Raw genomic sequence first — 57,671 nt, 5'->3', positions numbered from 1 at the left:
TCACTACTTGGATCTACTGGTGCAGCTCCACCTTTTGGTGTTGCAATAGTAATCGTCGCTCCTTTATCTAATAATGTGTAATATGGACTTGCAAATTCTTCAACCCAAAATCCTGTTTTCTTTCCTGTATCTCCTAATTTATCGTGAGATGTTAATACGAATAATACCTTCATGTTCTTTTCTGTTTTTATTTCTTTTTGTCCTTCTGAAACGGTTTCAGAAGCTGTATTCTCTTTACAACTTGTGGCTGTAATTAAAGTTAGAATAACTACTATAGTTTGTAGTGTTTTCATTTTTATAAAATCTAATGTCTGTTTGAGTGTTGAAAAAATTGATCTTGATACATTTCGACGTCAACGTCCGGACACTCAAACTGACATTTAGTTAAAATTAATACGCCATTTTCACAATTTTCTCTACCTTATCTGGTGAAAGCGATTGGTGTTCACCTAATCCCAACCATCCACGATCAGTAAAACGTTTTGCTATTTTTTCAGCCGTCCCTTCATAATCTTTAGTGTAATCGGATAACTTAGTATCGATACCTAATTGATGAAAGAAAGCTGTTGTTTTTTCAATACCAGCATAAGCCTTATCGTCTGTGCTACCTTCGGTAACATTCCAAACACGCTCTGCGTATTGTGCTAGTTTTTCTTTCTTCGCTTCAAAATTAAACTTGTAATGGCTTGGTGCAATTACCGCTAAAGTACGTGCATGGTCAATGCCAAACAACGCCGTTAACTCGTGTCCCATCGCATGAACAGCCCAGTCTGAAGGCACTCCTTTTTGGATTAAGCCGTTTAAAGCCATAGTACAACTCCACATAAAGTTAGAAGCGGCTTTGTAATCGGTTGGATCTTTCATCACTATTGGTGCCACTTCAATTAAAGTTTGCAAAATACTTTCCGCGAAACGATCTTGTAAAAAGGCACCAACAGGATACGTCATGTATTGTTCTAAAACATGTGTAAACGCATCTGTTAAACCATTTGCCAATTGACGTTCTGGGATAGAGGTGATCACTTGAGGATCTAATATAGAGAACTCAGGAAATAAACCAGGTCCACCCATCGCTAACTTCTCTTGTGTTTCAGCTCTTGTAACTACAGCACCAGAATTCATTTCAGATCCCGTAGCAGGAAGCGTTAAAACAGTTCCAAAAGGCATTCCTTTTTCAGTTCTAATATTTTGGGTTAAAATATCCCAAGGAGTCTCACCATCATAAACCGCAGCTGCTGATAAAAACTTAGTCCCATCAATTACTGATCCACCACCAACGGCTAATAAGTATGTAATGTTTTCGTCTTTTATCACTTTTAATGCTTCCATTAACTTAGCGTATTCCGGATTTGCAGGAATACCTCCAAACTCAACAACATCTACTTTAGATAAGGCTGTTTTAACCTGATCGTAAATACCGTTTTTCTTGATACTTCCTCCACCATAAAGCAATAATACTTTGGCGTCTTTAGGTATTTCGTTTTCTAGTTTTTCTATCGTATCCTTTCCAAAAATTATTTTGGTAGGGTTTTTAAATTCGAAATTATTCATTTTCTTTTCTTTTTATATTTTTTATAATTCAACTACCATTTTCCCTTTGTTTTTACCTTCAAATAAATCGATAAAAGCACTTGGAATGTTATCAAAACCTTTAACTATGGTTTCTGAATAGGTTAGTTTGTCTTCTGCCAACCATGTTGATAATTGCTTCATAGCTTCTGGGAATTTGTCCGTATAGTTAGACACAATAAACCCTTGCATTAACGCACTGTTTTTTACTAAGAACGGTTGAACGCTCAAGCTTTTTGGTGCTTCCGTGTTATTATAAACCGAAATGGCTCCACAAACAATGATTCGTGCGAGTCTATTAATATTCACTAAAACCGCATCTGAAATTGGTCCACCTACATTATCAAAATAAATATCTACACCATTTGGTGCTGCTTCTGCAATGGCAGCTTTCATGTCTTTTGTGGTCTTATAATTGATACCAGCATCAAATCCGAATTTGCTTTTTAGCATTTCTATTTTTTCATCTGTACCAGCGATACCAATTACTCTCAGGCCTAGGATTTTTCCAATTTGTCCTACAACAGATCCAACGGCACCAGCTGCACCAGAAACGACTAATGTTTCGCCTGCTTTCGGTTTTCCAATTTCGGTTAATCCTGTGTAAGCTGTTAAACCTGTCATACCTAGAATACCCAAATAAGCAGATAATGGTGCTTTAGACGAATCAACTTTAGTTAATCCTTCCGCTTTAGAGACCTGTTTTGTTTGCCAGTTGAGCATGCCAGAAACAAAATCGCCAGCCTTAAATTTGTCGTTTTTAGATTCTAGTACTTCAGCAATTACGCCAGACTGAATTGGTTTATCAAGTTGAAATGGTGGCACATATGATTTGGCATCACTCATTCGTCCTCGTAAATAAGGATCTACAGAAACATATTTGGTTTCTAATAGTAATTCTCCTTGGTTTACTGTGTTTTCAGATTCCTCTGTTTTAAATTCGAAATCTGACATTGAAGGTTTTCCTTCAGGTCTATTTTTTAATAAAATTGTCTTTGTCATGATTCTTTGTTTTTTAGTCTATTACAGTTACTAAATCTTCCATAGGTTTTCTCACCTTAACAAGATCTACTAACCAATCTTCATTTTCTTTTCTGTAGCCAATAGGTAATAATACGGCGCTACGTAATCCTTTTTCTCTAAGTCCTAAAATTTCATCAACTGCGTCAGGATCAAAACCTTCGAGTGGCGTAGCATCAACACCTTCAAAAGCTGCAGCAGTTATCGCTTGTGAAAATGCGATATAAGCTTGCTTAGCAGCATGGTTAAAGTTTTCTTCCGCATCTTTTTGTGGATATGAGCTTAGTAGCATTTGGCGATAGTTTTCCCAACCTTCGTTTTTAAAACCACGAATCTCATTAGTTAAATCGAACATATAATTGATTCTATCTGCCGTGTACGTGTCCCAAGCTGCAAAAACGAGTAGGTGAGAGCAGTCTGTAATTACCGACTGGTTCCATGCTACAGGTTTAATCTTTTCTTTTATCTCTTGATTTTTAATCACTATAATCTCAAAAGGTTGTAAACCACTTGATGTTGGCGCCAAACGTGCTGCTTCTAAAATGCGTTGTATTTTTTCTTCTGGTACCACGTTTCCATTCATTGCTTTAGCGGCATATCTCCAATTTAATTTATCTAATAATTCCATATTTATAATTTCTTTTTTAAGCGTTGTTTCCTAATTTATTAATGTCATCTGACGTTATAATCACATCAGCATAATGGTTTGTATTTGCTAAGTATATCATAGCTTGCGCTATGGTTTCTGCATTTACTATTTTGTATTTCTTTAATTTACCGATGAATAGCGGTTGAATCACTTTAAAAATCACCAATCCTATTTTTTCTAATGGTCTAGATTCTTGTCTATCACCACCAATTAAAGATGGTCTTAGAATAAATGTTTTTTTAAGCTGCTGCTTTAAGACGTTGTGTTCCATTTCTCCTTTCGTCTTATTGTAAAACACAGTACTATTTTTATTCGCTCCCATTGCTGAGATAACCAAAAATGTAGGGATGTTATTTTCTTTTGAAAGCTTTGCAGCCGCAACCGGAATTCCGAAATCTATTTTCTTATATAGTGTTTTGTCTGGTGTCTTTTTCGCCGTGGTACCAATACAGCAATACACCTCGTCTGCTGTAAAATCATCTTTAAATTGGTTAAGCTCTAATAGATCGCCAATAAATTGTTTGACTTTATTTGGTAAACCTTCAATTTTTGAGCGTGAAAACAATTTAATGGTATCGTAACGGTCGTCTTCAATTAATTTTTGAAGTACTAAACCACCAGTTAAACCAGATGCACCTAATATGATTGCTGTTTTTTTCATACTATAGACACGTTTTTATACTGCTCCAAGCCGATTGATAAGCCTCTTCTAAATGTGCTTTATCTAAGGTAAATGATCCTCGTTTTTGAGTCATCATTAAAAATGATAAAGGGTTGATAGCGTAAGCATATAATATATAATCTGAAAGCGGTTTTATAACCCCTTCTTTTTTACCACGTTCCCAAAGATCGAGTAGTGGTTGTAAGTGCTTAATGCCTTCTTGTCTACTTTCCTCATCTATCATTGGAGTATTATCACACTGTGCTAAAAACATGGCATGCTCACATTCGTTGAGTTTAAAGTCTGCGATGCGTTTCCATATCATTTCAAAGCCTTCTTCAATTGGCATGTTAGGATCAAAATCGGCAAATGCATAATTGGTGTATTCCGCCTTAACATCTATATACGTTTGATTAACTAAGTCTTGTTTATTTTCAAAATATAAATAAATGGTTGCTGGTGACACATTAGCCATTTTAGCAATCTTACTCATAGGAGTCGCATGAAACCCGTTGTTGTTAACCAACTCTATGGTTGCCTTAACGAGTGCATTACGTTTATCTATACTTTTTTGAAGTTTTGCCATTGTGTTTAAATTCTGATACAAATATACGGCAAAAATGAACGTTCATTCTTTTTTTAACAAAGGTTTATGTTTAACCACTAAACAAGCACCAAAATATTCTAATAAGATGAGTGAGATCTGTTTAACCTAATCCGTTTTAGAGTTTACGTTAATTTTAGAATTGCTTCTGAATCCAATAAATAGAGTAGTAGACAATAATAGTAACACTAAATACCATGTATTAGATACCAAATCCACATACGTAATATTACCCTTCGCGAAACTCAATATCATTAACACTTGCGCGCCATATGGTAAAAGTCCTTGTGTAATACAGGCAAACACATCTAAGATTGACGCCGTTTGTTTATTATCCAGGCCATATTCATCATTAATAGATTTAGCTATAGATCCTGAAATTATAATAGAAACCGTATTATTAGCGATAGCTGTGTTGATGGTAGAAACTAAAGCTGCAATGCCAAATTGCGCTGTTTTCTGATTTCTAATCAATGTTTTAATTTTGACTAAAATAAATTCGATGCCTCCATTGAAAGCTACCAAAGCAGCTAAACCACCTGTTAATAAAGATAGCAGGAAAATTTCTGTCATGTTGGTAAAACCTGTATAGCTGATTCTTGTAAATTCAATAATTGAAAAATCCCCATAAAACACTCCTAGAATTCCCGCTGAAATCACACCCAACATCAAGGTTGTAAAAACGTTAATACCTATTATAGATAAAACAATCACAATAACATAAGGAGCAATCTTTAATATGGAATACGAATAGGCGACGGTTTCTGTACCATCCGTTTGCAGACTTAAGCCTTGATAAATAAGAATTCCAATAGTTACAAGCGCTGCAGGTAAGGCAATCTTAATGTTGGCTTTAAATTTATCGCTCATTTTACAGTCTAAAGATTGGGTAGCTGCAATGGTAGTATCCGATATTACCGATAAATTATCACCAAACATAGAACCACCTAATAAGGCTCCGCATAAAATCCCCAAAGAGAAATCACCAGTGTCCGCAAATCCAATCACTATAGGTGCCAAAGCTACAATAGCACCAACTGAGGTTCCCGTTGAAACGGATAAAAAAGCAGCGATGATAAAGACACCAAAATAAATGTATTGGCTATTAATGAGGTCTAATCCTAAATGAACAATCGTATCTACACTTCCCGTGGCTTTTGTGACGGCCGCAAATGCACCAGCCAGTAAATAAATTAAGCACATGGTGAGTATTTTCGGATCTCCACAGCCTTCTAAAAGTGTGCTAATTTTAGAATTGATGGACTGCTTAAACATGAGAAATGCCACTAGGATTCCTGCAATAACCGCAATAGGAGCAGGTAAGGCATAAAAGTCATTTTGAATAATTCCAACACTTAAAAACGTAATGATGAATACAAAAAATGGAAATAAGGCTTTAAAACTTGGGGTAATTGGTTTTATTGACGACATGAATCTGTTTTTTCAGAATCAAAAAAAGTAGACAACAAGTAAATACGTGGGAACTAGTGTAACGTTTTTTCCAAAGTATTTGGCTTATCATATTTAGCACCTTGCTCGTTACTGCAGGTTGCTATCTCTTTTTGAGATTCTTGATAATTAAGTGGGCAAAACTAAAGGGTTTTTAAATACTAAAACTTAAAATTGTGTTATTTTTTTAAACTAAACTTTAAAGTGCGTTTTTCGAATTAAATATTAATCAAGTAATTTTTATGATACATCTTTTTATAAATATCTTTACTAAACATGTATAACTGTGCTGGTTTTTTAGACACACCAACTTGTTTTTCATCTAAAGGAATGATGTACTTTTTATTAATCAGTTTTCGTCTGAAGTTACGGTTGTCAATCTCTATTCCTAAAATGGATTCGTAAAGATCTTGCACGTCGTTGATTGTGAATTTATCTGGAAGTAATTCGAATATAATAGGTTCAGCTAAGCATTTTGTTTTTAAATCTTCATGCGCTTCTTCAATAATCTGTTGATGATCGAATCCTAATTCTGGTAATTCTCTAAGCGGAAACCACTTGGCCTCATACTTATTATTATCAACATCAACATCTTCTGTTTTTAACAAGAAGTAATACGCTATGGTAATCGTTCTAAGGTTAAATTCTTGATTTTGAACCCAGATAAGATCTTTTTCATTTGATAAACGATCTGGATTTCCAAAGGCCTTAAACTGTTTTTTATACTGATTGGTCAAACCTGTTAGCTCCTTCAATACACGAGTTGCTGATTCATCTAAGGTTTCATCGTCATACACATGATATCCTGTAAGTACATAATCATCAACCAAGACATCCTTAGTCCTTTCAGATTCTAAATACCGTTTTATAAGTAGCACATTTAATGATTTGGTATTGGTATCGTATCCAAAAACCACGCAATCTACAGATAAATTAAGAATTTTATTAGGCGCCATAATATCAAATTATGTGATAAATGTAAATAATTATACCGAATAAACGTCATAATTACATTAATTATTAATTTATTGAATTCCTTATAAACAAAGCTTTTAAGTATCAATATACCATAGTATCAAGATAATATGATATATTTTTATATTTCAAATTAACAGTTATTCAAATATTATTTTATACATTTGACTAATAAACGTAAAAATGACGTTTATAAATATAACAGGATTAGAATTGTTAATACACAGAATTACAATTGCGTAATTCTTTATTCAGAACATAACCTAACGAGAAATACAATGGCATGTACGTCAGAATAAAATATTTAACAAGACTAATTTTAATTTATAAAACATGAGCGCAACCAATGATTTTCAGCAATTTGAAAGCTTAGAGGACGAACAATTACCAATTGCGAAACATAAATTACACAATTGGACGCATTTTGCTGGTATTTATGCCGCCGAGCATGTTGCTGCAACGGAGTTTGTTATTGGTGCTACTTTTGTCGCGCTAGGAGCTACAACAAAAGATATTCTATTAGGGTTATTAATTGGTAATATCTTGGCTGTTTTAAGTTGGACGTTCATTACATCGCCTATTGCTGTAGATACGCGATTAAGCTTGTACACCTATCTTAATAAAATTGCAGGAGATTCAATGACCAAACTTTATAATTGGGCTAATGTCATTATTTTTACAGTGATTTCTGCAGCAATGATTACAGTATCTGCAACAGCTGTTAGGTTTGCGTTCAATATTCCACCACAATTAAACTGGTATCCCACCAATTCTTGGTTTGTACTCATCGTCTTAATTGTAGGATCAGTCGTTGTATCTATAGCTATTTATGGTTTTAAAGCCGTTTCTGAATTTGCTGGTATTTGTGCTCCTTGGTTATTTGTGATGTTTACGTGTGGTGCTTTTGTGCTGTTACCAGCCTTATCTTTAGAAGTATTAGGTAAGCCATTACCAAATGGATGGGCCGATTTTATAAGCTTAGGTGACCAATCTATCTGGACAGGAGTGAACAGTGATGGAGAAGCGGGTATCGGTTTAACAGAAGTCATTGGTTTTGCTTGGGCTGCAAATACCATTACGCATTTTGGACTTATAGATATGGCCTTATTCCGATTTTCTAAAAAGAAAATATACGGATTAACAACGAGTACAGGCATGATGTTTGGCCATTATGTCGCTTGGATTTCTGCCGGAATTATGGGCGCTGGTGCAGCTGTTATCATCGGGAAATCTATAGTAGAATTAGATCCTGGTGATGTCGCTTATTACGCCTTAGGATGGTCAGGCTTTGTTATTGTAATTGTAGCAGGTTGGACGACCGCAGTTGCTAATCTTTATAGAGCTGGTTTGGCAGCACAAGCGATATTTAAAAATCATTCGCGTAAAAAAACCACCATAGCAGTTGGTTTAGTTACTATGGTAGTGGCCTGTTTTCCGTTTGTATTTTCTCAAATACTACCATTACTTACTTATGCTGGTTTATTAGTGGTGCCGGTTGGAGCCATTGTATTTTCAGAGCATCAAATATTTCCTCGAATTGGTTACACACGTTATTGGTTACACTATCGCCAATTAACGGTTAGCACTCCGGCTATTGCTTCTTGGGCACTTGGCCTTGTATTTGGTTTTGGACTAAACGCATTAAATGTCATGTCTTTCTTTTATTTATTTATACCAACTTGGATATTCACAATCGTCGTTTATACATTTTTAGCAGGACGCTATGGCGCTAAACGTAAGTATCCAGAAGCTGAAGAAAAAGAAAGGATACGCAACATCAATATCTCAAAATTTCAAGAGCAAAAAGCAGAAGGTGAGCGCATAATCATTAAAGACACATCACTTTTTACTAAATTATTAAGAGGTATTGCTTTACTTGTTTTACTCATTACGGTCGTCTTAGCCTGTAATGTTTTATTTGGCAGTGAAGATGCGGAGATGTACACACAAAATCGAGAGGTATTTTATAAGTATGCATTTATCTGTACAGTAATATATTTTGTAACAGCCTATTGGGCACTTAAGCGTGGAAAAATTAAAAACACCTAAATATCATGGAACATAACATCAAACTTAATCAAAAGAGTTTAACAGAAATTTCTAAAAGAATTTCTTGTCCAACTTACGATAGAAGCCAACTCAAAACGGGTATTGTACATATTGGTATTGGTGGTTTTCATAGAGCTCATGAAGCTTATTATACCGATCAATTACTACACAATACCGCAATAACCGAATGGGGAATTTGTGGAGTGGCCTTACTGCCTTCTGACACTAACATATATAACACGTTAAAAGCACAAGATGGTCTTTATACCTTAATGGTTAAAGAGTTTGATGGCTCACTGACCAAGCGTGTTATTGGCTCTATTACCGAAATCCTTTTTGCCCCAGCAAATCCGATAGAAGTCATTCAAAAAATGGCGAGTCCGGAAGTTAAAATAGTCACCTTAACCATTACAGAAGGCGGTTATAACTACAATGAAGCTACCAAATCATTTGATAAGGAGAATCCTGCAATTCTTCATGATATCGCACATCCATCAGCACCCAAAACCGTATTTGGCTATTTAACTCAAGCTTTAAAACTGAGAAAAGAGAACGGAAGTAAAGGATTTACTATTCAATCTTGCGATAATATACAAGGCAATGGAGATATGACCAAAACAATGCTTTTGAGTTATGTGCAAATGGTAGAACCAAGTTTGGTAGCGTGGATTGAAGAACATGTGTCCTTTCCAAATAGTATGGTAGATCGTATTACACCAGCAACATCACCTAATGATATTGAAAGATTACAAACAGAAGCAGGTATCGATGATGCTTGGCCTGTGGTGTGTGAACCTTTTAAACAATGGGTTATTGAAGATGATTTTGTAAACGGCAGACCACTTTGGGAAGCTGTAGGAGCACAGTTTGTTGAAGATGTTGTGCCTTACGAAAAAATGAAATTAAGCTTATTAAATGCAGGACATACAGTCCTTGGTGTTTTAGGAGCATTATCGGGTTATGCAACCATAGATGAAGCGGTTCATGATACTCAAATAAGTACGTTTTTAAAACATTATATGGATACGGAAGTTACACCAACTTTAGCCGATTTGGAAGGTGTGGATTTAGAAGCCTATAAAGCATCCTTATTGCAACGTTTTGGAAATGTAAACATTAAGGATCAAATAGACCGGATTTGTTCAGAAAGTTCTGCCAAAATCCCGATTTTCGTTTTACCAACAGTAACGAGCAATTTAGAATCGAATAGATCTATTGACTTTGCCGCTTTTTTAATGGCAGCTTGGGCAATTTATAGCTTAGGAAAAGACGACAACGGAGATGATTTAATAATAAAGGATGCTATAGCAACCACTTTACATGATAAAGCGGTAGTCGCATCAAACGGAAATCCTACAGCATTTTTAGAAATTGAATCTGTTTTCGGTCAACTTAAAACTTCTGAACGCTTTGTTGCAGCTTACACTTCAGCGTATCAAAATATAACAAAACTCGGTACCGAAAAGAGTGTTCTTAATTTGAACAACAACAACTTAAATACGATCTAAATGAAAAACATAGTTTGTTTTGGAGAAGTGTTATGGGATGTATTTCCTAACCGCAAAAAAATAGGTGGAGCACCTTTAAATGTAGCCTTACGGTTGCAATCCTTAGAGAATAATGTGTCTATAATCACCCGGATTGGTGACGATTCAGATGGCGATGGTATTTTTCAATTTATAAAAGAAAATGGAGTTGCTGTTGATGATATTCAAATAGATTCAGAATTAAAAACGGGAGAAGTGGCCGTTTCATTAAATGAAGAAGGTTCCGCTTCTTATACAATAAATTACCCAAGAGCTTGGGATCGTATTCAATTGACAAAAAGCGCTAAGGCTATTACTTTGGCTTCAGATGCTTTTATATTTGGAAGTCTAAGCGCTAGAGATTATAATTCTAAACAGACACTTTATTCCCTTTTAGAAATTGCTTCTTATAAGGTCTTTGATGTCAATCTTAGAGCTCCATATTACACTAAGGAGGTTTTGAATCATTTGATGGAGTCTTCGGATTTTATTAAGTTTAATGATGATGAAATCATAGAGATCGTTACACATCTTATTATGAAAGCTGCCGATTTTAAAAAGTTCAGCAATCATGAAATTTCAGAAATCATTGATAAGCTAAATTCAGAAACACAGAACTTAGAAGGTAGTATAAAATTTATTGCGCAGCAGACCCATACAAAATCAATTTGTGTCACATTAGGCTCTAAAGGCGCGATACTATTTTATAATGACACTTTTTATTACAATAAGGGTCATAAAATTAATGTCGTAGATACGGTAGGTGCAGGGGATTCTTTTTTAGCTGCTTTAACGGATAAATTACTCAAAGGAGAAGCACCGCAAACCGCTATTGATTTTGCTTGTGTCGTTGGTGCTATTGTAGCGAGTAGTGAAGGAGCTAATCCTAAACTAAACCCGAATGACATAGACGCCTTATTAGCTAAACATATAAATTGCTAAACTCTAGAACCCTAACTAGTAGCAATTTCAGAAAAGCTTTGTGATGTAATCATAAAGCTTTCTTTTTTAATAAAAATCTAAAAATACATCGCTTTTCTAAATAAATTTTTCTTTAATATCCTCTAGTTTTATAACCTTGGTTTTAGCAATAAAATCCATAAATAGATACATGGCTATTATATGGCAACTCACTGCTAATACCGTAAACGTTTTATCATATAACAAAAACTCATTAATAACAATTAAGGTAATTTGAAAAAAGGTAAAAATACTAGATGCTAATAAAACGGTACCATTATGGTACGTGTCTCTTATATAAATTATAGCAACCGTTATGTTGTAAATGATTAAACTAACACTACATATAATAAGAAAGAACACGTCAATACCGGGTAGAAAACTAATAACCAGGTCCAAAATGGAATAAAGGACATAAAAAATCAATATTGAGCTAACTATAAACGAAAAGGATAATAACGATTTCAACTTACCTTTATGTAAATATTTCTTGAGACTCAACGCGCAGCATATTAAATATACAGAAGCAAATATAGCAATCCAAACAAAACAATTTTCAAAACAAGAAGACGCTAACAGATCAGAAACTAATATGGCCAACAAGGCTATAATAAATAACGGATTAGCTTTCTTTTTGGTGAGATTTATGTATTTGAAAATAATAGAAAAGATAACAATAGGTAAAACATAAACAAGCTGTTCTCTTTCTAGGCAGATACTCACAATTACGGTTGCTAAAAATGAAATATAAAATAGACCATCAATAAAAGTTGTCTTATTAAAAAAACGAATATCGACTTCTCTAGTTTTAGTCATTAAAAGAAAAAGTATTTGTTATCATAGTACCAAATATACTTAATTTGTTTTTTAAAAAAGGACTCAATCCATTTAGAATCAGTCTTTATACTGTTTGTTTATGTTTCCACAATATAAAATAAATTGTCCGAAAAAAAGTACATTTATAAGTAATAGTTATCCATTAAGACAACGGATAACTAATGACAAGAGAAATATATATTAGACCTATGCACGAATAGTCGGTACACAAGTTCCTCTTTTTAGCATCATATATTCACCGTTATTTTTAAACTCACGGATCGAAGTACCAGCGTAACGCTTAAAGGTTTTAGACAAGTGACTAACATCTGTAAATCCGAGCTCATCAGCAATCTGAGTTAATGTAAAATCGGAATTTAGTAAACGTATTTCCACTAACTTCAATTTCGCTTTAATAATGTATTCGCGCAAAGACATGTGGACTTGTTTTTTAAAATATTCACTAACATAAGTCGAAGACATCATAAAAACATCCGCTAAGTTTTCGACTTTTAGTAATTCTGTTTTGTCTATGTTTTCATTAATATAAGTAAGCATTTTGACAATTCTGTCGTCACTGTTGTTTGGAACTTCAAAATAATTACTCTTTTTAATATTTCTGATAAGTATTTCTAGAACACTCGTCATAAGACTTGTAACAAGGTTAATTGAAGACTCCCCGTAACTTCTAGATTCTTGCAAAATCATTTCTATTAAACTTCCTAAATGATTTCTATCGATTTCGTTTTTAATAATATCTCCTGGCAATTGATTGTAGTTAGATAATATATAGGACGCCTCTTTAAACCACTCATTTCGGTCTATATTGATTCTATTTACATTCTTAAAAAAAGAATCCGTAAATTTTAGAAATACAAATTTTGTTTGTTTTTCTATGTTGAATGAATGACATTTTAAAGGAGGTAATAAAAAGATACTGCCTTTGCTGTAGCTGACATCATTATAGTTAATACACTGAGTACCGTATCCGTCTTTAATTAAAACCAATTCGAAAAAGTTGTTTTTAACAGGACGCTGTTTCCATTCTGTTAATTCTATTTCTTGTATTTCGAAAGGCTTAAAAGCTTCAATTATATGCATTTTGGTGTGTATTAAGGATAACTTGAAGCAAATTTAGTTGAAAAAGAATTACAAATTCATAATTCCACTTTACAAACCTTTTAAAGTACATTATTATCCCGCTTATGTACAAAATAGGATTCAATTTAGAGAGGAAGGAATTAGGATTTACATTCTAATCCTTATTTTTGCATAAACCTAATTCTCTTGATTTTAAAGCTTCTTAGAAAACATTCCATTTTATCTATTTCTGTAGGCATAATATTCACCTGTAGCTTAATCGTGTTTTTTGCAACAGAAGCAAGTTATAGCGCCATTGAAAGTGCTTCTTTATGGGTTCGGAATTATTTTGGCTATTTCTATTTATATCTAGGTTTTGGATGTGTGTTGGCACTCATATTTATTGCTTTTTCCAAATATGGAAACATAAAACTTGGGAAACCCTCCTCTAAACCAAAATATTCACTTTGGTCTTGGACAGCTATGTTATATAGCGCAGGAATGGGGTCTGGTATTTTATTAAGAGCAGTACAAGAACCTGTTTTTATGCAGCAAAATCCACCTTATGCATCCGAACTATCACCTAATATTTTAGCACTAGAGTTTACCTTTTATCAATGGGGACTAACAGCTTGGGCATTTTATGGTCTTTTTGCTATGGTTGTTGGCTATGCGTTGCATGTTAAAAAAAAGAAAGTCAGAATTAGTGCGACTATTGACGACCATATAAAAAGTAATTTTTTAAAAAAAGGCGTCGATGTTACGACAATTATAACCACTGTTTTTGGACTAATCGCAGCAATTGGTCTTGGAACAACCCAAATTAATGGAGGCCTCAATCATATTTCAGATTATGACTTCGGACTTACAACAACCATAGCGCTTTGTGTTTTTATTTCAACAGTAGCATGCTATTCTGCTTGGCAAGGCGTAAATAAAGGAATTAAAATATTTTCAACACTAAATATCATTGTCACTTTTGCTATTTTAATATTTGTGTTTACAACAAGCGATATGGGTGCTATTTTGGTTGCATTTGCTAAAACAACCCTAAATTATATTGTAGATTTTGTTCCCATGAGTTTAGCATTGGGATCTTATAATCCTGGTTTAGAGTTTTTAACCGATTGGACCTTCTATTATTGGGCATTTTGGTTGGCATGGGCGCCTTTTACAGGAATATTTATCGCCCGAATATCCAAAGGTCGTACCATAAGACAACTATTGTTAGGGGTTTTAATTATTCCTTCTTTAGGCACCTTTTTTTGGTTCTCCGTTTTTGGAACCTCTGCTTTCCATTTAATAGAAGACTGGGGCGTATATAATAACGAATTTAGTAATGTATTTGCTTCTATATTTGTGTTCTTTGAGCACTATCCGTACGCAACAGTTTTAAACATTACATCCCTGTTTTTATTGATAAGCTTTCTAATAACCTCTGTAGATTCTGCCGTATTTGTATTGAGTATGTTTACGGATAAAGGATCTAAAAACCCAAGTAAAATGCATCGCCTTATTTGGTCCGTTTTCATTTTACTAGCAACAATCGCTTTGATACTTTTAGGAAATTCTAAAGCGAATATCAATGTTTTAGAAGCTGTGCAGCGTTTATTAATTATAACCTCATTGCCTTTTTCTTTTTTCATCATTATTATGTTGGGCTATTTTATAAAAGACCTCAGGAAAAAGACAATTGAAGGAAGTAAATAACACATGATTTTTCTGTTAGTTTTTTACTTTTTTCGCGATTAACCTATAAATTATTTGGAGCATAATAACATGGATCTATTCAATCAAACTGAGTTATTTTCTACGGATGAAGTTATTAAAACAACATTTGATTTGCCAGGCGCTGATGTAACTTTATTTGAGAATTTTTTCTCTACAAAAGAAAGCAATAGACTTTACGATAGTTTACTTAAAAATACCATTTGGGAACAAGACTCCATGACCATTTATGGTAAGCAAGTTAATTTACCTAGATTAACGGCTTGGTATGGAGATACAGCAAAAACGGTGTCTTATGCTGACAACAATCGTAAAATGCTTCCATGGAATGCCGATTTAAAATGCATCAAAGAACGGGTAGAGCAGGAGGTGAGCATAAAATTCACCCGCTGTTTACTTAATTATTATAGAGATAGAAAAGACAGCGTCGATTGGCATCAAGATTATGAAGAAAGTCAACGTGAAAATACAGTTATTGGATCTGTTACTTTTGGAGCCACAAGACCTTTTCAATTAAAACACGCAACGCGCAACGATCTAAAACGAATTTCTATTCCGTTAGCTCATGGAAGTTTACTACTCATGCAAGGTGCGACACAAAATAACTGGAAACACAAAATACCTAAAACTTCAAAACCAATTCAACCTAGAATTAATCTTACTTTTAGATGGATCAAATAAACTTATACACGTAAGAATAGAGGTTTGTTTGTTTCTAAAAGGTATAAACAGGAGTAAACGACAGTGTTATTTTACTTAAATTATAAAAATCACAAGGTTTAAAAGCATAAAAACCTTTATTTATACCAATATCACCTTTTTTCGTACTTAAATAAGAAGAAGGATGCCTCTACATTTGCGTTAAAATAATAAACAACCTTTAAAAAACATATAAAATGAATACACCAAATATTACAAAAGAAGACATCTTAAATGCGTTTAATTTCAGACATGCAACAAAGGAATTTGATGCCACTAAAAAAGTATCAGATGAAGACATGAAATTCATCTTAGAAACAGCACATTTATCACCAAGTTCATTTGGTTTTGAACCTTGGCATTTTATCGTTGTTCAAGATAAAGAGTTACGTGAGTTATTAAAACCTGTTGCTTGGGGAGCGCCTTTAAAATTGGATACTGCTAGTCATTTTGTATTAGGTTTAAGCATGAAAGCACCAATGGTTAAACACGATTCAGAATATATTATGCACATGATGAAGGATGTAAAACAATTACCACAGGAGGTTATTGATATGTATTCTACATTTTACAGGGAGTTTCAAGAGCGTGATTTTGATTTAGATACCGATAAAAAGTTATTCGATTGGTCTTCAAAACAAACCTACATCGCTTTAGGTAATATGATGACTGCTGCTGCTTTAACAGGAATTGATTCGTGTCCAATTGAAGGGTTCCATCAAGAAAAAGCAGAAGCCTTATTAAAAGACAAGTTTGGAGTAGATACCGATAAATACGGTTTGTCATTTATGGCTGCTTTTGGATACAGAAAAGCAGATCCAGAATTCGGAAAATCAAGACGTAATTTTGAAGATATCGTGACGTTTAGATAAACATTTCTGAAGAATTAATTTTTTGTCATTTTGAAGTCAGTAAAGAATCTTTCAAAACAGAGCCCTCTATGGTGAGAATATCGAAATTATTAATGCAAAAAAAATAAGCGCATTATTAAGTATCACAAACTCAATAGTAGCATAAGGTATTCATCAATCAAATCTTTTTCAGTTAAATTTGTCAGATGAAAAAAATATTAGTCCTTTTTTCCCATCCTAAATTTGAGAAATCTAAGGTAAATGCGGCGCTCGTTAATCATATAAAAGACATGGAAGGTATCACGTTTCACGACTTATATGAACGTTATTCAGATTTTCATATCGATGTGAAAGCTGAAAAAGAACTACTTGAAGCGCATGATATTATAATCTGGCATCATCCATTTTACTGGTATAGTTGTCCTCCATTAATGAAACAGTGGATTGATTTGGTTTTAGAATTTGGTTGGGCTTACGGTCCCGACGGAAATGCGTTGTTATCTAAAACATGTTTAAATGTGATTACAACTGGTGGCGCAAGAGAAGTATATTGTTCTGAAGGCACAAATAGTTTTACGGTGAATCAGTTTTTACGACCATTTGAACAAACTGCAAATTTATGTGGCATGAATTATTTACCTCCATTTGCTGTCATGGGAACACATACGTTAACTGAAGACCAATTAGCAAACCATGTGAGTCAATATGGAAAATTAATTTATTTACTTCAACAAAATTTGACGTTAGACGATTTTAATGGCTGCTTTTTTCTGAATGATATTCCGCAACTTCAACCACAATAATATATGACAGGAAGTATACTTTTTGAAGCTATCGTATTTCTATTAGGTGCCATTATATGTGTATCTATAGCCAAACGATTAGGATTAAGTTCGGTAATAGGATATTTGTTAGCAGGTGTTTTAATCGGTCCTTATGTTTTAGGTTTTATAGGAAATGAAGGAGAAGATATTATGCATTTTGCCGAATTTGGTGTTGTCGTTATGCTGTTTTTAATTGGATTAGAAATTGAGCCCAAGAACTTCTGGAACATGCGAAAAACCATTATTGGAATGGGTGGTTTACAAGTAGGGGGTACGATGCTGCTATCTTATATGCTATTTACCTTTTTGGGTTATGATTGGAAAATAGCGCTTGTTATCTCTATGGCTGTCGCGCTATCGTCTACAGCAATTGCAATGCAAACCATTAAGGAAAAAGGGTTGATGGATACCACATTTGGCACGTCATCGTTTTCAATTTTATTGTTTCAAGACCTTATTGTTATTGTGATGCTTGGAGCAATGCCTTTGTTAGTAAGCACAGATGCTGTTTCTTCTGCAGATAATCATAAAGAACATATTAATTTATTAGATAATTTACCAATGGGTTTTCAAACCTTGGCTATTATTTTATCGGTTGTCTTAATCATTGTTGCGGGTAAATACTTAATTGTACCCATGTTACGTAAAGTCGCAAAAACAGAAGTACGAGAATTATTAATTGCGGCAGCACTTTTAATTGTCTTTTCTATTTCTTTTTTGATGGAGTATGTGGGCTTAAGTCCAGCTTTGGGTGCATTTTTAGGTGGAGTCGTATTATCAAATAGTGAATTTAAACACGAACTTGAAAGTACACTTGAACCTTTTAAAAACCTACTATTAGGTTTGTTTTTTATGGCTGTAGGTGCCTCAATTAATTTTATTGTTATTGCAAAAAGCCCGTTGACCATTGGCGGAATATTACTGGCTATTATCGTCATAAAAGCAGCTGTCTTATTTGTAACGGGTTATGTTTTTAAACTGAAATTAGATCAGAAATTATTGCTGACTTTTGGATTGGCACAAATTGGTGAATTTGCATTTGTATTATTATCATTCGCTTTTGGGTTGAATATTTTAAATCAAGAACAAATGGATATGATGCTTGTAATAACAGCATTAAGTATGTCACTCACACCAATTATAAGTATTATTAATGAACGATTGATTCTTCCAAGAATTGGAACTAAAGAATCTGTACAACGACCGATGGATCATATTGCAAAATCGCAAAAAATAATCTTGGTTGGTTTTGGACATTTTGGGAGTACAGTTGGGCGTTTTTTAAGATCACATGGTGTTGAAGCTACCATTTTAGATCAAGATTCTAATCGTGTAGATTTTCTAAGAAAGATGGGATTTGAAGTGTATTATGGAGATGCCACGCGTTTAGACTTGTTAGAATCTGCCGGAATAGCCGAAGCCAAAATCCTAATTTGCGCAATTGACAATCCTAGTGTTACGAAGCACGTAACTAAAATGGTCAAAGAAAAATATCCACATGTTGAGCTTATGATTCGTGTTAAAAATAGATATGAAGCCTACGATTTATTAAATTTAGGAATGGAAAACATATATCGCGAATCGCTAGAAACCTCTTTAGTTTTAGCAAAAGATGTATTAAGCAAAATGGGCTTTAGAAAACATACCTTAAATACACAAGTTCATAATTTTATTAAATATGATGAAGCGATAATTAGACGTTTAGCTAAAGAACTGAAACCAGGTGACGACAGCTATATTTTTAAAGCTCGACAAGAATTAGAGCAACAAGAAAAATTCTTAAATGAAGATTTTAAAAGAGGCATTGTAGAATTTGATAATCAATGGGATAGCGAGCACATTAGAAAAGCTTTAGAAAAGACCAAAGATTAAATACGGTTGTTTTTCACCAGTACCTACTGATGCTTAGGATACAATAAAAACCAATGATTTATTCAATAGAACTCTTACCATATAAAAAAGAAACGCTATTTAATGAAGCATTTTCCATAAAACGTATCAAATTTTGTATCTTTTGAAACGCAATACATAATATTGATTTAAATCTTAATAAATAAAATTAGTTAAGAGATAAAGAACTAGTTTTGCGTTTTTTTTTGAAAATCAAAATTTTCCGTCAAATGGATAACTTAATTACATTTTGTATAACCGTATTTACCGGTTTTTTTGCCATCACAAATCCGATATCAAACATGACGGTTTTTGTGGCCTTAACCCAAGGTGCAAATAAAAAAACAAAAGAAGACATTAATAAAAGAGCAAATATCATTGCCTTTATAATTGTTACGGTCTTTGTATTGTTAGGGAAATTTATTTTTGAGTTATTTAATATTAGTATCCCTGCCTTTAAAATTACAGGTGGGATTTTAATATTTTATATTGGTTTTGAAATGCTGCAATCTAAACAGTCTAATGTTAAGAGCCTTAAACATGTAGATATTGATGAAAACATTGCTGTATCACCATTAGCCATTCCTATTTTAGCAGGCCCAGGAACTATTGTTACAGCGATGAACTTTGTAGCTAATGTAGAACCGATTCACATTATTTTAGTCATAGCTATATTTGGGCTGATGAGTATACTTGCTTATATCACATTTAGATTAAGTGATAACATCGTTAGATTGGTAGGTAATAACGTCATCTCTGTTATTGGTAAAATTATGGGATTAATTATTGCCATTATTGGTACTGGTATGATTATTCAAGGTATTAAATTATCTTTCAATTTAATGTCATAATCCACTCGTAAAACTTACAAGTCATTAACATTAATGTAACTAAATACGCAGAATTACAGACCTATTTAGATATGCGTATCTATATTGACCTTAAATATATTACACTCATTTATACTATCATTTTATAGTCTTTTTTTAGTCCGTTAATTATTTTAACATTCATTTAACTTCGATTAGTTCGGTTTGTTCCGAACCTATAGATATATTTGCATAGAATTTTACTGTTCTTGATAATTTTAGTTTCAAAATCAGTAGCAAATAGTTAAACAATGAAAGAAAATATCTGCCAAAAAAAAATGGGCTTAGTTGAGAAACTCGGTGTTCATTTGGAGAACAGAGAGCAATTGGCTCCTGTCGCTGCGCGAATTTTGTCTTACGTTATACTCACTGGTAAAAGAGGAGCTACATTTGAAGACTTAGTAAGTCTTCTTTGTGCAAGTAAGAGCACCATCTCAACGCACCTTAATCATTTACAAGATTTAAACAAAATTGAGTATTTCACAAAAACAGGAGATCGCAAAAAGTATTTTGTCATTAATAAAGATACTATAGTACAACATGTAGACCGAATGATAAGTCATTGGCAAGAAGAACGCGAAGTGCACATCGAAATTAAAAGTTATAAAGACAAACAAAACAACGAAAAAATCGAAAATGAAGACGAGAAGTTCGATTTAACATTTCATAACGATTATATCATGTTTATAGACGAAGCGTCTTCTTCTGTAAAAGCCCTAAGAGAAAAATTAATAAACAACCAATTCAAAATTTAAAGTAAAACGAAATGAAAAAGACTAATTTATATACTATCCTAGGATTATTCTTAGTTATTGTCAGTTGTGGCGATAAGCAAAATGCTACAGCAGCACCATCTCAAGCTCCACCAGCTCCTTTTCCGGTGACTCAAATACAAACGATGACAGTAACAGGACATACAGAATATCCTGCAACTATTGAAGGTATTGTAAATAGTGATGTAAGAGCTAAAACATCTGGTTATATTGAAAAAGTATATGTTGATGAAGGTCAGAAAGTACGAAAAGGACAAACGTTATTTAGACTAGAAACTCAGTCTTTAAGTCAAGATGCTGGTGCAGCAAAAGCTCGTGTTAATGTAGCACAAGTAGAGGTAGATAAATTAGTGCCTTTAGTAGAAAAGAACATTATAAGTGCTGTACAATTAGAAACAGCAAAAGCTAATTTAGCTCAGGCTAAAGCTAATCTAAGTGGTGTTTCTGCAAATATTGGTTATGCAACAATTAAAAGTCCTATTGATGGCTATGTGGGTTCAATTAATTTTAGAGAAGGAGCTTTAATTAGCCCAAGTGACGCGCGCCCATTAACAACTGTAAGTGAGATTGATCAAGTATATGCATTCTTTAGTTTTAACGAAGCACAATACATTAACCATTTACAGAGATCTGAAGGAAAGACGAAAGCAGAGCGTATTAAAAATTCTCCAGACTTGAGTTTGATTTTAGCCAACGGAAAAGAATATTCTGAAAAAGGAAGAATTCAAACTAGCACAGGGCAAGTCAATCAAAATACAGGAACTATAAAAATTAGAGCTGCTTTTGATAATCCTAATGAAATTTTAACCAATGGAAACAGTGGTAAAATAAAGTTTCCTATAGAATATAAAGACGCCATCGTAGTTCCTCAAACGGCAACATTTGAGCAACAAGGAAATATTATGATTTTTAAACTTGGTGCTGAGAATAAAATTGAGACTGCAATTATAAAAGTACAAGGTACTGTAGACAATCTATATGTTGTAGAATCTGGCTTAGATACCAATGATAAAATTGTAATAACTGGAGTTGGTAAATTAAGAAACGGTATGGTGATTTCTCCGCAAGACACACCTTTTGAAGAGGCTATTAAACAGATACCTACTTTATTTAAAAACTAATTAACCTAGAAACATAGTAATCATGTTAAAAACATTTATTGAAAGACCTGTGCTTTCAACAGTAATCTCTATTATTATAGTGTTACTTGGAGTTATTAGTATTTCAAGTTTACCTATAGAAGAGTATCCAGATATTGCACCGCCAACAATTAAAGTTACGGCGAATTATACAGGTGCAAACGCAGAAACCGTTTTAGAAAGTGTTATTATTCCTATTGAAGAGCAAATCAATGGAGTAGAAGGTATGACGTATATTACCTCTACAGCATCTAACACAGGAGCGGCGGAAATCACAGTGTATTTCGATCAAACCATCGATGCAGATATTGCAGCTGTAAACGTTCAAAACCGTGTGGCTAGAGCAAACCCATTATTGCCTCAAGAGGTGATTCAAACAGGTGTAACCACTCAGAAACAAGAAACAAGTGCATTAATGTTCATTTCTATGTATTCTGAAAGTGAGGATTATGATGCTACATTTATTCAAAACTACTTAAAAATTAATGTTATCCCAGCAATGCAACGTATTAGTGGTGTTGGTGATGTTAGTGTCTTTTCACAACAAGATTACGCCATGCGTATTTGGTTAAATCCTGAAAAATTAGCCTCATATGGTTTAATACCTTCTGATATTTCTGCCGCTTTAGCTGAACAAAATTTAGAAGCAGCTGCAGGTTCTTTAGGACAGAATAATGGGGAATCATTTTCGTACACATTAACGTATAGCGGTCGTTTTAAAGACGAAAGTCAATACAGTGATATTGTTATTAAAGCTTTAGGAAACGGGGAATTTTTAAGATTGAAAGATGTTGCAACTATTGAATTAGATGCACAATCATATTCTTCTAACGCAATGAGTTTAGGAAATCCTGCAGTATTTATGGGGATTTTTCAAACTAAAGGTTCTAACGCCCAAGAGATTATTGAAAATATTAAAACCACACTAGAAACGGTAAAAGCGGATCTACCAAAAGGTTTAGATATTTTTGTACCATACGATACCAGTTTATTTTTAAATGCCTCTATAGACAAAGTAGTAACCACGTTATTAGAAGCCTTTTTATTAGTATTCTTAGTTGTTTTCATCTTCTTACAAGATTTTAGATCAACTTTAATTCCTGCAATTGCAGTACCCGTTTCTATTATTGGTACCTTCTTTTTCTTGAATGTATTTGGGTATTCCATTAACTTATTAACGCTATTCGCATTAGTACTCGCCATTGGTATTGTGGTAGATGATGCCATTGTTGTTGTAGAAGCCGTCCATGCGAAAATGGATGAAGGAGAACACAATCCTAAAAAAGCAACGTTAACAGCGATGAACGAAATTTCTGGAGCGATTATCTCAATTACGTTGGTAATGGCAGCCGTATTTATTCCTGTAACATTTGTAACCGGTCCAACTGGTGTGTTTTATGAGCAATTTGGTGTCACCTTAATTATTGCAATTCTTATTTCGGCAGTAAACGCCTTAACTTTAAGTCCGGCATTATGTGCCTTATTATTAAAAGGACATAAAGAAGATGAAGAATTAAAAGGCAAAGGTCCTTTAAAACGTTTTTATACCTTATTTAATCGTGGGTTTAATGCTACTGTAGAGCGCTACGGAAGATCACTTCACTTTTTATATAGAAGAAAAATTGTTTCAGTACTACTTTTAGTTATTGCAGGTGTCGGAATTTATTGGGCATCTAACACCACACCTACAGGATTTGTACCAAATGAAGATAGAGGAATTATTTTCGCGAATATTGAATTACCTCCAGGAGCATCATTAGATAGAACAGATGCCGTATCGAGACAATTATATGAAAAAATTGAAGGTATAGAAGGTATTGTCGGTGTTAACTTTATTAAAGGTCGAAGTTTAATTAGTGGTGCTGGTAGTAACTTTGGTTTCGGAATTATAAAATTAGAAGATTGGGGAGAGCGTAAAGACGACGCACTTTCTGCACAAGCGATTACCGGAAAATTATTTGGTATTGCAGCATCAATTCCTGAAGCTAATATTATTTTCTTCTCACCGCCAAGTATTCGTGGTTTTGGTAATTCGGCTGGTTTTGAAATTAACTTATTAGATAAGTTTGGTGGCGAATTTGCAGATTTAGATAAAGCAAAGAATGATTTTACGATGGCTTTAATGCAACATCCTGAAATTAAATATGCGACATCTTCATTCAACACTAACTATCCACAGTATGAAATGGAGGTTAACGTTCCTTTGGCTAAAGAAAAAGGAGTTTCGATAACGAGTATCTTTTCAACTTTACAAGGGTATATCGGTGGAGTTTATGCTTCAGATTTCTCTAAATTCGGAAAACAATTTAGAGTGTATATTCAAGCATTACCAGAAGATAGAGCTGATGAAAGTGCTTTAAATAGTATGTATGTGAGAACTGATTCTGGTGAAATGACACCAATTACACAGTTTGTAAACTTAAAGCGTGTGTATGGTCCTCAATCGGTAACGCGTTTTAACCTATTCAACTCAACAACTATTACAGGTGCTACCAACGATGGCTTTAGTACAGGTGATGCAATTAAAATAATTGAAGACGAAGTTGCTAAACTACCGAGTAATTACACAGTTTCTTATTCTGGTTTAACCCGAGAAGAAGTCAATGCTGGTAACCAAACGACCTTTATATTTATACTAAGTATTCTGTTTGTGTATTTCTTATTAAGTGCACAATATGAGAGTTACTTGTTACCATTTGCAGTGGTATTATCATTACCATTTGGTGTATTTGGAGCGTACATAAGCACGAAGTTCTTAGGCTTAGAAAACAACATTTATTTCCAAATTGCATTAATCATGCTTATTGGTCTGTTAGCTAAAAACGCCATCCTTATTGTGGAGTTTGCGCTACAACGACGAAAGAATGGTGAGTCGATTGTAGATGCAGCAATCCATGGAGCAAAAGCACGTTTACGTCCAATTTTAATGACATCTTTCGCCTTTATTTTAGGATTGATGCCATTAGTATTAGCAAGTGGAGTTGGAGCCGAAGGTAACAACTCAATAGGAACAGGTGCAGCAGGTGGTATGCTTATTGGAACTATTATGGGAGTCTTTGTAATTCCTATATTATTTATATTATTTCAGTGGTTACAAGAAAAAGTTTCAAGTAAACCAGTAACAAAAACTATTGAAGATTAAAAACTATGACATCGATTATAAAACATAGAAATTTTAGTAAAGGCTCATTATTGCTAATTGTTGCGATTACATTACAAAGTTGTTTTGTGGCGCAAGATTATGTAAGACCTGAATTAGAATCGGAAACTGAAACATTATACAGAACAGATAATCTGCCAACAGATAGTATATCTATGGCAGATGTATCTTGGAAAACATTATTTACAGATCAATACCTTCAACAATATATTGAAGAGGGGCTGCAAAATAATATGGACGTTCGTATAGCGATTCAGCAAATGGTAGCAGCAGAAGCTTATGCTAAGCAAGGTAAAGCGGGTTATTTACCATCTGTAAATGTGGGTACCAACTGGACGCATCAAGAATTATCTAAAAACACCCAATTTGGTGCATTCTTAAGTGATCGGTCTACAGATCAATTCGATATTACAGCAAACTTATCTTGGGAAGCTGATATATGGGGGAAAATCCGAAGCAATAAAAGAGCAACACAAGCTGGTTATTTACAAAGCGTAGCAGGACATCAAGCTGTAAAAACACAGCTGATTTCTAGCATTGCAAACACCTATTACAGTTTAATAGCTTTAGATGCTCAGTTAGAAGTGACTAAGCAAACCATTGCAACAAGAGAAAGCGGTGTGGAAACTATTAAAGCGCTAAAAGATGCAGGTCAGGTGACACAAGTGGCAGTAGATCAAAATATCGCGCAATACAATAATGCAAAAGCATTACAAGTAGATATTGAAACTGCTATTTTTAAAACAGAGAATACATTAAGTATTTTATTGGGTAAATCTGGGCAAGATTTTGAACGCAACAGTTTAGATATTCAAGAAATTGAGCAAGACATAAAACTAGGTGTACCAGCAACTTTATTGAGCAATAGACCAGATGTTATGGCGGCTGAATATAGCTTAATTCAATCTTTTGAATTGACCAATGTAGCGAATAGCAACTTGTATCCATCTTTAACCTTAACGGCAGCTGGCGGATTACAAAGTTTAGAGTTAGACGATTTATTTAGCGCCAATTCATTATTTGCTAATATTGTGGGAGGATTAACACAACCGCTTTTAAATCAGCGTAAGCTTAAAACTCAAAAAGAAGTGGCTATTGCACAACAAGAGCAAGCCTTACTTCAGTTTAAAAAGACCTTGTTAGTTGCAGGAAGTGAAGTTTCTAATGCCTTATTTTCTTATGAATCTGAAACTAAAAAATTCGAGTTTAGAAAGAATGAAGTTGAAGCCTTACGTACAGCCGAAGCTAATTCAGAAGAATTACTTAAAAATGGTTATGCTAACTATTTAGATCTTTTAACAGCAAGACAAAGTGCCTTAAGCGCAGAGCTTAATATTATAGATAGTCAATTGCAACAATTAGTATCTATAGTAGATTTATACGAAGCGCTTGGTGGTGGTTGGAGATAAAATAGTGTACTATGATTACTAAAGCAGAATTGTTAGAACGCTCTATTGCAAAGTTTACTCAATTTGGGAGTAAGCATGTCACTTTAGACGAATTAGCAAATGAACTTGGTATTTCTAAGAAGACTATTTATACCTTTTTTGACAATAAAGAAGACTTAATCACTTCTGGTGTTGAGAGTTTATTTAATGAATATAGAGAAAATATAAATGAGATTATTGCGAATCATGGTAATGATCCTGTTTTGAGTGTTATATTAATTTACAAAAGAGGGTTTGAGTATTTAAGATACTTTAAACCCTCTTTTCTTTTTGGTTTAGAAAAGTACTACCCTAAAGCGAATCGTTTATTTGACGCTTTTGTTGAAGAATTAGCAAATACCATAGTCTATAACTTACTGAAGCAGGCGCAAGATAAAGGCAACATTAAAAAAGAGGTGCATATAGAATTAGTCGTTAAAATTTATTTTTTCAGAATCGACAACCTCGTATTTAAAGACAATAATTTATTTGAAACCTATCAAAAAGAAGATTTATTTAAACATATGGTCATTTATAACTTAAAAGGAATAATAAGTGACCATTATTCTAATTCGTATTTTGATTAAATCTTATCAATTAGTTTAAATTTACGCAAAAAAGATTTAAATAAAACAGAAGTATATCATTAACACTAAACCCTAATAATTGTGTTTACTTATGACAAAGAAATCCATAGCATATTCCATATTAGACCTTGCATTAGTTTCCGAAGGTTTAACACTAAAACAAACCTTTAACAACACCCTAAAATTAGCGCAACATGCTGAAAATTCAGGATTCACGCGCTATTGGTTAGCAGAGCATCATAATGCAGCTAATATTGGAAGTAGTGCAACGTCGGTATTAATTGGTTATGTTGCAGAAGGTACAAATACGCTACGTGTTGGTTCTGGTGGTATTATGTTACCCAACCATTCACCTTTAATTATAGCAGAACAATTTGGCACTTTAGGTGCTTTATATCCTAATCGTATTGACTTAGGCTTAGGTAGAGCTCCAGGTACAGATCCTGAAACAGCAAAAGCCATACGATCAGATTTTATGCAAGCGGCTCAGTCATTTCCAGAGGAAGTAGAAAAAATACAAACTTATTTTTCTATAGAAAATGAAGACGCAAAAGTACGTGCTACAGTCGCTGAAGGCGTCGATGTGCCAATTTATATTCTCGGTTCTAGTACAGATAGTGCGCATTTGGCAGCAAAAAAAGGCTTGCCTTATGCTTTTGCGAGTCATTTTGCGACTACGCATTTGTGGGATGCCATTAGTATTTATCGAGAAAAGTTTCAACCTTCCGAAACTTTAGAACAACCTTATATAATAGCTGGCGTTAATATTATTGTCGCTGATACCGATGAAGAAGCCGAACGCTTAGCAACCTCATTAATTAGAATGATAGTTGGCATATTTACAGGCAGACGCGCTAATGTGCAACCACCAACAGCTATGACAGAAGATTTACGAGATATTATGAGAAATCCTCAGGTGCATCAAATGTTGAAATATTCGTTTATTGGAAGTAAAGCTACAGTTAAAGCTCAGGTTAAAGAGTTCTTAGAGCAATCTAAAGTTGATGAGCTTATTGCTGCCACTCATATTTTTGATATAAATGATAAGATAAGATCTTCGGAATTGTTCGCTGAAATAATGCAAGAATTGAATTAAGTTTTTGCGCACCTATAGCTGATACTTACGCGTTATAAAAACGATTTAAAATAGTCGATTATTTTGAATATAAAGTAACCGATTTTTAATAAAACGAAACCTGCTCTTTAGCAGGTTTTTTTTATTGTCACAACACAACAGTTAAGTGCCATCAATTTATCTACGATCAACTAATATTAAACTCCAAAAAAATCTCATCGATAAAATACCTCAATTCATATAGTGAATTAGCGCAAACGTCTATCGCTTTATATTAAGATTGGATATCGTTTCATATTTGTAGTGTAAAATTAAATACACGTAAAAATGAAACATCTTTTTATCATCATAACACTGCTAGTAACTCAGCTTATCTTTTCACAAGAGACGAGTTCAGAAACCTCAAAACTTTGGACTTTAGAAGCGTGTCTTCAATATGCCTTAGAAAACAATATTACTATAAAGGATGCGGCTTTAAATTACGACCAAGCCGCAGTAGATTATAGTAAAGCGAAATCATCTAGACTTCCAAACCTAAACGGTACAGTATCTGAAACATTTTCTAACGGAAATTCTATTGACCCGATTACTAGCGATTATGTTACGGATCAAATCTATAGTACTAACGTCAGTCTTAATAGTTCTATGACTTTGTTTCAGGGCAATCAGATTAATAATCAAATTGCACAGAACGAATTATTATTAAATCAAAGTGTATTTCTCGAAGAAGAAACGAAGAACAACATTATTCTAAGCATCTTAGAAAATTATTTACAAATTCTATATGCTAAAGAAGCTGTTACTATCGCTGAAAATAATGTCGCAGCATCAGAAAAGGAAGTTGAGCGTGCCAAAGCAAGATTAGATGCTGGTACTATTGCCTTAAGTGATTACACCGAAGCACAGAGTCAAACGGCAACAAACAAATATGCTGTTATCACGGCTAAAAATAACTATCAACAATACATTATAGCCTTAAAACAATTATTAGAGTTAGACCCAACTCAAGATATAGAGATTGAAACTTTAAATACCGATACAGATTACATTACGCTAGAACTCGATAAAGTGGCAATATATACTAAAGCACTTGGTATTCTACCTGAAGTTAGCGCGAGTAAAATTGGAGTAGAGGTAAGCGAAAAAGGTTTAGACATTGCTAAAGGCGCCTATTTACCAACCTTATCGTTAGTGAGTAGTTTGGGATCTGGATTTACAAGTGTCAATGATAATAACTTCTCAGATCAGTTTAATGTGAATTTTAATCAACGTGTCGGACTGTCTTTAAACATTCCCATTTTTAATAGAAATCAGACAAAAGCAGCAGTACAATCGGCACAGATTAATATTGAAAAAGCACAGATTAATCAGCAACTGACCGAAAAGACGGTATACAAGAAAGTGGAAACCGCTTATCAAAATGCAGTGTCAGCACAAGAGCAATTGGTCGCAGCAGAAGCATCGCAATCAGCGGCAGAACAATCTTATAATCTAGCGCAGAAAAAATATGAACTAGGAGGCTTAAGTACTACCGATTTAGTAATTAGTCAAAACACCTATACTAATGCACAACAAAATTATTTACAAGCGAAATACTTAAGCATTTTATACCATCAATTATTACAATTTTATCAAGGAAACTCTATTAAACTTTAATTCAAATAATCATGAAAAAAAATAAGAAAACCATCATAATAACCAGCATAGCAGTCATAGTAATTGCTTTTGCGAGCTACGCTTTTCTAAAAGGAGACGACGGCATGGTTATCGAAGCTAAAACAATAGTAGCAAAACAAGCTAACGTCACAACTATGGTCACTGCAACCGGAACCATGGAGCCTATCACACAAGTAGAAGTGGGAACACAAGTATCTGGTGTTGTAGAAAAAATACATGTAGATTATAACAGTGTGGTTACGGAAGGTCAATTGATTGCTGAATTGGATAAAACCAACTTAAATGCAGCTAAAACGCAAGCACAAGCAGTGTATGATAATGCCGTAAGCCAAAGAAGTTACACACAAACTATTTATGACAGACAAAAAACATTATATGATAATCAAGTGATAAGTAAATCAGATTTTGATGATGCGGCATTCAACTACCAAACAGCAAAAGGAACGGTGACACAGCGTTATTCAGACTTACAACAAGCCAAAACTAATTTAGGTTATGCCAATATTTATTCGCCTATAGATGGTGTTGTATTATCTAGAGCTATTGACGAAGGACAAACCGTAGCAGCAAGTTTGAGCACACCAACCTTATTTACCATTGCACAAGACTTAAAAGAAATGCAAGTGGAAGCGGATGTGGATGAAGCTGATATCGGACAAGTTACAGAAGGTCAACGTGTAGAATTTACTGTAGATGCTTACATAGGTGAAACCTTTGAAGGTGAAGTGACACAAGTACGATTAGACCCAACAGTTACTTCAAATGTAGTGACGTACACCGTTGTAATTAAGGCAGATAACCCTGACTTAAAACTAAAACCAGGATTAACAGCGACGATCTCTATTTATACTTTAGAATTGAATGATGTATTAACAGCAGAAGCCAAAGCCATCAACTTTAAACCGGAAAGAGAAACGCTAAGCGCGTATAACTTACAACATCAGTTAGAGGGCAATACGAGCGAACGGTCTAGAGAAGAAACCGCCCTTTGGGTATTGGGATCTGACGGTTCTATAACACAAAAGGCAGTAACTCTTGGAGCTAGTGACGGAGTTAACGTACAAATTTTAAGCGGTATTTCTAAAGGAGATCAACTCGTTTATAGTTTAAAAGAAGTTGACAAATCAGAAGTGAGTACGGCAGCTAAAAGCACAAGCCCATTTATGCCACAACGTAAAAGGTAATAGAAAACAAAGAATCATGAGCAAAGCAATCATAAAAATAGAAGATTTAAAACGAGAGTTTACCATGGGAACCGAAACGGTACATGCGTTAAAAGGTATTTCGTTTGATATTAAAGAAGGAGAATTTGTGACCATTATGGGATCGAGTGGTTCGGGTAAAAGTACCATGCTGAATATTTTAGGATGCTTGGATCAACCGACTTCAGGAACCTATGAAATTGATGGTGTACGTGTAAAAGACCTCAGCAGAAATGAATTAGCAACCATTAGAAACGAAAAGATTGGGTTTATTTTTCAATCTTATAATCTTTTAGCAAGAACATCGGCGATTGAAAATGTAGAATTACCATTATTATACAATAGTAAAGTATCTACAGAAGAACGTAGAAAACGCGCTGTTGAAGCTTTAGAAAAGGTAGGATTAGGTGAACGTTTGCATCATACACCGTCACAGCTTTCTGGTGGACAACAACAGCGTGTAGCCATTGCGAGATCTTTAGTGAATAATCCCGTAATGATATTAGCCGATGAAGCTACGGGAAACTTAGACACACGAACCTCGTACGAGATCATGTCCTTATTTCAAGAATTAAACAAGCAAGGTATTACCATCACGTTTGTAACGCACGAACCTGATATTGCCACCTTTAGCAGCAGAACCATTGTATTAAAAGATGGACAAGTAATGCAAGATTATAACAATCATAACGTACAATCTGCAGCAAACGAATTAGCCAAATTACCTAAACAAGATGATTAATTATAAAATACCATATCAAAATTCTAATATGACTTTAGATGTAATTGTGGCATTCCATTTTGACCTTAAAAAAACTATAAATATAAACAGATGAGACTATTAAATTTATTTAAAATCGCAACAAAAGCCATCATTCTTAACAAAACAAGAACGTTGTTGACGATGCTTGGAATTATTATAGGTGTAGCATCTGTTATCGCTATGTTAGCCATTGGAGAAGGATCAAAGGAAAGTATTCGTACTTCCATTTCTGCAATGGGTTCTAATATGATAACTATAAAAGCGGGAGCTGATACCAAAGGTGGTGTACGACAAGAAGCTAGCGTCATGGAATCGCTAACTTTAAGTGATTACGAAGCGATTAAAGCACAATCGACTTTATTAAGTTATAGTTCTCCTGTGGTAGAAGGTAGAGGTCAGGTTATAAATGGTTCTAGCAACTGGCCATCATCAATTTATGGTGTTAATCCTGAATATTTAAACATTAAAGTCGTCGGTTTACAGAGCGGCAGCATGTTTACAGAAGCAGAAGTTAAAACCGCGTCAAAAGTAGCTGTAATTGGGCAAACCGTTGTAGAAAATGTGTTTCCTGACGGTCAGGATCCGGTCGGACAAATGATTCGTTTTAATAATATCCCGTTTAAAGTGATTGGTGTTTTAGAAGAAAAAGGTGAAAATACTTTTGGTCAAGATCAGGATGATGTGGTTATTGCGCCTTATACAACGGTACAAAAACGTATTTTGGCTATCGATCATTTAAATCAAATTATGGCTTCTGCGATCAGCGAAGAAGAAGCGCCAGAAGCCGTTTTAGAAGTTTCTAATATTTTGCGTGTGCAACATAAATTAACGGATAGTAATAACGATGATTTTACGGTGCGTTCTATGGAGGAATTAATTTCAACATTTAGTTCTACCAGCGAAATGTTAACCATTTTATTGGTCGCAGTCGCAAGTATTTCATTGTTAATTGGAGGTATTGGTATTATGAATATCATGTATGTTTCTGTAAAAGAACGTACCAAAGAGATTGGTTTGCGTATGGCAGTAGGAGGTAAGGGATCCGATATTTTAATGCAGTTTTTAATCGAAGCCATCCTAATTAGTATCACAGGTGGTGTCTTGGGTGTATTATTAGGACTCGGAGCCACTGTGTTCATAGAAAAATTCTTAAATTGGCCTACAAGCGTGGCATTGTATTCTATTGTAATTTCGTTTGCAGTTTGTGCTGTAACGGGTATCTTTTTTGGATGGTATCCTGCACGAAAAGCATCAGCTTTAGACCCAATCACAGCTTTACGTTACGAATAATAAAATTATGTACAAGAATAAAACAATTACAGCCCTTTTGCACTTACTAGTTTGGTTAACACTATTTAGTTTACCTTACCTGCTGTCTTATGGCCAAGAACAAGAGTTAGATAGAGTTAAAGCGCATTTCTGGATCCCTTTAGTATTTTCTGTGATTATATTCTACTTCAATTACTTTGTCCTAGTAGATCGCTTTTTGTTCCTTAAAAAAATGCTGCATTTTATAGTTATAAATGCAGCACTGATTGCCTTTTTCTTGTTTTTAAAAGAATATATTGAAGATAATTTCTTTCAACAAATTCTAAAAAAACGCTTTGAGAACTCATACAGAGTTGCGCCACCATTTAAAATAGCCGTCTACATACAAGTCTTATCCTATTTAGCACCGCTTTTATTTTCAATTGCTTTAAAAACAACAAAACGTTGGAATAAAACCGAAGCGGAACGTAAAGAAGCAATGCATGTAAAGTTAAAGTCAGAGTTACAGCATTTGCATTACCAATTACAACCGCATTTCTTTTTTAACTCCTTAAACAATATTTATTCTTTAGTCGATATTTCGCCAGACCAAGCCAAATCATCTATACACAGTTTAAGTAAACTAATGCGTTATATGTTGTATGAAACTAATGTAGAGTCCATTCCTCTTACTAAGGAAATAGACTTTCTTAAAAAGTATATCGATCTAATGAAGTTGCGCGTTTCAGACAAAACATCTGTGAGTTATAGCTTTCCTTTTAAAGAGACGGGCATTCAAATAGCTCCGTTGTTATTTATTTCATTGATCGAAAATGCCTTTAAACATGGTGTCTCAGCAACGAAAACAAGTAATATTGACATTAACATGACCAGTGATGATAACATCGTTTTATTTTCAGTGGAAAACAATAATTTCCCGAAGAAAACTGACGATAAAAGTGGCTCTGGTATCGGACTTCAAAATTTAGAAAAACGATTAGAACTGTTATACCCAGATAAATTCAGCTTTAAAACAATTGTAAAAGACGACCGTTTTTTAGTCACTTTAAAAATTGAAATCAACTAAATATGAGCAACTTTAAAATCACCTGTAGTATTATAGACGATGAGCCTATGGCGCTCAATTTAGTAGAAAGTTATGTTGAAAAAACTCCGTTCCTAGATCTAAAAAACAAATTTAGTAGTGCTATTGAAGCGATGGAGGTGCTTAAAAACAATCCAGTAGATTTACTCTTTTTAGACATACAAATGCCAGATCTTACAGGTATTGAATTTTCTAAAATGCTACCTAAAGAAACCCGTGTTATCTTCACCACAGCCTTTGATCATTATGCCTTAGAAGGTTTTAAAGTCGAAGCTATAGATTATTTACTAAAACCGTTTGATTATGCTGAGTTTTTAGCCGCAGCCAACAAAGCTAATACCTGGTTTCAATTGGTAAAAGGGAAACGAGAAAGCATCCTATCTAAAGAAAAAGAATTCCTCTTTGTTAAATCCGAATACAAACAACTACGCGTCAAATTAGCAGATGTCTTATATTTTGAAGGCTTAAAAGATTATATCAAAATATGGTTAAAAGATAACCCAAAGCCTATCTTAACGTTGATGAGTTTAAAATCGCTAGAAGAAGAACTCCCCGAATCTCAATTCATGCGTGTGCACCGATCATTTATTGTATCCTTACATAATATAGATGTTATTGAACGCAGTCAGATTATCATTAACCAACAGCGGATTACAGTGTCTGAACAATACAAATCAAAGTTTTTAGAGTTCATTAACAACAACTCCTTATAAAACAAACCACATTTCTGTTTCGTCTATAAAATATTCGCATTCAACGGTGAATACACAGGGTATGTATATTGTTTTTCTAAATACCATTCTGTAAAATTACATTTGCGTCTTCAATTAATTAAATCCTTCAAACATGAAAAAAGTAGTACTATCATTAACTCTAGCCGCTACACTATTTAGCTGTAATAGTGTAAAAGACGTTAACACATCAACGCTATCTCAGGCAGCAACGTTATTAAGCTCATTAAGTTCTAATTCAACGGTGCAGCAAATTACAAGTCTGTTTAGTTTATTAGATACTAATAACGATGAAGCAATAAGCTCAACAGAGGCAATTGGTTCAGTTGCTGAGAATTTTAATGTATTAGATACTGATAGCAATTCCAGTTTAAATCTAACGGAATTAACAGGTTTATTAAGTTTATTAAAATAAATACCCTAGTTTATTTAATAGCTGAAAAGGGTGTGCTTGTATTAAGTATACCTTTTTTTATGACCAATAATTAAGGCTTAAGTATAAACCTTAAGATGGCTATATCGATATAATTTTCTTGTTCGTAGATACAATTGTAGCAACCGTCTATTTGCTTTTTATTTCAGAAATAATACAAATACCTTTAAACTATCAATTACAAGTAAAGTCTTATTTAAAGATTGAAAAAGTTGAACATATTAAAAACTAAAATTATGAAAGCACTTATCAAAACAATAGTATTACCAGCATTGATGCTGATAGGAATGTCAACACAGGTTTCAGCGCAAACAAAACGTAGTAATTCTAAAACAGTAACTACGACCACAACAAAGCGAACTAGCGCCATTGCAAAAAAGACAACAAACAATAGAGTTTCGAGTTCAAATGTCACTTATAAAAAGCCGACAAAAAAAGTGGTATCCGTAAGAACGGTACCAAATAAAACAGTAGTTAAACATAATGGTCAAAATTACTATTATGGAAATAATAAGTATTATACCCAATCTAGAGGACGTTACATTGCTATAGCACCAAAAGTAGGGTTTAGAATAAAAACATTACCTGTAAACTATACACGTATTAGTTACAACACGCGTAACTATTACAACTCCCAAGGTATCTTTTATGTTCAAATAAATAATGAATATGAAGTGGTAGATCCAGAAGTAGGGACAGTCGTGTACGAACTTCCAGAAGATTATGAAAAAGTAACCATAGACGGACAATCGTATTACGAATACGCAAATATACTCTACGAAAAAGTACAGGTAGATGGCACAAGAGCTTATGAAGTGGTAGGCATTATTGATATGGAATAGAACAAAGAATGAATTAGATTAGATTAGATTAGATTAGATTAGATTGTTGATTGGAAGAAAAGGAGGATAGTTATTGCAACTAAGCCTCCTTTTCTAATTTTAGAATAAATCGTCTTAATATAGGACTGTAACAACCATCAAAAACCATCGTATTAATTCCGAAATGATTAAATTTGAGTTTCACCACTGAAGTAGCATTATGGGTTTAGCTAATTTTAAAAAGCATCTTATTGAAAAAGGCGGATTATCTGAAGACGAATTTGCGCGAATAGAACCTTTTATTCAAATCAGAAAGGTATCTAAGAACGATTATCTTTTGCAGCAAGGTGATATCTGTTCACATTCCTTTTTTGTAGAAGAAGGAGTCTTGCGTCTGTATGACTTAAGTGAAGATGGCAAAGAAAACATCTTACAATTTGCAACCGAAAAATGGATTGTAACCGACCGTGGAAGTGTTTATTTCCAACAACCTTCAACCTACTATATAGACGCTATTGAAGATACTGTAGTGGTAATGCTAGATGATGCTTTTGTAAATGAAGTCGTCAAAGTAAACATCGGGTTCCGAAAACAAAACGAAATACTATTACAAAATCATATTCGCCATTTATACAAGCGTATTAGCTTATTACTAGGAGCATCTGCACGCGTACGTTATTTAGAGTTTGTTAATATGTATCCAGATATTATGCTCAGAGTACCACAATGGATGATTGCATCTTATTTAGGCATCACTCCAGAAAGTTTAAGTCGGGTGAGAAAAGCCCTAGCCGAAGAAAACTTCAAATCTTAGAACACAAACACGCTTACCATAGGTCAATGCATAGCGTTATAGCTTGCTGTAATTTTACAGTAATAAAAACAATGCATTATGAGACATTTAGAAGTATTAGTGGTGACCCCACAGACTACAACATCAAAAATTTTAAACTGGAAAGTTTCTAACGTCAGTAATGTTGAAATAGCCATAGAAAAACTACAACAACGACCGTATAAGGTTGTGGCTATTAACAAGACAATTGCGGCTATAGATAAAACCAAATTTAAGCAAATTGCAACCATTCTCAATACGGATGCAATAGTGGTAGAGTACACTGATAATAACACATTAGCAGATACTGTGAAACGAGCATACTGGTCAAAACACACGCCACAGAGAGAACGCAATTATTTAGATAATGCATTCGAAATTAAACTAGCAAATAGTATCAATTTAAATTAAAACACAAATCAGATGAAAACGAGACACATAGAAAAAGTAACCCAACCTGGCACACCACATTTTGTAGGTGATGGATTTAGAGTTCATAATTTCATTCCTGGGACATCCACAATGCAACGCATGGATCCATTTATTATGCTAGATTATAATTCAAAATATAATTTTCCGGCAACAGACCAACCAAAAGGTGTCGGAGTTCATCCCCATAGAGGATTCGAAACCGTAACCTTAGCGTACAAAGGTCGTGTAGAACATAATGACAGTTCTGGTGGAGGTGGAGTCATAGACGAAGGAGACGTACAATGGATGACAGCAGCTTCTGGTGTATTGCACAAAGAGTTTCACGAAACAGAATGGAGCAAAAAAGGCGGTGAATTTCAAATGGTACAACTGTGGGTAAACCTTCCTGCTAAGGATAAAAAGAGTCCACCAAAATACCAAGCCATTTCTAATGCACAAATAACAAAAGTAGCCTTACCAGATAATGCTGGTGAACTTGAAGTTATTGCAGGCGCCTACAACGGACATAAAGGAGCAGCATCTACATTTTCTCCAATAGAAATGTATAACCTGAGGTTAAAGAAGGGAGCAAAAACGCAATTCACCTTTCCAGAAAACTACACCACAGCTTTAGTAATGGTAGAGGGAGATGCTAAAGTGAATGGAGATACCGAGGCACCACAAGATCATTTTGTAATGTTTAGCAACGATGGAGATACCTTTGCTGTAGAAGCCTTAAGCGATACCGTAATTTTAGTGCTAAGTGGTGAACCTATTAAAGAGCCTATTGCGGCACACGGCCCTTTTGTAATGAATACCCAAGAGGAACTTATTGAAGCTTTTCAAGATTTTAATACAGGTAAATTTGGATATTTAGAAGACTAATTCTAAAAAACAGCTCATATCTTTTGAGTTGTTTTTTTTATCTTTAAAATAATCATAAAAAGAAATACCTTGTAGCTCAATGCTATAATGATGACTAAAACGAACAACAGATGTCAAACACCAAATTAATTATAGAAGAACGTGCGGCCAATATTGGTAATTTTATGGTAGGTCGTTTATTACCATTTAAACAAAAGCGCATGGTTGGCCCATTCATCTTTATAGATCACATGGGACCAGTGAGTATGAACGAGGACGAAAATATGGATATCGCCATGCACCCACATATTGGTTTATCTACACTAACATTTTTATTTGATGGAGCCATAATGCATCGCGATAGTTTAGGCACAGCAGTAGAAATCACAGCAGGAGCCGTAAATTGGATGACAGCAGGAAAAGGAGTGGTGCATACCGAACGTACCCCAGAGCGCTTAAGAACGTCTAATAAAACGCTACATGGTTTACAAATTTGGGTGGCTTTACCCAAAGCACACGAACAATGCGAACCATCGTTTACCCACGTCGCGGCAGATGACATTCCGAGTTGGCAACATAACGGAGTTCATTTTAAACTCATTGCTGGCAAAGCCTTCGGAAAACAATCCGCAGTACCCGTTTATAGTCCACTTTACTTTATTGAAATAAAATCGAGCGACACTAAAACGGTGTCTATTGGCGACTTTTTATTTGGAGAAAGTGCCTTATATATTTTAGAAGGAAGCATTACTAGCGATGGACATACTTATGTTCCTAAACAATTGTTAGTGGCTAAAGACAGTACACTTTGTGCATTTGAAATTGAAGCAAATTCCACTGTTTATATTTTTGGAGGAGAAGCATTTCCTGAAGAGCGATTTATTGAATGGAATTTTGTAGCCTCAGACAAAGACTTACTTGAGAAAGCTAAAGATGATTGGAAAACAGGTAAATTTCCAGAGGTTCCTAACGAAACAGTTCGTATTCCATTACCACCACCAATACGGTCTGGCAGTTAAAGCATAAACTCACCATTGTTTATTTTGAAGAATAGACTTGGTGTCTAGGCATGCAATTTTAACGAAGTTTTAAAATTACTATTCATAGAACTCATTTAAAATTCAGTATCTTAAACATCAACCTTATAATCAATAGACATGCAAACCATATCTCAATTATTAAACATACAAATTCCAAAGGGCACACCAAATCCTGGTGAAAACACAGCCTTAGATTTATCTAGACCTTTCGATATTATTGTATTTATCATTTTACCAATTCTTATTGTCATACTCTTCCTAATATGGAGACAGAGGAGGCGAAGAAAATAATACCACAATACGTTACTGTTATCTTATACAGCATTGACGTTTCAAACACGCACAAAAAAAAATCCTATCACTACGATAGGAGTCTTTTAAAGTTATATGTTGATAGATTTAAATTACCGCGCAGTAGCTGCGGCTTTCTTAAATTTATAAATCACTCCAAAATTAATTCCGAAAGACGAATAGGGCACTTTTACGGCTAATTGTTTTGATGTATCTGTATTACCTGCAGGTAACTCATCTACATAAGTTGTGGTTCTGTTAGTACCTTGTGGTAAATTATTTAAAGTATAAAGGCCTTCTACGGCAACCGTTCCATCTGGTAACACAACGTTCGTATTAAATTCAGTAATCTCAGAATCTTTTCGTTTTAAACTAATTCCATAATATTCAGCTTCTGCAAAAACACTAAAATTAGTATCTATAGGATATTCATAACCTAGTGCCGCAACAAAACCTAAAGGAAACTGGCCATGAAAATCTTCAACGTAGTTGGTTTCAGAATACGACCCCAGTGGCACACCAATAGCATCTGCTTCAGCCTGCGTAAAATCGGCTTGCTGTTGCACAACAGCTTCGGTTTTACCACCTAATTTTACAAGGGCTCCAATACGGCCATAGACGTTAGGATTAAATTTATAAACAATAGAAGCTGCAGCACCAAAAGCGCGCGCTCTAGCAATAGCATCGACCTCAGTAAAAGGTAAGGTCACTTTAGATACCGTTTGGTCAGAGCCATGTAGATATCCCAAACTTAAATCCACACCAAAGCTGTCATTAAAAAAATAAGTCCCGCGTAATTGCGCATTTAAACCTTCTCCATAACTGCCATAAGAATTTTCTATGCCGTTAACCGTTAGAGTTTCACCTAATTTCATTCCGGCGCTACCGATGGCATAGCCACCACTGGCAGAAACTTGAAATTGGGCATAAGAGGTTGTGCTTAATAATAGGGCTGCAAGTATTACAATAGTTTGTTTCATAATTGAAGTTTTTTTTAGAAGTGATTGAAGATTTGGACTTCAAATGATGGTGACCACAAAGATACTTTTTTAAAAAAAATTAGTTAGTTAAGGTTTCCTTAATTATTCCATAAAATAGATAGCAGCGCTGTGTTACTAAAAGGAATGAACACAACTATTTTTGTTGCATATTAACTTAGTAAATAGGGGATTAGAACCTGCTAAAATAGAAACTAAACTAAGAGCCACTAAAACCGATGATTATCTATGGCTATTAAAAACAGATTTTTCTAATGGACTCTCAGATGGTTCTGGCAGATTTATTGGGTTTAGAGAATATGACGTATCGTTTTGTCTTGATTGTTTGAGTTGGAGCGATTAGAGAAAAGTGAAGGAATCAAAGGTGTTTAAACCTTGGTATTTAAATATCAATCGTCAGTCCGAGTGTCCCGCCTTTTTTGTCTGGGTGTATCGAGAACCTTATGAAATATGATAATTGGATAACTTTTAGTTAAGGAGATATAATAAAAAATAACACTGCTTTTTATTTTTAGAATTGATTTAATAAATTCATGAACAACCAAAATCCACCAAAATTTCTCGTTAGGTACTTTTTTTATCCTAATTTTAGAGGCACAATTAACCCTACTATAAAAAATAATCTTCCAAAATGCATACCTTAAAGTTCATTTTTGGCTTCATAGCAGTCTTGCTTTTGCAACATAGCCTGTGGTCTCAAAATTTAGATTCGCTGACTAAAGTACTCGAAACGAAGATGAGCAATCATAATGTCTATGAGCTTCAAAAAGAAGAACGCATCAAAAATTACCTTGCCCAGAGACATAACACTAAAGATCTTAAACAGCAATACGACATAACAAACACCATTTTTCAAGAGTATCAATTTTACAGCTTTAACGACGCCCTACAACATATTGAAAAAAACATAGAGTTAGCAGAAACACTAAATGATGATCTATTAGTCAATGAAGCCATCTTAAAAATGGGATTACTATTAGTAAATACTGGTCGATTTAAAGAATCTATTGACGCTCTAAGCGAAATAGACAGAAACGCCCTCCCAGAATCCTTAATTAATGATTACTTTATTGCCTACGAAGAAGGCTACTCTGGGTTGGCATACAATACCGCTGTGAAACGAAGCCAATCTAATTATTCCCAATTATACACGTCTTACAAAGATTCATTATATGCCAGAATACAACCAAACACCGAAGAAGCCTTACGAATAAAAGAAAAAGAACATAGAGATAGCCGTAACTTAGATAGCGCTTTTACTGTGAATTCACAGCGCTTAGATATGGTAGAGATGGGATCGAGAGGCTTTTCCCTTGTTACTTTCGAACGCTCTTTGTTGTATCAATTAAATAACCAAATCACAAAGCAAAAAGAATATCTCATGCTTTCTGCTATTTCAGATATTCAGGCTGCTGTAAAGGATAATGCCTCTATGGGAACCTTAGCAAAACTCTTATTTATAGAGGGTGATATCGATAGAGCCCACCAATACATCAATTTTTCATACGATGATGCCGAGTTTTACAATTCGCAATTACGCTTTGTAGATATCGCTAATAACATGCCTTTAATAACGAAGGCCTATGAGCAAAAAAGTACCAAACAGAAAAACAAACTTCAGAAGTCATTAATCTTTATAAGCATCTTAGCGACTTTTTTATTAGTGGCTGTCTACCTTATTTTTAAACAGGTAAAAAAAGTATCTATTGCAAGAAATAATTTAAAAGTAGCAAACGAACAACTGAAAGTATTCAATGAAAAACTAAACACCTCTAACGAAGATTTAAAACGTTTATATTCTGAACTGTCCGAAGTCGACAAAGTAAAAGAACATTACATTGGCAGTTTTTTAAATCTGTATTCCGAATATATAGACAAACTAGATGTATACAGAAAGCTGGTTCGCAAATATGTAAACGCCAATCAAATGACGGCGCTTTTAAAACTGTCAAAGTCAAAACAGTTTATAGACGAAGAACTCGAGATTTTTAACCGCAACTTTGATAGTTCATTTTTACATATTTATCCTAATTTCTTAAACGACATTAATCAACTGCTTAAACCAGAACATCAAATAGACCTCAAAAACCAAAGTGAACTCAATACAGAGTTAAGAATTCTGGCCTTAATAAAATTAGGAATTAACAACAGTTCTAGAATTGCAAAAATCTTGCGATACTCTGTAAATACCATTTATAATTATCGGGCAGCGATTAATAAATCAGCAATTGATAAAGAAAATTTTGAAGAGATGATAAAATCAGTCTAATAAATAGCGCTTTTTAATAAAAACCTAACACCTTTATTGTTGATTTAGCAGTACAATCTAAAATATCCGCCTTAAAAATCCACTTATTCCGCATTCAAAAATATTCACAAATACCTACTAAACAGATGTTTGTAAATAATTACGCGTTTCAAAAATCCACTATTTAGAATTTAGCTATTGGTCGTACAGACATATCGTAGTAATTTGCTATCGCTTATTAATTATGTATATCAACTAATATCTCTACATTCAAATGATCTATAAAAAAATAGTTTTCATCACAGCAATTTTAATGTCTTTATGGTGTGCTAATAAAAGTATGGCACAATCTAAAGTTACTGGTATCGTAACCGAAAACGGAATCATGCCTTTACCAGGCGTTTCTGTTATTATAAAAGGAACCACAATAGGAGTCAGTACAGACTTTGACGGTAAGTATGCCTTTTCGGAAGGTATTAACGACAACTCCATATTGGTATTTAGTTATCTCGGATTTAAAACCCAAGAGATTCTAGTCAACGGTCAATCAGTAATCGATGTACAATTACAAGAAGATACAAGTCTTTTAGACGAAGTCGTACTTGTCGGTTACGGATCACAACTAAAAAAAGATATCACAGGATCTGTATCCACTATAGATAGTGAGGCTTTTGAATCACGACCAAATACGCAAGTCGGTTCCTTATTACAAGGGCAAACGGCAGGTGTACAAGTCATATCAGGTTCCGGAAAACCGTCGGGCGGATTTAGTGTACGTATTAGAGGAACCAATTCAATTAATGCCAGTAGTGAACCATTATATGTGGTTGATGGTGTTCCAACAACAGATACCAGAGCTATTAATCCAAGCGATATCGATACCATAACAGTCCTTAAAGATGCCTCGTCTGCTGCAATTTATGGAGCACAAGGTGCTAATGGTGTTGTTTTAATCACCACTAAAAGAGGGACCACAGCAAAACCAAAAGTAAGCTTAGATGTCTATACTGGTGTCTCTCAAGTTTGGAATACCCTACCAGTTTTAAATGGTGAACAGTATAGAGATTTAATGACCGAAATGGGCCTAACTACCGATTGGGACAGCTATACAGAACGTACCGATTGGCAAGATGAAATTTTCCAAAATGGATTCTCACAAAATTACCAAGCCTCAGTGTCTGGTAAAACAGAAGGGACTAACTATTTTGTATCTGCAGGGCATTTGTCACAAGAAGGTGCTGTAAGAAGTTCAGAAATAGCCCGAAGTAATTTTAAAATCAATTTCGATCAAGACATCAATGATTGGTTAAAAATCGGAACGAGAATAGCTTATACCTCGTACAAAGATGTAGATGTCAATGATAATAATAGCGTCAATCAAGGTGGTGTGCTTTTAGGTGCATTAACCACACCATCCATAATTGGAGTATACAATGATAATGGCATGTTTACTAGTAACCCGTTTCAAAACTGGGAAAACCCATTAGCAAGTACAGATGGCTTAGATAGAGAGTATAATAACGAACGCTTTTTAGGAAACATCTATTTAGAAGCCAAGTTTTTAGAAAATTTCAAATACAGATTCAATTATGGTATTGACAACAGCCATGGTGTTTTTGATTCTTTTCTAGACCCATTTAGAACGGGTTATGGTGTCGCAATAGGAGGTCAAGGCATCAACAATACAGATAAAAAGTCCTACTATATTGTAGAAAACACCTTAAGTTTTAATAAACGATTTAACAAGCACGCTGTTGAGGCTTTAGTTGGTTCTGTGGCGCAAAAATTCAGTTATGAAAACAGTTCGATACAAACAAGAAATTTTGCTAGCGCATCGGTAACAACACCAAATGGTGGATCGGAACTATTTGATGCCTCAGCTTGGAAATCAGAAAGAGCCAATGCCTCTTTTTTAAGTAGAGTGAATTATAGTTTTGATGACAAATACTTACTAACTGCCAACTTTAGAGCAGATGGTTCTAGTGTATTCGGTCCAAATCAAAGATGGGGTTATTTTCCATCCTTCTCTGTGGGTTGGAGAGTGTCTAACGAAAATTTCATGAAAGAAGATAGCTTTATAAATGATCTTAAAATTAGGGCAGGCTGGGGAATTGTAGGTAACGACAATATTAATGCTTACAGTTATTTAGGACGTGTAGGATCTGGTGCTAATTATCCTTTTGGTGGAGCTGCGCAACCTGGTACATACCCAGCATCGATTGAAAATCTTGAATTAAAATGGGAAGAATCTGAACAAACTAATATTGGTTTCGACCTTACCATGTTCGATAACAGAGTGAATCTTACGGCGGATGCTTACATCAAAAAGACTAACGATTTACTGCTAAATGCTCCTTTACCAACCGCAACAGGTTTCGATAATGCCATTAGAAATATTGGTGAAATCCAAAATAAAGGAATTGAATTCGCTTTAAATACAGTAAACATCCAAACTGAAAGTTTATCATGGAAAACAGGATTTAATATCTCATTCAACCGCAACGAAGTAATTAGTTTGGTGGGTCAAGAACTCTTGCAAGGTGGCATAACAGGTGGTAGAGGTGAAGCCAGCTTAGTTAGAGAAGGGGAGCCTCTAGGGCCCTTATATGGCTATATTTTTGGAGGTGTAGATCCTACAACAGGAGATGCCTACTACGTAGATAAAGACGGGAATTCAACCTTTACACCAAGTGCTGATGACCGTACGATTATCGGAGATGCTAATCCAGATTTCTTCTATGGAATTACTAGTAATTTAAATTATAAAGGCTTTGGACTATTTGTATTCCTTCAAGGGTCTCAGGGTAATGATATGTTAAACGTAACACGTATTGACACGGAAGGAATGATAGATCCTAAAAACCAATCTATAGCAGTATTAAATCGCTGGAGACAACCGGGAGATATAACAGATATACCTAGAGCAAGTTTCGGAAATAGTGACAACTCTAGAGTTTCAACACGCTTTATCGAAGATGCATCCTATTTAAGATTCAAAACAATAACCTTAAGCTATGATTTACCTCAAACTATAATTGATAAGCTAGGAATAACAGCATTAAAGATTTATGGCACTGGCGAAAATATGTTTACCATCACAGACTATTCAGGCTTTGATCCTGAAGTGAATGCTTTCGGTGGAAGTAACACGGTTCAGGGTATCGATTTCGGAACCTATCCGCAAACAAGGAATGTAATTTTCGGAATCAACGCAACTTTTTAAGGGATCATAAAATAATTAAATAAACATAAACCATGAAAATATTTAAAACAGCAATAATAGGATTACTTCTATCTGCAACTATGGGTTGTGAGGATTATTTAGACCTGCAACCAATTTCAGAAGAAACGAGTAGTAATGCTTATGACACTGCAAGTCAAATAGATGCGGCATTGGTGGGTGCTTACGAGTCCTTTCAATCGTCAGAGTATTATGTTTGGGATAATGTATTATTACAAGATGTACGTTCAGACAACTGTTATGCAGGTGGTGATAATCCGGAAATATTCCAATACGATTATATCGATATTGCTCCGACACATTCAAGATTATTTACGCACTGGTCTAACCTATACAACGCCATTTCAAAAGCCAACTTAGTTATAGAACGTGTCGATGGGATCAATGACCCCTTACTTACAGAGGAACGCAGAAACCAAATTAAAGGGGAAGCCATCTTTTTAAGATCATACCACTATTTTACTTTAGTTAAACTTTGGGGAGGTGTACCATTAATTACCAACACCATAACATCTACAGAAGCTGCAAGCGTAAATATCCCAAGAGCATCTATAGAAGCAGTTTATGCGCAAATCACAACAGATTTAGAGTTAGCCGCAACGTTATTACCAGACGTTTATGGTAATGATGCAAGTGTTAACAAAGCAAGAGCAACTGCTGGTGCAGCGCATGCATTGGCAGCAAAAGCCTATGCACAACAACCATCTCCAGATTATGACGCCGTATTAGGACATATCGAAGCTGTTGAAAGTAGTAGTGCCAATTATACCCTGATTCCTTACGACCAACTATTTAATGGTAATAATTATAACAATGCAGAATCGATAATTGAGGTGCAGTACCTAGGAGGTAACGAAGGGAATTACGGACCCCAACTACTGTTACCACCGTCTGTAAGTGGTGACTCGTGGAGGAAATTTGTAACTCCATCGGTCGACTTGATTAATACGTTTGATGCTGAAGGAGATACGGTAAGAAAAAATGCTAGTGTTTTATTCGAGTCGGTGCAATGGGTCGATGAGTTTTGGGAAAACACCCAAGGGGCAACAATTCCTTTTAGTTACAAATGGAAAAATGCAAGTGGTTTCGCTAGTGCCGACAATACGTACCTCATAAGATATGGTGATATCGTATTACTTAAAGCCGAAGCCCTAAATGAGACCAACCAACTACAGGCTGCTATAAATGAAGTCAACAAAATAAGAACTAGAGTACAATTGCCAGACCTCACCAATGCGCAAAGCAGTTCGCAACAAGTATTACGTCAATCCATATTAAAAGAACGTCGCTTAGAGTTATTTCAAGAAGGACAACGTTGGGATGATTTGGCTAGAAATAATGCTTTAGTCGCAACAATGAACGCACTCGTAGAAGTCGATTTAAGAACAGGGAACACCGTAGATTATAATATGACGGAGGCTAAAAAGTTACTGCCAATACCACAACAAGAATTGGATAGAAACCCAGCATTAGTTCAAAACCCACTATAACATTTAGAAACTATGAAAATGAAAAGACTATTGTTAAAAACAGGCATCCTCATATTCGCGTTTGCGTTTACAGCGTGCGAAAAGGAAGACAACTTACAACCAGAAGGGCAGTGGGACCTAAGTGAAGCAGTCATATTAGCTCCTACAGCAGACCAAACGATTATCTTAGATGAAGATACACCCAATGAAACCATAACCTTTAATTGGGACCCAGCAGAATCCTCTGCAGGCTATGCCGTAACTTATGAAGTACTCATAAAACCTTCTAATGCAACTGATTTTTCAGCACCGATATTTGCTTCAGAATCGTATAATAACGGTACAGCAACAGCATTATCTGTAAGTTATGCAGATATGGATGAGGCATTGGCCTTTGCAGGCTTCCCTGCAAACCAAGAAGCAGAGATCACATTTGCAATTAAAGCAATAAGTTTAAGTAAAACGAGTATGGCAACCTCAGAATTAAAGGTGACGCGTTTTGAAACAGAAGCCTTGCCACAAACATTATACATCTCTGGTACTGCAACAGAAAACAGTAACGATTTATCTCAAGCCATAGCCTTAAAAAGACTAACAGATAGCAACGGTGCTTTATCTAATAATTATGAGGTCTATACCAGTTTAGTGGCTGGTGAAACCTATATGTTTTATAGTGAGCGCTCACTACCTGCGTTGCAGTTTGGTGGTAGCGACGGTAGCATAGAGCCTTTTGGAGACGCCATTGTTGCAGAAAACTCTGGCGTCTACAGAATAACTGTGAATTTAGATAACAACACATACCAGTTACTTCAAATTGACTTTTGGAGTATGGTAGGCACCCCAATCAATGGGGGTTGGGGCGGAGACGAACCTCTAGATTACAAAGGAAATGGAATTTGGCAAGCGTCTATCAATCTCATAGAAACAGGCGGATTTGTCTTTAGAGCGAATGGCGATTGGGGGTATTTATTAAAGCGCGTTGTAGGCACACCAAATTCTTTAGTCTTAGAAAGCGATGCGGGCAATCAAGGAGTAACTGTTGAAGACATTCCAAACAATCAAACCGGACTCTATATCGTAACCTTAGATTTATCGGCTGAAAATTACAACTACGCTTTTGAAATGGATGATACCGTCGTAGCACCTATTGAAACTCCAGCGCAATTATTCCTGTTCGAGAATGGGACAATGATCCAAGAGTTAGCATTAAACGGAGACGTATTTAGTACCGATAGATTTATTCCTATGCAAGCCAGTAATAGCTATACTTTAAATAGCGCATCTGACGGGAGTGGAATAGCTTATTCAGTTAACGGCCTATTGGGTGATAGCCTTATACCTGATGGTGATTTGGTATCAGATGCTCTAACCTTAGTTGAAAACAACAATACCTTTACGTTGGTATCCGATAGAGCCATACGTATTAGTATAAACTTTAGCACGCCAGAACTCACCTGGAGCTATTACAACTTTAAATTATTCCATTGGCAGAATTGGGATGATAGAGTAGAATTACCAATGACATACAGTCATCCAAACACCTTTACCATAACCGCAGATCTTATAGCGGGCTCAGAAAGTAAATTTATTAGTCCTTGGGATTTTGATATGGGAAGCGACAGTCCTACAGAATCAGTAGGTAACCTAATCAACGGAGGAGGATCAAACTTAGCAAACATCAATAGTGATGGATCTTATACCGTAACCATAATTCTAGAGGACGATTACCAATCTGGGACTTACGAATTTGCGCAACAATAAAACACATCGAACTCATGAATTTTAAAAATAGACATACATTGAAATTTTATTTAACACTTGCGGTAATAATAGCGCTTCAAGCCTGTGACAAAGAAGACACAAAAACATATGCACCACCTGTAGTGGGTGAAGTTAATGTTGACTTTTACCTCACCACACCAGATGAAGCAAATCTTTTAACTCCAACAACTAGCGGTATATTCCCATTAGCGACAAACACTAATTTTACAATTAATGTTTCAGAAAATACAAGCTATCAAGAAATGGATGGTTTTGGATATACATTAACCGGTGGTAGTGCCACGTTAATGAATAACATGTCATCATCTTCAAGAGCAGATCTATTACAAGAGCTTTTCGGATCAAGTGACACAAGTATTGGGCTCAGTTATTTAAGAATCAGTATTGGGGCATCCGATTTAGATGCGACAACCTTTAGCTATAATGATTTACCAAACGGACAAACCGATGTCAATCTAGATAACTTCTCCATAAATCCTGATATGGCGAATCTGATTCCTGTATTACAAGAAATCCTAGAGATTAACCCTAACATCAAAATACTGGGTTCTCCTTGGTCAGCACCAACTTGGATGAAGTCGAATAACTCTACTATCGGAGGAGAGTTATTACCACAGTATTACGATACCTATGCCAATTATTTTGTAAAGTATATCGAAGCAATGGCAGCACAAGGCATCATTATCGATGCCATCACCATACAAAATGAGCCAGAAAATCCATATAACAACCCAAGTATGGTAATGAGTGCAGAGCAACAAAAAACATTTATCCGCGACCATTTAGGGCCTACTTTTCAAACAGAGAATATAGCAACAAAGATTATTCTTTTCGATCATAATTTAGATCATCCAGAATACCCTATTTCAATATTAAATGATGCCACAGCAAAAAATTATATAGATGGTTCTGCTTTTCACTTGTATGCAGGGCAAATTGATAATATGTCGCTAGTGCATAATGCACATCCAGACAAAAATGTGTATTTCACAGAACAATGGATTCAAGCACCAGGAAATTATGAAGCAGATCTAAAATGGCATGTTAGAGAACTATTGGTCGGAGCACCAAGAAATTGGAGCAAAAACGTATTGCAATGGAATTTAGCCGCAGATCCAAACAACAATCCACACACCGATGGTGGCTGTACAGAATGTTTAGGTGCTATAACAATTGATGGCAATTCAGTACAAAGAAACGTAGGCTACTACATTATGGGCCATGCCTCAAAATTTGTACCTGCAGGCGCTGTAAGAATTGAATCTAATACCGCCTCTGAGTTCCCTAATGCAGCCTATAAAACACCAGATGGTAAAATCGTTGTCATCGTTTTAAACAACTCCGATGTACAAAATGCTCTAAATATTAACGCCGCAGATAACCCTATAACCGTAACCATGCCAGCAGGTGCCGTAGCCACTTTTGTTTGGTAATTAAAAAATTAAGAAATGATTAAAAAGTGTTTATATACCCTAGTCCTCGTCGCAACGTTCACAGCGTGTAAACAGAAAGAAAAGAATACCGAAATTAAAATGGATGCTGTTGAGACTAAGACCAAAGCAAAAACAAAGGTCTTAGGTAAAACTGTTGAAGTATACACCACAGCTGAGGGAACAGACAAAAGACTCTCGTCGGAAGCCCCAAAAACCTTTACTGAGGCACAGCAACCTTTAGAAACGGAAGTCGCTATTTTTGTGAATCCTGAAAAACAATTTCAAGAGTTTTTAGGCATCGGTGGCGCTATTACAGATGCTTCTGCAGAGGTGTTTTCTCAACTAAGCAATGATAAGCAAGAGGAATTTTTAAAGGCGTATTTCTCAGAGGAAGGAATTAACTATAACATCATTAGAACCAGCATTCACAGTAGTGATTTTGGCTTAGGTAGTCATACCTATATCGAAGAAGGGGATAAGGAACTAAAAACCTTTACAATTGAAAAGGATAGAGAAAAGCGCATCCCTTTAATTAAACGTGCGCAAGCACTTATTAAAGACGATTTGGTATTCTACGCGAGCCCTTGGAGCCCACCAGCTTTCATGAAAACCAATAATCACATGCTACAAGGTGGTAAATTATTACCAGAATATTACCAAACTTGGGCGGACTATTTTGTAAAATTTATTGAGGCTTATGAAGCGGAAGGCATACCGGTTTGGGGTGTCACTATCCAAAACGAACCAATGGCCGTACAGCGCTGGGAATCTTGCATTTACACTGCCGAAGAAGAACGCGATTTTCTAAAGAATAACTTAGGCCCAACATTCGAAAAGAATGGAATGGCAGATAAGAACATTGTGGTTTGGGATCATAACAGAGATCTTATTTCACATAGAGCCAATACCATTTTCGAAGACGAAGAGGCTATGAAATACGCATGGGGAATTGGATTCCATTGGTATGAAACCTGGACAGGTGGAGAGCCTAAATACGATAACTTAAAAAATATTAAAGAATCGTTTCCAGACATGAATTTATTATTCACAGAAGGCTGTCAAGAAAAATTCGATCCTACGCAATACCAACGTTGGTCTAACGCAGAGCGTTACGGCAATTCTATGATTAATGATTTTAATAGTGGCACAGTGGGTTGGACCGACTGGAACATCCTATTAAATGAAAAAGGTGGACCTAACCATGTGCAAAACTTTTGCTTTGCGCCGATTCATGCAGACACGCAAAACAATGAACTAATTTATACACCGACCTATTATTATATCGGTCACTTTTCAAAATTCATCAAGCCAAAAGCAAAGCGTATAAGTACAACGACCAGCAGAAGTACTATAGAAAGTACAACCTTTCAAAATCCAGACGGACAAATCGTTACTGTCGTAATGAATAAAACCGACGAGCCTATTGATTATAAAGTAATGGTTGGGGATTCTGAAATCAGAAACAACATCTTGCCCCATGCAATGCAAACACTAATTTATTAATTAAAACACGTTTCTATTATGAAGAAAAATGACATTAAGAAACTAATGATGCTACTTATGCTAGTAGCGTTTCAAGCAAATGCCCAAGTAGATGTCACGCTTAAAGTAGACATGTCCGCAGAGACCGTCAGTGCAGATGGCGTTCATGTGGTGGGTACTATTAATGGGTGGTCTACAGATGCTACAATGTTAACGCAAGAAGGAGCTACAGGTATTTATTCGGTAACCGTACAATTAAACGAAGGTTGGCATCGGTATAAGTTCTTAAATGGAAATGCTTGGGGCACCGAAGAAGCGGCAAGTTACCCTTGTGCTCCTTCAAACGGAGATCGCTTTTTGTATGTCAATGATTCGGGTATGCCGCTTACTTTAGAAACAGTACCGTTTAATGGATGTAACCCTTCTGGTACAGGGTTCGAAGTCACCTTTAATGTCGATATGGCAAGCGAAGGCACCATTCCTTCAGGCAATGTCCATATGGCAGGTTGGTTTACGGATTGGAATCCAGAAGTCTTAAACTTCCCAAATGCTACTGGAGATATCCATAGCGGCACCTTACGTTTTCCAACACCAGCAGACTATCCCATAGAATTTGAATATAAATATTTAAGTGCTGCAGGTTGGGGTAATGATGAAACACCAGGACCAGAGGCTTCATGCCCTTCAGTAACAGGTGCCAACAGATTAATTACAGTTAATACATCTGGCGAAAACATATACGATGTATTCAATGCCTGCACCTATGCCTTAAGCACAGAAGACGTTATGGCGAATACCTTCACAACGACGTATAACAAAGCAACACGACAAGTGAAGATGTCTAGTATAGCATCACAAGCTGAGGTAGCAACGCTAAGCGTTTACGACCTTAATGGCAAATCGGTACAAACTAATAATAACTTAAATACATTAAATGAGATCACTGTTAATTTTCAAAACCAAGCTAACGGTATCTATTTTATAAGAATAGAATCTGGAACCAAACAATGGGTGAAGAAAATTATAGTATACTAAAGTAAAAACACAAGTAACGTAGTCTAAAGCGTTCTGTATAAGCAATTATACAGAACGCTTTTATATAAACAACTACCGATTACAATAGCAAATCAAAAAATCTCTACTTCAGTTCGAGTGTCCCCACCTTTTAGTCGGGATGTATCAAGAACCTTCTAAAAAAACAGATCACAAACTATACAGTACATAATCTATTTTTCCACAAGACTTTCTAAAGCATAAAACAAACGGTTTTTAGCATTGGCTTGAGAACCAAAAATAGAACGATACAGCACACCATCCTCAGAAATTAAAACCCATTGTGGTGTCCCTTCAGATTGAAATTGATCAAATACTTGACGATTCTTATCTATATAAATAGGAAACGGAATTTCTCCACTAGTAAAAATACTTTTGATATTAGCTTTGGTTCCTATTCTACCCGGAAAATCCGCATGGATACCTACAACTTGTATGTTAGGATAGATATGTTGAAACTCATAAGCCAAGGGAATAGCGCGTCCTGTGCAGCCTAAACAATCATTATTATAAATAATTAGCAACAGAATCTTGTGCTTATAGACTTGCATCAAATCTACAGGAACACCATCTAAATCGACAACGTTTATGGAGGTAATAGGGTTGGTCATGGTACAAAGCATAGGGAATAGTGAAGATAATCGTTTTCTAAAGACCGACAAACATTACATACTAATAACGTCATTATCCTGAAAGACTTTATGATAAACCTCTCGACTACACATGTAAAGTTACTCTGATTATTTAGATATTTCAACTTGTTTTTAATGACATCAGTTTGAGTGTCCCGACCCTTTCAGTCAGAATGTATCGAGCACCAATGTCAGTTCGAGTGTTTATTAATTCGAAGTACAACGAAGAATTAAGAAATGTATCGAGAACCTTTACGTCAGTTCGAGTGTCCCGACCTTATAGTTGGGATGTATCGAGAACCTGATAATAATCCAAATCTATAGTTAGTACAAACAAGTTTAAATTTATACTTTTGTGTACAAACTACACATAATGAGTAATCAATCCATAAAACTTTCTGTAGATGCTGTTGTATTCGGATACGAAGAAGGCGACATATCTGTATTATTAATCAAAAGAAAATACGAACCATTTAAAGGAGAATGGGCTATTCCTGGTGGTTTTGTACTCAATGATGAATCCTTAGAGGAAGCTGTTGAAAGAGAACTTCACGAAGAAACAGGGATTAAGATTAATTACTTAGAACAACTATACACCTTCGGAAAGCCAAGTAGAGACCCAAGAGGTAGAGTAGTGTCCGTAGCTTATTTTGGATTGGTACGACCAAATGCCTATAAAATTGTGGCTTCGACTGATGCAGAACAAGTACAGTGGTTTAATATTAATGAATTACCCAAGTTATCATTCGACCATAAAGAAATCTTAAATGCAGCAATAGAGCGCCTGCAAGGTAAAATAACATATGAGCCTATTGGCTTTGAACTATTAGATAAAAAATTCCCGTTTTCAGATTTAGAAAAACTGTATACGACTTTACTAGGTCGTGATATCGACAGACGTAACTTCCGTAAGAAAATGCGGGGCTTAAATGTGTTAGATGAACTAGATGAAAAAGTATCTAAAGGTTCAGGTCGACCAGCAAATTTATTCCAATTCAATCCCAAGCGTTATTTCCAACTAAAAGAAGAAGGTATTATTTTTGAAATATAAAACCTTTTAAATCAACACTATAAATAGTTTGCGTAAAAATAACACATAATAAAGTTGGCGGATAATTTATTTCGATTTACATTTGTGTTATAATTACGCAAATAACCTTAAATACTCAATATTATGTTAGGAATAAATTATATCAAATTCGACTCAATGAATTACGTTATTCATTATCAAAACGGAAAAATTAAGAAAGAGGGAAGAGGGTTATCATTCTTTTATTTCTCTCCAAATGCATCAATTGTTTCTATTCCGGTGCAGAGTAATGATTTTCAATTTGTATTTAATGAAACCACTAAAGATTACCAAGAGGTTACGATACAAGGTCAAGTCACTTACAAAATTGTACAGCCAAAGCAACTCGCAGAAACCTTAGATTTTACGGTAAATAGTAAAAAGCAATATTTAAAGAGCGACTACGAAAAAATTCAACAACGTATAATTAATGAAGCACAAACAGCAAGTGCCTCTATTATTCAGAAACTAAGTCTTAAAGAAGCATTACGACAATTAGAAGGTATAGAAAACGAAATATTCACTAGCGTACAAGATTCTAAAGCTGTTAAAATGCTTGGATTAGAAATTCTTAGTGTCAACGTACTTGGCGTCTCTCCAAACCCAGAAATGGCAAGAGCCTTAGAAGCACAAACAAGAGAGTCTTTACAAAAGGAAGCCGATCAGGCGGTTTATGAACGCAGAAATTTTGCTGTAGAACAAGAGCGCATTATAAAAGAAAGTGAACTAAATACTGAAATCGCAGTAGAGGAGAAGCAAAAGCAAATTGTAGAGAAGAAAATGGAAACAGATGTTGTAAAGCAAGAAAACGAACAGAAACTTAACGAAATGAATATGACCTCTAGTATCGCTCTAGAAGAACAAAAGAAAGCGCTTATAGATATTCAAGTAACAAATGAGAAGAAAGAAGCAGATGTTAAAGAGTATGTATTAAATGCCAACTTAAAACCTTATAAAGAGTTAGACTGGAAAACATTAATGGCAATCAGTAATAACGGTAACGATCCAAGCAATAATATTGCTTTAGCCTTTAGAGAATTAGCGGAAAATGCCGATAAAATTGGAAACCTTAATATCTCTCCAGACTTATTAGAGTCTCTTACCAAAAGTAAATAATATGAAATTCGAAAACGTCATAATAATTAGAGATAAAACAAGGCTTGAGCAATTAATCGAAAGATTCAACTCTAAGGCTCAAGCCAAATTTTATATTGAAAGTTCTGGTGGAGACTTTGCCTTTTTTGAAAGCGAACATCATACGTTTTATGAATCCCTTTCAAATATTAAGACAACCATCACAGATAGTCTCAAATACAAAGTAATCAATAGGTCTTTTTTGCCCACTTATATATTTACAGCAAAAGATATTGTACTCGTAATTGGGCAAGATGGCTTAGTCGCCAATACAGCAAAATACGTTAACGGATTACCAATAATAGGTATAAATCCAGATCATAAACGCTATGATGGCATTCTATTAAAACATGCACCCAACGATTTAAAAGACCTACTCAAAAAGATGCTCAAAGGCACGTACAGCACCAAACAAGTCACAATGGCTAAAGCCACTTTAAACGATGGACAAGAATTATTGGCTTTTAATGATTTTTACATCGGTGCAGATTCACACGTATCGTCTAGATATAGCATAGAATTTAATGGCATAAAAGAACAACAATCCTCAAGTGGTATTATAGTATCAACCGGAGCAGGTTCTACAGGGTGGTTAAGTTCTATTTTTAATATGACCAATAATATTTCTGGTTATTTTCATAATGAAAGCCATTACAGTACCAAATTAGAGTGGAATGCAAACCAACTTGTTTTTGTAGTGCGAGAACCTTTTTTAAGTAAACAATCTCAAACTAATATCGGCTACGGCATAATAACAGAAAACACCACATTAAAAATTGAATCTAATATGCCTACAAAAGGAATTATTTTTAGTGATGGTATTGAATCCGATTTTTTGAATTTCAATTCTGGTAGTATTGTAGAGATTGGATTAGCTGATGAGAGAGCTAATTTGGTGGTTTAAAGTTTTGATCTTTACGGTTTTCCTTAAAAGATCTCTTACAATATTCTCTATATTTAGACTCTCCTTATAATTAGTTTGTTTTGAGAACAAAAAATATAATACCATAAATATATGAGTAATGCAATTTATCACTTATCAAGATTATCTTTTAATCAAATTGAATGGATAACAGAATTAAAAAACAAATTATGTCAAAATGGGATTATTAGCGATGAAGATATTCAAATAGCATTTGAAAAGATCAATTCAACAAAAACCCTAAGTGATTTTTTATATCAAATAACTTCAACGCCTTCTGTAGAAAATACACAGTCATTGTATAGGTTCTATGAAAATGTCAATCTTGAAGGTTTATATGATGGAAAAGAAATCGTATTTAGTCCTGAATTAACAATTATTTATGGGAAAAATGGAAGTGGAAAAACTAG

Annotated in this window: 52 protein-coding genes and 1 riboswitch (2 of these 53 only partly in view); of the genes, 40 read left to right on the top strand and 12 right to left on the bottom strand. The window is 34.9% G+C overall.

The annotated features are described in order from the left end of the window. The 8 genes from DFQ09_RS06775 to DFQ09_RS06740 form a co-directional block, all read right to left on the bottom strand. On the bottom strand, positions 1 to 293 hold the beginning of the coding sequence (locus tag DFQ09_RS06775) for a type 1 glutamine amidotransferase domain-containing protein (RefSeq protein ID WP_181897153.1). Its footprint begins 505 nt before the window's first position; only the first 293 of its 798 coding nucleotides appear in the window; the start codon lies at positions 291 to 293; its stop codon lies beyond the left edge, outside the window. A 97-nt stretch (positions 294 to 390) separates the two neighbouring features. Beyond that, positions 391 to 1,551 carry an iron-containing alcohol dehydrogenase gene (locus DFQ09_RS06770; protein ID WP_115808889.1) on the bottom strand — a complete coding sequence of 387 codons (1,161 nt, stop codon included), beginning with the start codon at positions 1,549 to 1,551 and terminating at the stop codon, positions 391 to 393. A gap of 21 nt (positions 1,552 to 1,572) precedes the next feature. Continuing rightward, the gene (locus DFQ09_RS06765; protein ID WP_115808888.1) at positions 1,573 to 2,571 is read right to left on the bottom strand and encodes an NADP-dependent oxidoreductase; all 999 of its coding nucleotides are present in this window, start codon (positions 2,569 to 2,571) and stop codon (positions 1,573 to 1,575) included. 13 nt (positions 2,572 to 2,584) lie between these two features. Continuing rightward, positions 2,585 to 3,217, bottom strand: a complete 633-nt coding sequence (locus tag DFQ09_RS06760) for an NAD(P)H-dependent oxidoreductase (RefSeq protein WP_115808887.1) — start codon at positions 3,215 to 3,217, stop codon at positions 2,585 to 2,587. A 16-nt stretch (positions 3,218 to 3,233) separates the two neighbouring features. Further along, on the bottom strand, positions 3,234 to 3,899 hold the full coding sequence (locus DFQ09_RS06755; protein ID WP_115808886.1) for an NAD(P)H-binding protein: 666 nt from the start codon (positions 3,897 to 3,899) through the stop codon (positions 3,234 to 3,236). A gap of 1 nt (position 3,900) precedes the next feature. Then, a complete protein-coding gene (locus DFQ09_RS06750) occupies positions 3,901 to 4,485 on the bottom strand; it encodes a TetR/AcrR family transcriptional regulator (RefSeq protein ID WP_115808885.1) in 585 nt (194 codons plus the stop codon). A gap of 126 nt (positions 4,486 to 4,611) precedes the next feature. After that, positions 4,612 to 5,934 carry a Na+/H+ antiporter NhaC family protein gene (locus DFQ09_RS06745; RefSeq protein ID WP_115808884.1) on the bottom strand — a complete coding sequence of 441 codons (1,323 nt, stop codon included), beginning with the start codon at positions 5,932 to 5,934 and terminating at the stop codon, positions 4,612 to 4,614. 54 nt (positions 5,935 to 5,988) lie between these two features. Beyond that, positions 5,989 to 6,086, bottom strand: a riboswitch (SAM-I-IV-variant riboswitch). Positions 6,087 to 6,170: 84 nt separating this feature from the next. Then, the gene (locus DFQ09_RS06740) at positions 6,171 to 6,908 is read right to left on the bottom strand and encodes an NUDIX hydrolase (protein ID WP_115808883.1); all 738 of its coding nucleotides are present in this window, start codon (positions 6,906 to 6,908) and stop codon (positions 6,171 to 6,173) included. A 352-nt stretch (positions 6,909 to 7,260) separates the two neighbouring features. Here DFQ09_RS06740 and DFQ09_RS06735 point away from each other — a divergent pair, with 352 nt between their 5' ends. Genes DFQ09_RS06735 through DFQ09_RS06725 form a run of 3 tightly spaced genes read left to right on the top strand, consistent with a single transcriptional unit; the run spans position 7,261 to position 11,444 of the window. Next, complete coding sequence (locus DFQ09_RS06735) at positions 7,261 to 8,976, top strand: purine-cytosine permease family protein (protein WP_115808882.1); 1,716 nt, start codon at positions 7,261 to 7,263, stop codon at positions 8,974 to 8,976. A 5-nt stretch (positions 8,977 to 8,981) separates the two neighbouring features. Further along, positions 8,982 to 10,484 carry a mannitol dehydrogenase family protein gene (locus DFQ09_RS06730; protein WP_115808881.1) on the top strand — a complete coding sequence of 501 codons (1,503 nt, stop codon included), beginning with the start codon at positions 8,982 to 8,984 and terminating at the stop codon, positions 10,482 to 10,484. After that, the gene (locus tag DFQ09_RS06725; protein ID WP_115808880.1) at positions 10,485 to 11,444 is read left to right on the top strand and encodes a carbohydrate kinase family protein; all 960 of its coding nucleotides are present in this window, start codon (positions 10,485 to 10,487) and stop codon (positions 11,442 to 11,444) included. A gap of 96 nt (positions 11,445 to 11,540) precedes the next feature. On the opposite strand, the gene DFQ09_RS06720 is transcribed toward DFQ09_RS06725, so the two are convergent. Beyond that, positions 11,541 to 12,278, bottom strand: a complete 738-nt coding sequence (locus DFQ09_RS06720; protein ID WP_115808879.1) for a hypothetical protein — start codon at positions 12,276 to 12,278, stop codon at positions 11,541 to 11,543. Positions 12,279 to 12,485: 207 nt separating this feature from the next. Beyond that, positions 12,486 to 13,379 (bottom strand): AraC family transcriptional regulator, encoded by an 894-nt coding sequence (locus DFQ09_RS06715; protein WP_115808878.1) that lies wholly within the window; start codon positions 13,377 to 13,379, stop codon positions 12,486 to 12,488. Between the two features lie 186 nt (positions 13,380 to 13,565). Here DFQ09_RS06715 and DFQ09_RS06710 point away from each other — a divergent pair, with 186 nt between their 5' ends. The 25 genes from DFQ09_RS06710 to DFQ09_RS06590 all read left to right on the top strand — a co-directional run bounded on the left by DFQ09_RS06710 (position 13,566) and on the right by DFQ09_RS06590 (position 39,798). Further along, positions 13,566 to 15,068 (top strand): BCCT family transporter, encoded by a 1,503-nt coding sequence (locus tag DFQ09_RS06710; protein ID WP_245940318.1) that lies wholly within the window; start codon positions 13,566 to 13,568, stop codon positions 15,066 to 15,068. Between the two features lie 54 nt (positions 15,069 to 15,122). Further along, positions 15,123 to 15,767: an alpha-ketoglutarate-dependent dioxygenase AlkB family protein gene (locus DFQ09_RS06705; protein WP_245940317.1), complete on the top strand. Its 645-nt coding sequence runs from the start codon at positions 15,123 to 15,125 to the stop codon at positions 15,765 to 15,767. 215 nt (positions 15,768 to 15,982) lie between these two features. Then, entirely contained in the window at positions 15,983 to 16,657 is a 675-nt protein-coding gene (locus DFQ09_RS06700) for an NAD(P)H-dependent oxidoreductase (protein WP_115808876.1), read from the top strand. A 185-nt stretch (positions 16,658 to 16,842) separates the two neighbouring features. After that, entirely contained in the window at positions 16,843 to 17,439 is a 597-nt protein-coding gene (kefF, locus tag DFQ09_RS06695; RefSeq protein ID WP_115808875.1) for a glutathione-regulated potassium-efflux system oxidoreductase KefF, read from the top strand. A 3-nt stretch (positions 17,440 to 17,442) separates the two neighbouring features. Further along, positions 17,443 to 19,332 (top strand): monovalent cation:proton antiporter-2 (CPA2) family protein, encoded by a 1,890-nt coding sequence (locus DFQ09_RS06690; protein WP_115808874.1) that lies wholly within the window; start codon positions 17,443 to 17,445, stop codon positions 19,330 to 19,332. A 248-nt stretch (positions 19,333 to 19,580) separates the two neighbouring features. After that, positions 19,581 to 20,201 carry a MarC family protein gene (locus DFQ09_RS06685; protein WP_115808873.1) on the top strand — a complete coding sequence of 207 codons (621 nt, stop codon included), beginning with the start codon at positions 19,581 to 19,583 and terminating at the stop codon, positions 20,199 to 20,201. Positions 20,202 to 20,470: 269 nt separating this feature from the next. Further along, positions 20,471 to 20,974 carry a GbsR/MarR family transcriptional regulator gene (locus DFQ09_RS06680; protein ID WP_115808872.1) on the top strand — a complete coding sequence of 168 codons (504 nt, stop codon included), beginning with the start codon at positions 20,471 to 20,473 and terminating at the stop codon, positions 20,972 to 20,974. 11 nt (positions 20,975 to 20,985) lie between these two features. Beyond that, complete coding sequence (locus DFQ09_RS06675) at positions 20,986 to 22,113, top strand: efflux RND transporter periplasmic adaptor subunit (protein ID WP_115808871.1); 1,128 nt, start codon at positions 20,986 to 20,988, stop codon at positions 22,111 to 22,113. A 22-nt stretch (positions 22,114 to 22,135) separates the two neighbouring features. Beyond that, the gene (locus tag DFQ09_RS06670; protein ID WP_115808870.1) at positions 22,136 to 25,273 is read left to right on the top strand and encodes an efflux RND transporter permease subunit; all 3,138 of its coding nucleotides are present in this window, start codon (positions 22,136 to 22,138) and stop codon (positions 25,271 to 25,273) included. 5 nt (positions 25,274 to 25,278) lie between these two features. Next, positions 25,279 to 26,700, top strand: a complete 1,422-nt coding sequence (locus DFQ09_RS06665) for an efflux transporter outer membrane subunit (RefSeq protein ID WP_115808869.1) — start codon at positions 25,279 to 25,281, stop codon at positions 26,698 to 26,700. An 11-nt stretch (positions 26,701 to 26,711) separates the two neighbouring features. After that, positions 26,712 to 27,305 carry a TetR/AcrR family transcriptional regulator gene (locus DFQ09_RS06660; protein WP_115808868.1) on the top strand — a complete coding sequence of 198 codons (594 nt, stop codon included), beginning with the start codon at positions 26,712 to 26,714 and terminating at the stop codon, positions 27,303 to 27,305. A 91-nt stretch (positions 27,306 to 27,396) separates the two neighbouring features. Continuing rightward, positions 27,397 to 28,401 (top strand): LLM class flavin-dependent oxidoreductase, encoded by a 1,005-nt coding sequence (locus DFQ09_RS06655; RefSeq protein WP_115808867.1) that lies wholly within the window; start codon positions 27,397 to 27,399, stop codon positions 28,399 to 28,401. A gap of 306 nt (positions 28,402 to 28,707) precedes the next feature. After that, positions 28,708 to 30,036: a TolC family protein gene (locus DFQ09_RS06650; protein WP_115808866.1), complete on the top strand. Its 1,329-nt coding sequence runs from the start codon at positions 28,708 to 28,710 to the stop codon at positions 30,034 to 30,036. 11 nt (positions 30,037 to 30,047) lie between these two features. Beyond that, positions 30,048 to 31,241: an efflux RND transporter periplasmic adaptor subunit gene (locus DFQ09_RS06645; RefSeq protein ID WP_115808865.1), complete on the top strand. Its 1,194-nt coding sequence runs from the start codon at positions 30,048 to 30,050 to the stop codon at positions 31,239 to 31,241. Positions 31,242 to 31,257: 16 nt separating this feature from the next. After that, positions 31,258 to 32,001: an ABC transporter ATP-binding protein gene (locus DFQ09_RS06640; protein WP_115808864.1), complete on the top strand. Its 744-nt coding sequence runs from the start codon at positions 31,258 to 31,260 to the stop codon at positions 31,999 to 32,001. 90 nt (positions 32,002 to 32,091) lie between these two features. Next, positions 32,092 to 33,312 (top strand): ABC transporter permease, encoded by a 1,221-nt coding sequence (locus DFQ09_RS06635; RefSeq protein ID WP_115808863.1) that lies wholly within the window; start codon positions 32,092 to 32,094, stop codon positions 33,310 to 33,312. Positions 33,313 to 33,319: 7 nt separating this feature from the next. Continuing rightward, the gene (locus tag DFQ09_RS06630) at positions 33,320 to 34,357 is read left to right on the top strand and encodes a sensor histidine kinase (RefSeq protein WP_115808862.1); all 1,038 of its coding nucleotides are present in this window, start codon (positions 33,320 to 33,322) and stop codon (positions 34,355 to 34,357) included. A 2-nt stretch (positions 34,358 to 34,359) separates the two neighbouring features. Then, positions 34,360 to 35,088: a LytR/AlgR family response regulator transcription factor gene (locus DFQ09_RS06625; RefSeq protein WP_115808861.1), complete on the top strand. Its 729-nt coding sequence runs from the start codon at positions 34,360 to 34,362 to the stop codon at positions 35,086 to 35,088. Between the two features lie 133 nt (positions 35,089 to 35,221). Then, the gene (locus DFQ09_RS06620; RefSeq protein ID WP_115808860.1) at positions 35,222 to 35,521 is read left to right on the top strand and encodes an EF-hand domain-containing protein; all 300 of its coding nucleotides are present in this window, start codon (positions 35,222 to 35,224) and stop codon (positions 35,519 to 35,521) included. Between the two features lie 254 nt (positions 35,522 to 35,775). Further along, on the top strand, positions 35,776 to 36,381 hold the full coding sequence (locus DFQ09_RS06615) for a DUF6515 family protein (protein WP_115808859.1): 606 nt from the start codon (positions 35,776 to 35,778) through the stop codon (positions 36,379 to 36,381). Positions 36,382 to 36,580: 199 nt separating this feature from the next. Beyond that, the gene (locus DFQ09_RS06610; RefSeq protein WP_115808858.1) at positions 36,581 to 37,174 is read left to right on the top strand and encodes a Crp/Fnr family transcriptional regulator; all 594 of its coding nucleotides are present in this window, start codon (positions 36,581 to 36,583) and stop codon (positions 37,172 to 37,174) included. A 78-nt stretch (positions 37,175 to 37,252) separates the two neighbouring features. Continuing rightward, positions 37,253 to 37,603: a hypothetical protein gene (locus DFQ09_RS06605; protein ID WP_115808857.1), complete on the top strand. Its 351-nt coding sequence runs from the start codon at positions 37,253 to 37,255 to the stop codon at positions 37,601 to 37,603. Between the two features lie 12 nt (positions 37,604 to 37,615). Then, positions 37,616 to 38,488, top strand: coding sequence for a pirin family protein (locus DFQ09_RS06600; protein ID WP_115808856.1), 873 nt, complete (start codon positions 37,616 to 37,618; stop codon positions 38,486 to 38,488). Between the two features lie 110 nt (positions 38,489 to 38,598). Next, complete coding sequence (locus DFQ09_RS06595; protein WP_115808855.1) at positions 38,599 to 39,486, top strand: pirin family protein; 888 nt, start codon at positions 38,599 to 38,601, stop codon at positions 39,484 to 39,486. 138 nt (positions 39,487 to 39,624) lie between these two features. Further along, positions 39,625 to 39,798 (top strand): adenylosuccinate synthetase, encoded by a 174-nt coding sequence (locus DFQ09_RS06590; protein ID WP_115808854.1) that lies wholly within the window; start codon positions 39,625 to 39,627, stop codon positions 39,796 to 39,798. A gap of 113 nt (positions 39,799 to 39,911) precedes the next feature. Here DFQ09_RS06590 and DFQ09_RS06585 read toward each other — a convergent pair whose 3' ends face one another. Further along, complete coding sequence (locus DFQ09_RS06585; protein WP_115808853.1) at positions 39,912 to 40,778, bottom strand: outer membrane beta-barrel protein; 867 nt, start codon at positions 40,776 to 40,778, stop codon at positions 39,912 to 39,914. A gap of 163 nt (positions 40,779 to 40,941) precedes the next feature. Here DFQ09_RS06585 and DFQ09_RS06580 point away from each other — a divergent pair, with 163 nt between their 5' ends. From DFQ09_RS06580 to DFQ09_RS06545, 8 genes are all read left to right on the top strand, one after another. After that, positions 40,942 to 41,139: a hypothetical protein gene (locus DFQ09_RS06580; protein ID WP_115808852.1), complete on the top strand. Its 198-nt coding sequence runs from the start codon at positions 40,942 to 40,944 to the stop codon at positions 41,137 to 41,139. A 333-nt stretch (positions 41,140 to 41,472) separates the two neighbouring features. After that, positions 41,473 to 43,065, top strand: coding sequence for a DUF6377 domain-containing protein (locus tag DFQ09_RS06575; protein ID WP_147298333.1), 1,593 nt, complete (start codon positions 41,473 to 41,475; stop codon positions 43,063 to 43,065). Between the two features lie 319 nt (positions 43,066 to 43,384). Continuing rightward, entirely contained in the window at positions 43,385 to 46,267 is a 2,883-nt protein-coding gene (locus DFQ09_RS06570; RefSeq protein ID WP_245940316.1) for a SusC/RagA family TonB-linked outer membrane protein, read from the top strand. Between the two features lie 32 nt (positions 46,268 to 46,299). After that, positions 46,300 to 47,775, top strand: a complete 1,476-nt coding sequence (locus tag DFQ09_RS06565) for a RagB/SusD family nutrient uptake outer membrane protein (RefSeq protein ID WP_115808849.1) — start codon at positions 46,300 to 46,302, stop codon at positions 47,773 to 47,775. Positions 47,776 to 47,793: 18 nt separating this feature from the next. After that, positions 47,794 to 49,515, top strand: coding sequence for a SusE domain-containing protein (locus tag DFQ09_RS06560; protein WP_181897152.1), 1,722 nt, complete (start codon positions 47,794 to 47,796; stop codon positions 49,513 to 49,515). 38 nt (positions 49,516 to 49,553) lie between these two features. Beyond that, positions 49,554 to 50,969: a glycoside hydrolase family 30 protein gene (locus DFQ09_RS06555; protein WP_245940315.1), complete on the top strand. Its 1,416-nt coding sequence runs from the start codon at positions 49,554 to 49,556 to the stop codon at positions 50,967 to 50,969. Positions 50,970 to 50,984: 15 nt separating this feature from the next. Beyond that, positions 50,985 to 52,472 carry a glycoside hydrolase family 30 protein gene (locus DFQ09_RS06550; protein WP_115808846.1) on the top strand — a complete coding sequence of 496 codons (1,488 nt, stop codon included), beginning with the start codon at positions 50,985 to 50,987 and terminating at the stop codon, positions 52,470 to 52,472. An 18-nt stretch (positions 52,473 to 52,490) separates the two neighbouring features. After that, on the top strand, positions 52,491 to 53,486 hold the full coding sequence (locus DFQ09_RS06545; RefSeq protein ID WP_115808845.1) for a T9SS type A sorting domain-containing protein: 996 nt from the start codon (positions 52,491 to 52,493) through the stop codon (positions 53,484 to 53,486). Positions 53,487 to 53,677: 191 nt separating this feature from the next. On the opposite strand, the gene DFQ09_RS06540 is transcribed toward DFQ09_RS06545, so the two are convergent. Next, positions 53,678 to 54,115 carry a TlpA family protein disulfide reductase gene (locus tag DFQ09_RS06540; RefSeq protein WP_115808844.1) on the bottom strand — a complete coding sequence of 146 codons (438 nt, stop codon included), beginning with the start codon at positions 54,113 to 54,115 and terminating at the stop codon, positions 53,678 to 53,680. A gap of 394 nt (positions 54,116 to 54,509) precedes the next feature. Here DFQ09_RS06540 and DFQ09_RS06535 point away from each other — a divergent pair, with 394 nt between their 5' ends. The 4 genes from DFQ09_RS06535 to DFQ09_RS06520 form a co-directional block, all read left to right on the top strand. Next, positions 54,510 to 55,187, top strand: coding sequence for an NUDIX hydrolase (locus DFQ09_RS06535; protein ID WP_115808843.1), 678 nt, complete (start codon positions 54,510 to 54,512; stop codon positions 55,185 to 55,187). A gap of 156 nt (positions 55,188 to 55,343) precedes the next feature. Continuing rightward, positions 55,344 to 56,321: an SPFH domain-containing protein gene (locus DFQ09_RS06530; RefSeq protein ID WP_245940314.1), complete on the top strand. Its 978-nt coding sequence runs from the start codon at positions 55,344 to 55,346 to the stop codon at positions 56,319 to 56,321. A 1-nt stretch (position 56,322) separates the two neighbouring features. Continuing rightward, entirely contained in the window at positions 56,323 to 57,243 is a 921-nt protein-coding gene (locus DFQ09_RS06525) for an NAD(+)/NADH kinase (RefSeq protein WP_115808841.1), read from the top strand. A gap of 111 nt (positions 57,244 to 57,354) precedes the next feature. Further along, on the top strand, positions 57,355 to 57,671 hold the 5' portion of the coding sequence (locus DFQ09_RS06520) for an AAA family ATPase (protein ID WP_115808840.1). 2,422 nt of this gene lie beyond the right edge of the window; the window shows 317 of its 2,739 coding nt (coding positions 1-317); it begins with the start codon at positions 57,355 to 57,357; its stop codon lies off the right edge, out of view.

Origin of the sequence: Winogradskyella pacifica, assembly GCF_003386275.1 — a bacterium.
GTDB lineage: Bacteria > Bacteroidota > Bacteroidia > Flavobacteriales > Flavobacteriaceae > Winogradskyella > Winogradskyella pacifica.
Note: the sequence above shows the minus strand (reverse complement) of the source record. Positions and strands in the feature narration are given on the sequence as shown.

Coding starts and splice junctions, on each gene's coding strand:
- DFQ09_RS06770 (WP_115808889.1), bottom strand. CDS start 1,551: ATGAATAATTTCGAATTTAAAAACCCTACCAAAATAATTTTTGGAAAG.
- DFQ09_RS06765 (WP_115808888.1), bottom strand. CDS start 2,571: ATGACAAAGACAATTTTATTAAAAAATAGACCTGAAGGAAAACCTTCA.
- DFQ09_RS06760 (WP_115808887.1), bottom strand. CDS start 3,217: ATGGAATTATTAGATAAATTAAATTGGAGATATGCCGCTAAAGCAATG.
- DFQ09_RS06755 (WP_115808886.1), bottom strand. CDS start 3,899: ATGAAAAAAACAGCAATCATATTAGGTGCATCTGGTTTAACTGGTGGT.
- DFQ09_RS06750 (WP_115808885.1), bottom strand. CDS start 4,485: ATGGCAAAACTTCAAAAAAGTATAGATAAACGTAATGCACTCGTTAAG.
- DFQ09_RS06745 (WP_115808884.1), bottom strand. CDS start 5,934: ATGTCGTCAATAAAACCAATTACCCCAAGTTTTAAAGCCTTATTTCCA.
- DFQ09_RS06740 (WP_115808883.1), bottom strand. CDS start 6,908: ATGGCGCCTAATAAAATTCTTAATTTATCTGTAGATTGCGTGGTTTTT.
- DFQ09_RS06735 (WP_115808882.1), top strand. CDS start 7,261: ATGAGCGCAACCAATGATTTTCAGCAATTTGAAAGCTTAGAGGACGAA.
- DFQ09_RS06730 (WP_115808881.1), top strand. CDS start 8,982: ATGGAACATAACATCAAACTTAATCAAAAGAGTTTAACAGAAATTTCT.
- DFQ09_RS06725 (WP_115808880.1), top strand. CDS start 10,485: ATGAAAAACATAGTTTGTTTTGGAGAAGTGTTATGGGATGTATTTCCT.
- DFQ09_RS06720 (WP_115808879.1), bottom strand. CDS start 12,278: ATGACTAAAACTAGAGAAGTCGATATTCGTTTTTTTAATAAGACAACT.
- DFQ09_RS06715 (WP_115808878.1), bottom strand. CDS start 13,379: ATGCATATAATTGAAGCTTTTAAGCCTTTCGAAATACAAGAAATAGAA.
- DFQ09_RS06700 (WP_115808876.1), top strand. CDS start 15,983: ATGAATACACCAAATATTACAAAAGAAGACATCTTAAATGCGTTTAAT.
- kefF (WP_115808875.1), top strand. CDS start 16,843: ATGAAAAAAATATTAGTCCTTTTTTCCCATCCTAAATTTGAGAAATCT.
- DFQ09_RS06690 (WP_115808874.1), top strand. CDS start 17,443: ATGACAGGAAGTATACTTTTTGAAGCTATCGTATTTCTATTAGGTGCC.
- DFQ09_RS06685 (WP_115808873.1), top strand. CDS start 19,581: ATGGATAACTTAATTACATTTTGTATAACCGTATTTACCGGTTTTTTT.
- DFQ09_RS06680 (WP_115808872.1), top strand. CDS start 20,471: ATGAAAGAAAATATCTGCCAAAAAAAAATGGGCTTAGTTGAGAAACTC.
- DFQ09_RS06675 (WP_115808871.1), top strand. CDS start 20,986: ATGAAAAAGACTAATTTATATACTATCCTAGGATTATTCTTAGTTATT.
- DFQ09_RS06670 (WP_115808870.1), top strand. CDS start 22,136: ATGTTAAAAACATTTATTGAAAGACCTGTGCTTTCAACAGTAATCTCT.
- DFQ09_RS06665 (WP_115808869.1), top strand. CDS start 25,279: ATGACATCGATTATAAAACATAGAAATTTTAGTAAAGGCTCATTATTG.
- DFQ09_RS06660 (WP_115808868.1), top strand. CDS start 26,712: ATGATTACTAAAGCAGAATTGTTAGAACGCTCTATTGCAAAGTTTACT.
- DFQ09_RS06655 (WP_115808867.1), top strand. CDS start 27,397: ATGACAAAGAAATCCATAGCATATTCCATATTAGACCTTGCATTAGTT.
- DFQ09_RS06650 (WP_115808866.1), top strand. CDS start 28,708: ATGAAACATCTTTTTATCATCATAACACTGCTAGTAACTCAGCTTATC.
- DFQ09_RS06645 (WP_115808865.1), top strand. CDS start 30,048: ATGAAAAAAAATAAGAAAACCATCATAATAACCAGCATAGCAGTCATA.
- DFQ09_RS06640 (WP_115808864.1), top strand. CDS start 31,258: ATGAGCAAAGCAATCATAAAAATAGAAGATTTAAAACGAGAGTTTACC.
- DFQ09_RS06635 (WP_115808863.1), top strand. CDS start 32,092: ATGAGACTATTAAATTTATTTAAAATCGCAACAAAAGCCATCATTCTT.
- DFQ09_RS06630 (WP_115808862.1), top strand. CDS start 33,320: ATGTACAAGAATAAAACAATTACAGCCCTTTTGCACTTACTAGTTTGG.
- DFQ09_RS06625 (WP_115808861.1), top strand. CDS start 34,360: ATGAGCAACTTTAAAATCACCTGTAGTATTATAGACGATGAGCCTATG.
- DFQ09_RS06620 (WP_115808860.1), top strand. CDS start 35,222: ATGAAAAAAGTAGTACTATCATTAACTCTAGCCGCTACACTATTTAGC.
- DFQ09_RS06615 (WP_115808859.1), top strand. CDS start 35,776: ATGAAAGCACTTATCAAAACAATAGTATTACCAGCATTGATGCTGATA.
- DFQ09_RS06610 (WP_115808858.1), top strand. CDS start 36,581: ATGGGTTTAGCTAATTTTAAAAAGCATCTTATTGAAAAAGGCGGATTA.
- DFQ09_RS06605 (WP_115808857.1), top strand. CDS start 37,253: ATGAGACATTTAGAAGTATTAGTGGTGACCCCACAGACTACAACATCA.
- DFQ09_RS06600 (WP_115808856.1), top strand. CDS start 37,616: ATGAAAACGAGACACATAGAAAAAGTAACCCAACCTGGCACACCACAT.
- DFQ09_RS06595 (WP_115808855.1), top strand. CDS start 38,599: ATGTCAAACACCAAATTAATTATAGAAGAACGTGCGGCCAATATTGGT.
- DFQ09_RS06590 (WP_115808854.1), top strand. CDS start 39,625: ATGCAAACCATATCTCAATTATTAAACATACAAATTCCAAAGGGCACA.
- DFQ09_RS06585 (WP_115808853.1), bottom strand. CDS start 40,778: ATGAAACAAACTATTGTAATACTTGCAGCCCTATTATTAAGCACAACC.
- DFQ09_RS06570 (WP_245940316.1), top strand. CDS start 43,385: ATGGCACAATCTAAAGTTACTGGTATCGTAACCGAAAACGGAATCATG.
- DFQ09_RS06565 (WP_115808849.1), top strand. CDS start 46,300: ATGAAAATATTTAAAACAGCAATAATAGGATTACTTCTATCTGCAACT.
- DFQ09_RS06560 (WP_181897152.1), top strand. CDS start 47,794: ATGAAAAGACTATTGTTAAAAACAGGCATCCTCATATTCGCGTTTGCG.
- DFQ09_RS06550 (WP_115808846.1), top strand. CDS start 50,985: ATGATTAAAAAGTGTTTATATACCCTAGTCCTCGTCGCAACGTTCACA.
- DFQ09_RS06545 (WP_115808845.1), top strand. CDS start 52,491: ATGAAGAAAAATGACATTAAGAAACTAATGATGCTACTTATGCTAGTA.
- DFQ09_RS06540 (WP_115808844.1), bottom strand. CDS start 54,115: ATGACCAACCCTATTACCTCCATAAACGTTGTCGATTTAGATGGTGTT.
- DFQ09_RS06535 (WP_115808843.1), top strand. CDS start 54,510: ATGAGTAATCAATCCATAAAACTTTCTGTAGATGCTGTTGTATTCGGA.
- DFQ09_RS06530 (WP_245940314.1), top strand. CDS start 55,344: ATGAATTACGTTATTCATTATCAAAACGGAAAAATTAAGAAAGAGGGA.
- DFQ09_RS06525 (WP_115808841.1), top strand. CDS start 56,323: ATGAAATTCGAAAACGTCATAATAATTAGAGATAAAACAAGGCTTGAG.